30 protein-coding genes (1 of these 30 only partly in view) are annotated in these 57,671 nt (G+C 64.7%); 14 read left to right on the forward strand and 16 right to left on the reverse strand.

Annotated elements, in window-relative coordinates; all coding sequences use genetic code 11:
• The 3 genes in view from ptsP to MRBLPB4O_RS04140 are tightly spaced (each overlapping or abutting the next) and all read left to right on the forward strand, a layout consistent with a single transcriptional unit that may run on beyond the window.
• Positions 1-800 carry the final stretch of a phosphoenolpyruvate--protein phosphotransferase gene (gene ptsP, locus MRBLPB4O_RS04130; protein WP_341797587.1) on the forward strand. It extends 2,053 nt beyond the left edge of the window, so 800 of the gene's 2,853 nt are visible here — the last part of the coding sequence; its start codon lies off the left edge, out of view; its stop codon occupies positions 798-800.
• A complete protein-coding gene (gene pfkB, locus MRBLPB4O_RS04135) occupies positions 801-1,748 on the forward strand; it encodes a 1-phosphofructokinase (protein WP_174370510.1) in 948 nt (315 codons plus the stop codon).
• Positions 1,745-3,484: a PTS fructose-like transporter subunit IIB gene (locus MRBLPB4O_RS04140; protein ID WP_341797588.1), complete on the forward strand. Its 1,740-nt coding sequence runs from the start codon at positions 1,745-1,747 to the stop codon at positions 3,482-3,484. The genes pfkB and MRBLPB4O_RS04140 overlap by 4 nt, the downstream gene beginning before the upstream one ends.
• Positions 3,485-3,544: 60 nt before the next feature.
• Here the strand turns inward: MRBLPB4O_RS04140 and MRBLPB4O_RS04145 are convergent, their stop codons facing one another.
• Entirely contained in the window at positions 3,545-3,766 is a 222-nt protein-coding gene (locus tag MRBLPB4O_RS04145) for a DUF3820 family protein (protein ID WP_049277254.1), read from the reverse strand.
• A 200-nt stretch (positions 3,767-3,966) separates the two neighbouring features.
• Here MRBLPB4O_RS04145 and MRBLPB4O_RS04150 point away from each other — a divergent pair, with 200 nt between their 5' ends.
• On the forward strand, positions 3,967-4,443 hold the full coding sequence (locus MRBLPB4O_RS04150) for a PA2169 family four-helix-bundle protein (protein WP_138737424.1): 477 nt from the start codon (positions 3,967-3,969) through the stop codon (positions 4,441-4,443).
• On the opposite strand, the gene MRBLPB4O_RS04155 is transcribed toward MRBLPB4O_RS04150, so the two are convergent.
• The 15 genes from MRBLPB4O_RS04155 to norR all read right to left on the reverse strand — a co-directional run bounded on the left by MRBLPB4O_RS04155 (position 4,440) and on the right by norR (position 46,496).
• Complete coding sequence (locus tag MRBLPB4O_RS04155) at positions 4,440-5,930, reverse strand: sensor domain-containing diguanylate cyclase (RefSeq protein WP_341797589.1); 1,491 nt, start codon at positions 5,928-5,930, stop codon at positions 4,440-4,442. The genes MRBLPB4O_RS04150 and MRBLPB4O_RS04155 overlap by 4 nt on opposite strands.
• Positions 5,931-6,153: 223 nt before the next feature.
• Positions 6,154-7,488, reverse strand: a complete 1,335-nt coding sequence (locus tag MRBLPB4O_RS04160) for an OprD family porin (protein ID WP_341797590.1) — start codon at positions 7,486-7,488, stop codon at positions 6,154-6,156.
• Between the two features lie 206 nt (positions 7,489-7,694).
• Entirely contained in the window at positions 7,695-7,919 is a 225-nt protein-coding gene (locus MRBLPB4O_RS04165) for a hypothetical protein (protein WP_341797591.1), read from the reverse strand.
• Between the two features lie 287 nt (positions 7,920-8,206).
• Positions 8,207-9,610 carry a heavy metal sensor histidine kinase gene (locus MRBLPB4O_RS04170; RefSeq protein WP_341797592.1) on the reverse strand — a complete coding sequence of 468 codons (1,404 nt, stop codon included), beginning with the start codon at positions 9,608-9,610 and terminating at the stop codon, positions 8,207-8,209.
• Positions 9,585-10,259, reverse strand: a complete 675-nt coding sequence (locus tag MRBLPB4O_RS04175) for a heavy metal response regulator transcription factor (protein ID WP_012270545.1) — start codon at positions 10,257-10,259, stop codon at positions 9,585-9,587. Before MRBLPB4O_RS04175 ends, MRBLPB4O_RS04170 begins: the two co-directional genes overlap by 26 nt.
• Before the next feature lie 9 nt (positions 10,260-10,268).
• Positions 10,269-13,361: a multidrug efflux RND transporter permease subunit gene (locus MRBLPB4O_RS04180; protein ID WP_341797593.1), complete on the reverse strand. Its 3,093-nt coding sequence runs from the start codon at positions 13,359-13,361 to the stop codon at positions 10,269-10,271.
• Positions 13,358-14,521: an efflux RND transporter periplasmic adaptor subunit gene (locus MRBLPB4O_RS04185; RefSeq protein WP_341797594.1), complete on the reverse strand. Its 1,164-nt coding sequence runs from the start codon at positions 14,519-14,521 to the stop codon at positions 13,358-13,360. The genes MRBLPB4O_RS04180 and MRBLPB4O_RS04185 overlap by 4 nt, the downstream gene beginning before the upstream one ends.
• A gap of 255 nt (positions 14,522-14,776) precedes the next feature.
• Positions 14,777-15,511 (reverse strand): YkgJ family cysteine cluster protein, encoded by a 735-nt coding sequence (locus tag MRBLPB4O_RS04190; protein ID WP_341797595.1) that lies wholly within the window; start codon positions 15,509-15,511, stop codon positions 14,777-14,779.
• On the reverse strand, positions 15,508-15,819 hold the full coding sequence (locus MRBLPB4O_RS04195) for a hypothetical protein (protein ID WP_016501439.1): 312 nt from the start codon (positions 15,817-15,819) through the stop codon (positions 15,508-15,510). The genes MRBLPB4O_RS04190 and MRBLPB4O_RS04195 overlap by 4 nt, the downstream gene beginning before the upstream one ends.
• Positions 15,820-15,907: 88 nt before the next feature.
• Complete coding sequence (locus tag MRBLPB4O_RS04200; protein ID WP_016501438.1) at positions 15,908-16,807, reverse strand: chemotaxis protein; 900 nt, start codon at positions 16,805-16,807, stop codon at positions 15,908-15,910.
• A gap of 551 nt (positions 16,808-17,358) precedes the next feature.
• Positions 17,359-18,543 carry an HlyD family type I secretion periplasmic adaptor subunit gene (locus MRBLPB4O_RS04205; protein ID WP_341797596.1) on the reverse strand — a complete coding sequence of 395 codons (1,185 nt, stop codon included), beginning with the start codon at positions 18,541-18,543 and terminating at the stop codon, positions 17,359-17,361.
• Positions 18,540-20,708, reverse strand: a complete 2,169-nt coding sequence (locus MRBLPB4O_RS04210; RefSeq protein ID WP_016501436.1) for a type I secretion system permease/ATPase — start codon at positions 20,706-20,708, stop codon at positions 18,540-18,542. Before MRBLPB4O_RS04210 ends, MRBLPB4O_RS04205 begins: the two co-directional genes overlap by 4 nt.
• A complete protein-coding gene (locus MRBLPB4O_RS04215; protein WP_341797597.1) occupies positions 20,705-22,141 on the reverse strand; it encodes a TolC family outer membrane protein in 1,437 nt (478 codons plus the stop codon). Before MRBLPB4O_RS04215 ends, MRBLPB4O_RS04210 begins: the two co-directional genes overlap by 4 nt.
• A 63-nt stretch (positions 22,142-22,204) precedes the next feature.
• Positions 22,205-44,749, reverse strand: a complete 22,545-nt coding sequence (locus tag MRBLPB4O_RS04220; RefSeq protein ID WP_341797598.1) for a BapA/Bap/LapF family large adhesin — start codon at positions 44,747-44,749, stop codon at positions 22,205-22,207.
• Positions 44,750-44,939: 190 nt separating this feature from the next.
• On the reverse strand, positions 44,940-46,496 hold the full coding sequence (gene norR, locus MRBLPB4O_RS04225) for a nitric oxide reductase transcriptional regulator NorR (protein WP_341797599.1): 1,557 nt from the start codon (positions 46,494-46,496) through the stop codon (positions 44,940-44,942).
• A gap of 154 nt (positions 46,497-46,650) precedes the next feature.
• On the opposite strand from norR, the gene hmpA reads away from it, so the two are divergent.
• The 10 genes from hmpA (at position 46,651) to MRBLPB4O_RS04275 (ending at position 57,525) form a co-directional block, all read left to right on the forward strand.
• Positions 46,651-47,829, forward strand: a complete 1,179-nt coding sequence (gene hmpA, locus MRBLPB4O_RS04230; RefSeq protein ID WP_341797600.1) for an NO-inducible flavohemoprotein — start codon at positions 46,651-46,653, stop codon at positions 47,827-47,829.
• 502 nt (positions 47,830-48,331) lie between these two features.
• Positions 48,332-48,838 (forward strand): disulfide bond formation protein B, encoded by a 507-nt coding sequence (locus tag MRBLPB4O_RS04235; RefSeq protein ID WP_341797601.1) that lies wholly within the window; start codon positions 48,332-48,334, stop codon positions 48,836-48,838.
• Positions 48,839-49,397: 559 nt separating this feature from the next.
• Positions 49,398-50,342 (forward strand): ubiquinol oxidase subunit II, encoded by a 945-nt coding sequence (cyoA, locus tag MRBLPB4O_RS04240; protein ID WP_016501430.1) that lies wholly within the window; start codon positions 49,398-49,400, stop codon positions 50,340-50,342.
• Between the two features lie 3 nt (positions 50,343-50,345).
• A complete protein-coding gene (gene cyoB / locus MRBLPB4O_RS04245) occupies positions 50,346-52,364 on the forward strand; it encodes a cytochrome o ubiquinol oxidase subunit I (RefSeq protein WP_016501429.1) in 2,019 nt (672 codons plus the stop codon).
• Between the two features lie 3 nt (positions 52,365-52,367).
• Positions 52,368-52,994 carry a cytochrome o ubiquinol oxidase subunit III gene (gene cyoC, locus MRBLPB4O_RS04250; RefSeq protein ID WP_016484942.1) on the forward strand — a complete coding sequence of 209 codons (627 nt, stop codon included), beginning with the start codon at positions 52,368-52,370 and terminating at the stop codon, positions 52,992-52,994.
• Positions 52,994-53,326, forward strand: a complete 333-nt coding sequence (cyoD, locus tag MRBLPB4O_RS04255) for a cytochrome o ubiquinol oxidase subunit IV (RefSeq protein ID WP_016484943.1) — start codon at positions 52,994-52,996, stop codon at positions 53,324-53,326. The genes cyoC and cyoD overlap by 1 nt, the downstream gene beginning before the upstream one ends.
• An 11-nt stretch (positions 53,327-53,337) precedes the next feature.
• Complete coding sequence (gene cyoE, locus MRBLPB4O_RS04260; protein ID WP_016484944.1) at positions 53,338-54,225, forward strand: heme o synthase; 888 nt, start codon at positions 53,338-53,340, stop codon at positions 54,223-54,225.
• 335 nt (positions 54,226-54,560) lie between these two features.
• Positions 54,561-55,769, forward strand: coding sequence for an alanine transaminase (gene alaC, locus MRBLPB4O_RS04265; RefSeq protein ID WP_063426301.1), 1,209 nt, complete (start codon positions 54,561-54,563; stop codon positions 55,767-55,769).
• A 118-nt stretch (positions 55,770-55,887) separates the two neighbouring features.
• Positions 55,888-57,015 carry a hypothetical protein gene (locus tag MRBLPB4O_RS04270; protein ID WP_341797602.1) on the forward strand — a complete coding sequence of 376 codons (1,128 nt, stop codon included), beginning with the start codon at positions 55,888-55,890 and terminating at the stop codon, positions 57,013-57,015.
• A 126-nt stretch (positions 57,016-57,141) separates the two neighbouring features.
• Positions 57,142-57,525: a YkgJ family cysteine cluster protein gene (locus tag MRBLPB4O_RS04275; RefSeq protein ID WP_016501425.1), complete on the forward strand. Its 384-nt coding sequence runs from the start codon at positions 57,142-57,144 to the stop codon at positions 57,523-57,525.
• Positions 57,526-57,671: the final 146 nt, after the last annotated feature.

A 57,671-nucleotide genomic window follows, 5' to 3' on the forward strand; every position in this document is an offset into this window, starting at 1 on the left:
CCGAACTGATTTTCATGGCCCACACCCAGGCCCCCGACGTTGCCACCCAGGAGGCCGAGTACCGTCGTGTGCTCGATGGCCTGGACGGCAGGCCGCTGGTGGTGCGCACCCTCGATGTAGGCGGCGACAAGCCGCTGCCGTACTGGCCGATCACCGCCGAGGAAAACCCCTTCCTCGGCGTACGTGGCGTACGCCTGACCTTGCAACGCCCGCAAGTGATGGAAGACCAGCTGCGCGCCTTGCTCAGGGCTGCCGACCAGCGCCCGCTGCGCATCATGTTCCCGATGGTGGGCCAGGTGCATGAGTGGCGCGAGGCGCGGGCCATGGTCGAGCGCCTGCGTGCAGAAATCCCGGTGGCCGACCTGCAACTGGGCATCATGGTGGAGGTGCCTTCGGCGGCCCTGCTGGCCGCGCAACTGGCCCGCGAAGTGGATTTCTTCAGTATCGGCACCAACGACCTGACCCAGTACACCCTGGCCATCGACCGTGGCCACCCCAGCCTTTCGGCCCAGGCCGACGGCCTGCACCCGGCGGTATTGAGCCTGATCGACATGACCGTGCGCGCCGCCCATGCCCACGGCAAATGGGTGGGCGTGTGCGGCGAGCTGGCGGCTGACCCCCAGGCGGTGCCTGTGCTGCTGGGGCTGGACGTGGACGAACTCAGCGTGTCCGCGCGCAGCATCGCCGAAGTCAAGGCCCTGGTTCGCCAGGCCGATCATCAGACGGCCCGCGCCTTGGCGCGCGAGGCCCTGCAACAAGACAGCGCCGCAGCGGTTCGCGCGCTGGTGGAGCGTTACTGAATGGCCAAGATCCTCACCCTCACCCTGAACCCGGCGCTGGATATCACCATCGGCCTCGATACCCTGCGCCCGGGGCAGGTCAACCGCAGCCAGGCCCAACAGAGTCACGCGGCGGGTAAAGGGCTGAACGTTGCCCAGGTACTGGCCGACCTGGGGCACAGCGTGACCGTTGGCGGTTTCCTCGGGCGCGATAACCTGCAGCCGTTCGAGGCGCTGATCGACTGGCGCGGCTTTACCGACTGCTTTGTTCGCGTGCCGGGCGAAACCCGCAGCAACATCAAGCTGGTTGAGGCCGATGGCCGCGTCACGGACATCAATGGCCAAGGCCCGGAGGTCGACGAGGCGGCATGCAGTGCCTTGCTGCACCGCCTGCAGCAGGTCGCCCCGGGGCACGATGCCGTGGTGGTGGCGGGCAGCCTGCCGCGAGGGATCAGCGCCGACTGGTTCCGCCAGTTACTGGACCGGTTGAAGGCCCTTGGCCTCAAGGTGGCGCTGGACAGCAGCGGCGAGGCCTTGCGCGCTGGCCTGCAAAGCGCGCCCTGGTTGGTCAAACCCAATACTGAAGAGCTCGGCGAAGTGCTTGGCCAGGCTGTGGATAACCCAGCGCAGCAACGTGCTGCCGCCGAGCAGTTGCTGGGCCGCGGCGTCGAACATGTGGTGGTGTCTGCCGGCGAGCAGGGCGTCAGCTGGTTCGCCCGCGACCTGGCCCTGCATGCCTGCCCGCCCAAGGTAAGGGTTGCCAGCACGGTAGGGGCGGGGGATTCGCTGGTGGCCGGCATGGTCCATGGCCTGCTGCAGGGCGAGGCCCCTGCGCAGACGCTGGCCCGCGCCACGGCGATTGCCGCCCAGGCCGTGACCCAGGTTGGCTTCGGCATCCGTGACCGTGAGCAGCTGGCGCGACTGGAAGCCGCAGTGCAACTGACAGAACAACAAGAGGGTTGCCGATGAACATTGCCATTGTCACCGCCTGCCCCAACGGCCAGGTGTCGAGTGTGCTGAGCGCGCGCTTGCTGTCTGCCGCTGCCCAGCGGCGCGGCTGGAGCACCAGTGTGGAAGTGCAGGATGCCGGGCACCCCGAGCGGCAACTGAGCACCGTGCAGATTGCCGAGGCCGACTGGGTGCTGGTGATCAGCACCGGCCCGGTGGACCTGGCCCGCTTCGTCGGCAAGCGTGTGTACCAGAGCACGCCATCCCAGGCCCTGGCCGACCGCGAGGGCTTTCTTGATGAAGCGGCGGCCAACGCCCAACTATTGCTAGCTGCAGCAGACGCGCCGGCCGAGGTTGCCAGCGCTGGCACACGCATCGTCGCAGTCACGGCCTGCCCGACGGGCGTCGCGCACACGTTCATGGCGGCGGAGGCTTTGCAGCAAGCCGCGCAACAAATGGGCTATCAGCTCACAGTCGAAACCCAGGGTTCGGTCGGTGCGCGTAACCCCTTGTCTGCCGAGGCCATCGCTGGAGCGGATGTCGTACTGCTGGCTGCTGACATCGAAGTGCCTACCGCGCGGTTTGCCGGCAAGCGTATCTACCGGTGCGGCACCGGCATTGCGCTCAAGCAGGCACGCGCCACCCTGGACAAGGCGCTGGCCGAAGCCAAGGTGGAAACCAGCGCCGATGCCGCAGCGGCTGCCACGACGGCGAAGGGTGAGAAGACGGGTGTGTACAAGCACCTGCTCACCGGCGTGTCGTTCATGCTGCCCATGGTGGTGGCGGGCGGCCTGTTGATTGCGCTGTCGTTCGTGTTCGGCATCGAGGCCTACAAACAGCCGGGCACCTTGCCGGCTGCGTTGATGCAAATCGGCGGGGAGGCCGCGTTCAAGCTGATGGTGCCGCTGCTGGCGGGCTATATCGCCTGGTCCATCGCCGACCGCCCGGGGCTTGCGCCGGGAATGATCGGTGGCCTGCTGGCCAGCACCTTGGGTGCCGGCTTCATCGGTGGCATCGTCGCCGGCTTCATTGCCGGTTACAGCGCCAAGGCCATTGCCCGCTGGGCGCGCTTGCCCAGTAGCCTGGAAGCGCTCAAGCCGATCTTGATCATTCCGCTGCTGGCCAGCCTGGTCACCGGCCTGGTGATGATCTACGTGGTCGGCCAGCCGGTGGCGGCCATGCTCGAGGGCCTCACGCACTTCCTCGACAGCATGGGTACCACCAATGCCATTCTGCTGGGGCTGTTGCTGGGCGGCATGATGTGTGTCGATCTGGGTGGGCCGATCAACAAGGCCGCTTATGCCTTCTCGGTGGGGTTGTTGGCGTCGTCGAGCTACGCACCGATGGCGGCGACCATGGCCGCCGGCATGGTGCCGCCGATCGGCCTGGGCATCGCCACATTCCTGGCCCGGCGCAAGTTCGCCCAGAGCGAGCGTGAGGCGGGCAAGGCCGCGTTGGCGCTGGGGCTGTGCTTCATTTCCGAAGGGGCGATCCCGTTCGCTGCCAAGGACCCGCTGCGGGTGATCCCGGCCAGTATCGCCGGTGGTGCGCTGACGGGGGCGTTGTCGATGTACTTCGGTTGCAAGCTGATGGCACCGCACGGCGGCTTGTTCGTGCTGCTGATCCCCAATGCGATCAACCATGCCTTGCTGTATTTGCTGGCGATCGTGGCGGGTAGCCTGCTGACGGCGGTGGTGTATGCGGTGATCAAGAAGAGCGAGCGGGTAGAGTTGGCCGTGGCGCCCGTGAAAGGCTAGCGACTTCTGTAGCCTTTACTGGCCTCTTCGCGGGCACGCCCGCGAAGAGGCCGGAGCAGGTCAACGCCCATGCTTCTTGCGCAACGGTACCAGCAGATCCCCCAGCCCGTTGTGGTCGATTTCATGCATCAACGCCAGCAACCCGCCCAGTTCCCCCGTGGGGAAGCCCTTGCGCGCAAACCACGCCAGGTAGTCCCCCGGCAGGTCGGCAATGATGCGCCCCTGGTATTTGCCGAACGGCATGCTGCGGGTCACCAGCAATTCGAGCATTTCCGGCTTCATCTTCGGCGCACCTTCAGTGGAAAGCGCCGACCATACTGCAATCTGCACGAAGGCCCAAGCGGCGATCATGCAGAACGCCGGTATCAGCCATTCTTTTTGTTTCGACAAGTAATTGAAAAATAAAGAATTTATTTTTTTAGAGAGCATGGCACGAACGCTGCAACTCTGTAGATGACTATCACCTGCCAAGGAGTTCGACCATGAGCAACCCCAACAAAGACGTGATTGACGTACTCAACGATCTGATCGAATACAGCAAGGATGGCGAGAAAGGGTTCAAAGCCTCGGCCGATGACGTGAAGAATCCAGAGCTGAAAGCGTTCTTCGTGCAGCGTGCCGGTGAATGCGCCAATGCCGCTGGCGAACTGCAAAGCGAAGTGCGCCGCCTGGGTGGCGACCCGGAAACCTCCACCAGCATCAGCGGCGACTTGCATCGCGGCTGGGTCAACCTGAAGTCGATGGTCACCGGCAAGGACGAAGAAGCGGTGCTGAACGAGGTCGAGCGCGGTGAGGACCACGCCCTCAAGGCCTACAAGGAAGCGCGCGAGAAGCTGGTAAAACTGGGCCGCAGTGCCAGCGACATGACCTACAACCTGGTGGAAAAACAGCTGCAAGGCGTGCAGCGCAACCATGACCAGGTCAAGGCCCTGCGCAACGCCGCCCGCGCCCGCTCCTAAGCGTCGGGCCCCTCTACCCGGTTGCGGCCCTTGGCCTTGGCCCGGTAGAGCGCTTCGTCCGCAGCCCCCAGCACACTGCTCAGGTCGTGCTGGGGGCCGGACAGGCCTATGCCGATGCTCACCGTCACCGAGTGGGCGTCATCGGCAAAAGGTGCCAGCGCTTCCACACTGGTCCTAATGCGCTCGGCCAGCAGCCGCGCGCCGGCAAGGTCGGTTTCCGGCAGTACCACCTGAAACTCCTCCCCCCCATAACGAGCGGCCAGATCTGCAGGACGGCGGATGCTCGCCTCGATGGTTTTGGCCACCTCCCGCAACGCGTGGTCACCACCGGCATGGCCGTGTCGTTGGTTGAATGCCTTGAAGTGGTCCACATCCACCATCAGCACGGCCAATGGCTTGCGATTGCGCTGCGCACGCGCCCATTCCTGGCGCAGCACCTGGTCCAGACGACGGCGGTTGGCCAAGCCGGTCAGGCTGTCGGTGGCGGCTAACGTCGCCAGGCCCTGTTCGGCCTCCTGGCGGCGGCGCAGTTCGCGGCCCAGCAGCAGGGTCAACCAGAGAATGCCCACGCACAGCACACCTGTGGCGACGCTAACCAGAATCGCGGTGCGGCGCCAGGACTGGAACACCTCGTCGGCCGAGTGCACCACCAGCACGATCAGCGGCAACTGCGCGACCCGGGCGAAGGTGTACATGCGCGGGTTGCCGTCGCTGCCAGAGCGGGCTGTGAAGTTACCGCTCTGTTCGCTGAGGATGCGCTTGAAGTTGGGCCGCTCGGCATAGTTGGTGCCGATCAGCGGGTCTTGCGGGCGTGAGGGCTGGCGGGCGAGGAGCTGCCCGTCGGTATTGAACAGGTTGATGCTGCTGTCGTCACCGATGTCCAGGCGCTGGAACAGCTCACTGAAGTACGACAGGCGCAATGCGCCTGCTGCCAGCCCGGCAAACTCGCCATCGGGGCCGGGGATGCGCCGGCTGAAGCTGATGCACCAGTCCAGGTCGCCGAGCTTGGCCTTGAATGGCGGGCCTACCAGCAAGCCCAGATTGGCGTTGGCCTGGTGTGCCTTGAACACACCGGTTTCGCTAAAGTTGGCCTTGCGCGGCACACTGCTGGTGGAATCGCCCACCACATTGCCTTGCTTGTCCAGCCATAGCACGTCACCGCGTTTGCGGTCGACGAAGGCTTCATTGAACAGCAGGCGCTGGCGCAGCGGGCCGGGTATGTCTGGCAGCTCCTTGCGCCCCACGGCCCAGATCAGGCCCTGCAGTGACTGGTCGTAGAGTTCGGCGTTGCGCAGGATGTCGCTTTCGATCAACTGGACTATGTTGTTGGACGAGCGAATCGCCGACAGCTCGACGCTGTCCCGTTCACGTGCCAGCAGGAAGCTGACGATGGCCACGATGGCGAGCACGGCAAGGCAACTGCCCAGGTTGAGGGTCAGCTCGGGGTGCGACCTGTGAAATGCGAAGCGCGGTAATCGGGTGGGCATGCTCGCTACTGCGTGGGCAGGGCCATTCGCGGCGGCGACATTCTAGGGAAGCAGTGATTGTCGGACAAGATTTGTCCGACGGAATCACGTCTGGGGCTGCTGCGCAGCCCTTCGCCGGCAAGCCAGCTCCCACAGGTACAGCATCAGGCTTAGCGGTTATGCAATACCTGTGAGAGCTGGCTTGCCGGCGATCGAGGGCGGAGCCCTCGCTAGCGGTCCTGGATCAGAACACGTTCAGCGGGTAGTCGACGATCACCCGCACTTCGTCGTTGTCGCTGTTGCTGTCGATCGACGCATAACCCTGGCTGCCACGGTGGGTGGCGTAGCGCACCAGTACCGACAGGTCCTTCAGGTCACCCTGCTGGAACACGTACTTCACGTCCAGATCACGTTCCCAGTGCGTGGCGTTCTTGCCATTTTCACGGTAGTAGTCGTAGTGACTGGTGTCCTGGGTGGCCTTGGTCAGGTCGGCCTCACCGCGCGAGTATGACAGCGAGGTGGTCAGGCCAGGCACGCCGACACCGGCGAAGTCATAGTCGTACTGCAGCTTCCACGAGCGCTCGTTTGGCGCGTTGAAGTCCGAGTACATGCGCGAGTTGTCCAGGTACACGCTGTCGCCCAGGTTGATGTAGTCGAACGGCGTGTTGCCATTGACCCGCTGGTAGGCGGCGGTGACGCTGTGGAAGCCTGCGTTGACGGTGAAGTGCACGCTGTAGGTGTTGTTATCGATCTTGCCCAGCAGGGCCTGGCCGGTGTCCTGGGTGTGGTAGAAGTGCACGCCCGGGTTCAGGCTCACCAGGTCGTTGACCACGTAGGTGTAGTCGAAGTCAGCGTAGTACTGGTTCCAGATGTCCTTCAGCTCGGCGGCGTAAAGGTTGGTGGTGATGTTCTCGGTACCGCTCCACGACGCGCCGGCCCAGTTAAGGTGCTTGCTCTTGTCGTGCTCGTCCAGCGACCCATAGTAGGTGTCGATGCGGCGGTGGCCGCTCTGGTTGTACGGGTGGGTGAAGCTCACCTGGCCGCCTTCGAGCAGCAGGCCGTCGATGCTGGTGTTGGTCAGGCTCACACCACGGAAGGTCTGCGGCAGCATGCGGGTTTCGCCGCCAGCGATTACCGGGTTGGTGAGGAACAGATCACCGGCTTTCAGCTCGGTGTCGAACGCCTTGAGCTTGATCGCAGCACCGGCAGTGGAGAACGAATGCGGGGCAGCGCCCAGCTCACCGTCGTCCTTGATGTGCTCGGGCAGGATGCTGGTGCCGGCATGGCCGCCACCGCCGTCCAGCTTGAGGCCCAGCATGGCATGTGCATCCAGGCCAAAGCCGATCACGCCAGGGGTGTAGCCCGACTCGAAGCGCGCAACCGCGCCCTGGCCCCACTCGCGGGTGTCACGCACGCCAGCGTTGTGGTTGTCGCGGTTGAAGTAGGCATTACGGAAATGCAGGTTGAAGGACGAGCCTTCGATGAAGCCATCAGCCTTGTCTTCATCTGCCTGGGCGGCGAAAGGGATCGTTGCAGTCAACGCAATGAATAGCGGGGTAAAACGAAACGCGGAAGGCACCGGTACTAGCTCCTTTGGTCTGACGGTGGGGCAGTTTTTATTTTTGAATGTGCGTCTTTTTTTATAGGTAGACGTTACAGCGTGGCTGAGAGTTAAAGCACATAAAAAAAGCCGCTGATCGGCAGCGGCTTTAAAAGGCTAACATATCGGCACCGGTGGTGCCCAATGCGTAGCCAAGGGAAATCGGGAGCAGTGACAGCGCTTGATCAGCTGTCGGCGTTGGCATCGACAGAAACTTTGGAAGCTGTCTGTTTTGCGTCTTTGGCGGCGTCAGCCTGGTTTGCAGCTACCGCGTCGCGGGCATCTTGATGGACGGCGGCGAGCTCTGCATTACGGGTGACGAAAGCGCTGGATTCTTCGGCCATGGCCAGGGGCGACAACAACAGGGAAGACAGAACGAAGACGCTGGCAATACCCATACTGTTGGACATTTGAAACTACCTTCTTGCGGGGCAAGTGCTAATGAGGACAGGGGTAAAGTTAGTCCTTTCAGTACACTTGAAACAGAGCGAAGTGCGATAAGCACTGTTGCGCAAAAGGTAACGATCCAAAGAAAAGCAATAGTACTTTCGCCGCAAAGCCCCGCACTAGAGAGCCTGCGCGGTCTTTGTAGGAGCGGCCTTGCGCCGCGAATGGGCTGCGCAGCAGCCCCGGCAATCTTGGCCCTGCCAAAGAGTCTGGGGCCGCTTCGCGACCCTTTCGCGGCACAAGGCCGCTCCTACACAGAGCGCGCAGGCCTCAAGGTCGGCAATTGGATACCGAAGGTATTGAGCCCGGCCCCACTGCGCACAAACACCTCCCCCCCATGCATCAGTGCAATCGCCTTGACGATCGCCAACCCCAACCCATGGTTACCCCCACCGCTGTTGCTGCGCGCCGCATCCACGCGGTAGAACCGCTCGAACAGCAACGGCAGGTGCTCATCGTCAATCGCCGGCCCCGGGTTGCTCACGGCGATGCTGACCTGCTTGGGCCCGGCATCGATCTGCACCTGGATCACCTGATGCGGCGCGGTGTGCTGCACGGCGTTGTTCAGCAGATTGATCAGCGCCCGGCGGAAATGGGCCTTTTCGATGGGCGCCTGGGCATCGCCGATCACGCTCACGCTGACCTGGGCGTCTTCGAGGATGTAGTCCAGGTAGTCGAGGGTGGTTGCCACTTCCTCGGCCAGGGAGGCCTGGATCAGGGCGGTGGCCTTGCTGCCTTGGTCGGCGCTGGCCAGGAACAGCATGTCGTTGATGATGCCGCGCAGGCGCTCCAGCTCTTCCAGGTTCGATTGCAGCACTTCGAAGTAATGCTCGGCACTGCGGCCGCGGGTCAGCGCGACCTGGGTCTGGCCGATCAGGTTGGTCAGCGGCGAGCGCAGCTCGTGGGCGACGTCGGCGTTGAAGGCTTCCAGCCGTGAGTAGGCCTGGCTGACCCGGTCGAGCGCGGCGTTGAAGGCCCCCGCGAACTGTGCCAGCTCCGGCGCCAGGGCATGGGTTTGCAAACGCCCGTCCAGGCGTGGAGGTGCCAGGGCCTGTGCCTCGTTGGACAACGCCAGTAGGGGGCGCAAGCCAATGCGCGCCACCCAGTAACCCAGTACTGAAGCCAGCAGCACGCCGAGTACTGCCAGCCCGACAATCGCCACCAGCAAGCTGTGCTGGGCCTGCCAGAAGGTTTCGGTGTCGATGCCGATCAGAAAGCGCAGTGCCGGCCGTTCGCCCAGCGCCGGTAGTTCACTGACCAGCACCTTGTACGGGTAGGGCCGGTCAGGCAGGTGCAGGTCGCGCATGCCCTGTGGCCCCTCGGCGAAGGCGCGCACCAGCTCGCTGGGGTGACCGTAGTCGTAGGCCGGGTTGCTGCTGACCACCCAGAAGCGGATGCGCTTGTCCTCTTCGCTGAGCAGGTTGAGCTTGTTGTTGATCTTGGTCCAGTGATCTGGCGTGCCGAAGCGGTTTAGGGTGGATTCGAGCACGCTGAAGCGCGCGTCCAGCTCCGCTTGCGGCAGCAGGTCGAGGCTGCGGTCGACCTGGCGATACAGCGCCCAGCCGATCAGCAGGAATACACCCAGCGCCACCAGAATGAACAGCGCCGACAGGCGCAGGGCGATGGAATTACCCCGCACGGTTTTCCAGGACATAGCCCATGCCTCGGATGGTGTGCAGCAGCTTGTTGTCGAAGGGCCCGTCGAGCTTGGCGCGCAGGCGTTTGATCGCCACTTCCACGACGTTGGCGTCGCTGTCGAAGTTGATGTCCCAGACCAGCTCGGCAATCGCCGTCTTCGACAGGATTTCACCCTGCCGCCGGGCCAGCACGCTGAGCAGCGAGAACTCCTTGGCAGTCAGGTCCAGACGCTGGCCGGCGCGTGTGGCCTTGCGTGCCATCAGGTCGATCCACAAGTCTGCCACTTGCACCTGCAACGGTTCATGGCTGCTGCTGCGGCGGGTCAGGGCTTGCAGGCGGGCGACCAGTTCGAGGAACGAGAACGGCTTGCCCAGGTAGTCGTCGGCGCCTTCACGCAGGCCATGAATGCGGTCTTCGACCCGCTCACGGGCGGTCAGCATGATCACCGGCGTCTGTTTGCGCGCGCGCAAGGCGCGCAGCACACCATAGCCGTCCAGGCCAGGCAGCATCACATCCAGCACGATTACCGCGTAGTCGCCCTCCAGAGCCAGGTGCAGGCCATCGATGCCGTCCCGTGCCAGGTCCACGGTAAAGCCCTGTTCGCTCAGGCCGCGATGCAGGTAGTCGGCGGTTTTTTCTTCGTCTTCGATGATCAGCACACGCATGGTCTTGTCCTAGCTGGCACTTGGCGCTGCCGCAGGGGCGGCCTGGCGGCGGTGGAACAGGCGCTCCAGGGCCAAGTATATGACCGGGGTGGTGAACAGCGTCAGGGCCTGGCTCACCAGCAGGCCACCCACCACCGCGATGCCCAGTGGCTGGCGCAGCTCGGCGCCGGTGCCAAAGCCGAACATCAGCGGCACTGCGCCCAGCAGCGCGGCCAGGGTAGTCATGATGATCGGGCGGAAGCGCACCAGGCAGGCCTGGCGTATCGCATGCTCGGGCGTCATGCCGTGATGGCGCTGGGCTTCGAGCGCGAAGTCGATGAGCAGGATGCCGTTCTTCTTGACGATGCCGATCAGCAGTACCACGCCGATCAGCCCCATGATGCTGAAGTCCTGCCCGCTGGCCCACAGCAGGATGATCGCGCCCAGGCCGGCGGAGGGCAGGGTGGAGATGATGGTCAGCGGGTGGACGAAGCTCTCGTATAGCACGCCGAGGATGATGTACACCGCCACCAGCGCGGCAAGGATCAGGTAGGGCTGGCTCGACAGCGAGCTCTGGAACGCCTGGGCGGCGCCCTGGAAATTGCCGGTGATCGAGTCGGGCATGCCCAGCTCGCGCTGCGCACGCTCCAGGATCTGCACCGCATCGCCCAAGGCCACGCCGGGGGCCAGGTTGAACGACAGGTTGGCGGCCGGGAACAGGCCGTCGTGGCTGATCGACAGCGGCCCGGTGCTTGGTGCGGCGACATGCGCCAGGGCCGACAGCGGCACCATCTCGTTGGTCAGGGGCGAGCGCAGGTAGAAGAAATTGAGGCTTTCAGCCTTGCCACGCTGTTGCGCGTCCAGTTCGAGGATGACCTTGTACTGGTTGGTCTCGGTCTGGAATTCGCTGATCTGGCGCTGGCCGAAGGCATCGTACAAGGCCTGGTCGACGTCGGTGGTGGTCAGGCCGAAACGCGCCGCGGCCTGGCGGTCGATATCGATGCGGGTGACGCTGGCGCCCAGTTGCAGGTCGTTGGACAGGTCGCGCAGCGCCGGGTTTTCCCGCAGGCGGTCGGTCAGGCGCTGGGTCCACAGGTTGAGGGCGACCCCGTCGTTGCTCTTGAGCACGTACTGGTACTGGGTGCGTGACGGGCCGGAGCTGAGGTTGATGTCCTGGCCGGCGCGCATGTACAGGACGATGCCCGGCACCTGGGCGAGTTTCGGGCGAATCCGGTCGATCCATTCGCTGGCCGAGACGTCGCGCTCGCCACGGGGCTTGAGCGAGATCCAGAAACGGCCGTTGGCGATGGTCTGGTTGCTGCCGGTCACCCCCACCGAGTGCGAATAGGCGCGCACTGCCGGGTCGTCACCGATGATCTTCGCCAGCGCCAGGTGCTTCTGGATCATCGACGGGTAGGACACATCCGCCGCTGCCTCGGTGGTGCCAAGAATGAAGCCGGTGTCCTGCAGCGGGAAGAAGCCTTTGGGGATGCCCACGTAGCCGGCCACGGCCAGCGCCAGGGTAATGCCGAATACCCCGAGTGTGGTCCGCCGGTGGGCCAACGCGCGATCCAGGCCTTTTTCGTACCAACCCAGCAGGCGCTGGCCGAAACCGCCCTGGTGGTCCCCGGGTGGTCGGCGCATGAACAGCGCCGAAAGGGTGGGGGCCAAGGTCAGCGATACCACCACCGAAATCAGGATGGTCGCCGTGGCAGTCAGGGCGAATTCCTTGAACAGCCGGCCCACCACACCGCCCATGAACAGCAGCGGAATGAACGCGGCGATCAGCGAGAAACTGATCGACACCACGGTGAAACCGATCTCGCCGGCGCCTTTGAGCGCCGCGGTGCGGCTATCGTCGCCGGCTTCCAGGTGGCGATGGATGTTTTCCACCACGACGATCGCGTCATCGACCACGAAGCCGACGGCAATGACGATGGCCACCAGCGTCAGGTTGTTGAGGCTGAAACCGAACACGTACATCAGTGCGCACGTGGCGATCAGCGAGACGCCGAGCACGCTGGAGACAATGAAGGTGGCCGACCACTGACGCAGGAACAGCGCCATTACCCCGATCACCAGCGCCACCGCGATCATCAGGGTCAGCTCGACCTCGTGCAGCGAGCTGCGGATGGTCTGGGTGCGGTCCTGCAGCACCGACACTTCAACCGAGGCCGGCAGCATTTCCTGCAAGCGCGGCAAGGCGTCGAGCACCCGGTCCACGGTGTCGACGATATTGGCGCCGGGCTGGCGGAAGATCACCAGGTTAAGCCCCGGCTGATTGCCCGACCAGGCCCTTACATACGCGTTCTCGGCACCGTTGATCACCTTGGCCACGTCCTTCAGGTGCACCGGGGCGCCGTTGCGGTAGCTGACGATCAGCTGGGCATAGTCTTCGGGGTGAAACAGCTGGTCGTTGGCGGCAATGGTCGACACGCTGTGCTCGCCGTACAGCGCGCCTTTGGCCAGGTTCAGGCTGGTCTGCTGGATGGCCTGGCGCACGTCGGCCAGGGTCAGGCCGATGGCCGCGAGTTTCTCGGGTTGTGCCTGCACCCGGATGGCCGGGCGCAGTTGGCCGGTGATGTTGATCAGGCCGACCCCGTCGATCTGGCTGAGCTGGCGGGCCAGGAGGGTTTCGGCGTAGTCGCTGAGCTCGTTGCCGGGCATCTGTGCAGAGCTGACGGTGAGGATTACCACCGGGCTGTCGGCCGGGTTGACCTTGCGCCAGGTAGGCGGGCTGGGCAGGTCCTGGGGCAGGCGGGCGGTGGCGGTGTTGATCGCGGCCTGCACTTCCTGGGCGGCGGTGTCGATGTTCTTGTCGAGGGTGAACTGCAGAATCAGCGTAGTCGAGCCCAGCGCGCTGCTGCTGGTCATCTGGGTCATGCCGGGGATGGCGCTGAACTGCACCTCCAGCGGCGTGGCCACTGACGAGGCCATGGTTTCCGGGCTGGCACCGGGCAGCTGGGCGGTGACCTGGATGGTCGGGAAGTCGGCCTCGGGCAGCGGCGCCACGGGCAGCCGCGGGAAGGCGATGGCGCCCAGCAGCACCAGGGCGAAGGTCAGCAGCAGGGTGGCGATGGGGTGGTCGATGCACCAGGCCGAGACGCCATTGCGGGTGTTCATGGCTGGCTCCTGCGGTCGGCCATCTCGGCAGGCGCCGGGGCATCAGGGGTGATCTCGACCCTGGAGCCGGGTTTGAGGCGCGACTGGCCATCGAGCACCAGCTGGTCACCGGCCTTGACCCCGGCGACGATGTTCAGTGTGCTGTCCTGGTACAGCACCTTGACCGGCACGCTGGTGACCTTGTCGCCGTCGACGCGGTAGACGAAGTGGCCATCGATGCTGCGTTGCACCACGGGGGGCGGTACCACCAGGGCGTCTTCGTCCATTGCCGTGCGCAATCGTACGGTGACCAGTTGCCCCGGCCACAGCAGGCCGTCCTTGTTGTCGAACTCGGCCTTGACCCGCACCGTGCCGGTGTTGGCCGAAATCTGGTTGTCGATCAGCGCAAGGTGGCCTGCGCCCAGCAGGTTGCGCTCGCCATCGGCATCCATGTAGGCCTCGACCAGCGCAGGGGCTTGCGCCTTGAGCAGGCCTTGCAGGGTCGGCAGCATCTGTTGCGGCAGCGAGAACTCCACGGCGATCGGGTCGATCTGGGTCACGCTGAACAGCCCTTGGGTGTCGCTGGTGCGGACCAGGTTGCCGGGGTCGATGTTGCGGATGCCGACGCGCCCGGTTACCGGTGAACGTATCTGGGTGTAGGAGAGTTGCACCTCGGCATTGGCGATGGCCGCCTGGTTGCCCTTGACCGTGGCTTGCAGCTGGTTGACCAACGCCTGTTGCTGGTCGAGGGTTTGCTTGGACACGCCGTCATCGCTGCTGAGCAGGCGGTAGCGCTTGAGGTCGACGCCGGCCACCTGGATCTGTGCCTGGCTCTGGCCGAGTTGTGCACGGGCCTGGTCGAGGCTGGCGCGGATGCTGCGGTCGTCCAGGGTGGCGAGCAGGTCGCCTTGCTTGACCCATTGGCCTTCCTTGACCAGCACTTCAGTGAGTATGCCCTCCACTTGTGGCCGGACCTCGACGCTGTGCAGCGACAGCACCGAGCCGATGGCGCTGGCATAGCGCGGCACGTCCTGCTGGGCGACGCTGACCACGCGTACCGGCACGGCGGTTTGCGCACGATTAGCCGGTGCGGGTTGGCGCTGGCTGAACCAGATGCCTGCTCCCACCAGGGCCAGGAGCGCTAGGGCGGCGAGGAAGGCAGAGCGGGACGGACGTCGCATCGGTGCGGGCACCTTGGCCAGAAGGGAGGGAAACGGTTGTCTGTACTCAATCTTATAGCCCCCGAACCGGGTCGGCAGCGTGACGGCTGGCTGACAGCGCTGTCAGTTTCACCTGGTGGTATGCGACCGGGGACCAGTGTGGGAGCGGGCACGCCCGCGAAGAATACAACGCGGTGGATGGCACCGGCTGCGCCGGTGTTCGCGGGCACGCCCGCTCCCACAGTTACCGTGCATGAGTTTCTGCAGTCGCTCAGGCTAGAAGCCGATGAAGGCGTAGTACACCGGGGTTTCACTGGTAGTGCGCAAACCAAGCCCCTGCAAGCTGGCGACCAGCGTTTCATCCTGCACATGCAAGGTCCACTGCCCATCGTCATCCCACTGCTCGCGCGTCAGCGCCGTGGCAAACGCGCCCATGTCCGGCAGGTAGGCGGTAAAGCCATTGCCCTTGAGCGCACTGGTGGTCATGCCCAGCGCCTGGCACACCGCCACCTTGGCGGCAATGTCATCGCGGTCGGCCTGCCGTGACGCTTGCACCAGCGCTTCCAGTTCCGCATCGACCAGTCGCGTGCCGTGAATCAGTTCCGGGCCTTGCTGCCAGGCCTCCGGCGGGCAGTCCTTGCTGGCCGGGCGCAGCGGAATGTGCGGGTTGATTTCCACCGGGTAGATGCGACAGACCAACGGTCGCTGGTCGTAGATGGTGCACAGGTCGTTGTCGCCGAGGTTGCGGCATCGGCCGGGGTTGAACGCGGCGAAGGTCACCGACACGCGTGCCTCGCCGTTGCCGCAAGCCACGGGATACGAGCGGCGCAGCACATGTTCGCGCTGCTCAGGCGGCATACCGGGGCCATCAGTCACGAAGGCCTCGATCAGCACTATCACCTGACCGGCATCATCTGCCCACCGGCGGGCCTCGGCCAGCGTCAGGGGCACGTGGTGACCGGTGCAGCACTTGCCGCAGCCGGTACAACCGAATCGCAAGCTGTCGGTCACTTGGCTTCCGGGCTCCACTCGCTGATGAAGGCACGCTGGTGCTGGCGGTCGTACAGGCACAGCTCGGTGCCGGTGCGTTGCTGCATGTGCTTCTGCGGATAGACGCCTTCGACGAGCAGGGCGCTCATGCCAACCTGGTCATCGAACTCGGCGGGCTTGCCGCGGGCGTGGGCATCCTTGAACTGGCTGGCGGCCAGGCAGGCCTTGAGCATCTGTTGGCGCTGCTCGTTCCAGGCCTGGCTGCTGGAGGCCTGGGCGATACCGCTGAAGAGGGCGCAGGTGATCAGGATAGAGCTGAAAAACTTCATACGCGATTCCGGCAATTTGCTTGCGAGGGGCGCGAATTATGCCCGACTCACCCCCGGCGGCAAGCCGGGGAGTTTGTCGCTTAATATATCAGTGCTCGGCAAACACCACGGTACGCGCGGCCACCACCAGACAATCGGTCAGCTCTGGCGAGGAGAACTTGGTGAGGATGGCGTTGGCCCCGGCCTGGGTTGCCTTCTCGCTGCTCATTGCGCTGTCCAGCGAGGTGTGCAGCAGCACGTACAGGTGCTGGAAGTCAGGGGTTTCGCGCAGGGTGCGGGTGAAGGCATAGCCGTCCATTTCGCTCATTTCGATGTCGGAGACGATGATGTTGATCTCCTGCGCGGTGCCTTGCAGCTCCAGCAACACGTTGATGGCGTCCTTGGCGCTGCGCGCGGTGTGGCATTCGATGCCCAGGTTGCGCAGGGTATGTACCGACTGCTGCAGGGCCACCTGGCTGTCATCCACCACCAGGATGTTGGCGGCGGCCAGCAGGCTGGCGTCTTCTTCGCTCAAGGTGCCGTGAGCTGGTTCTGCCTGCGGTGGGGCGATGGAGTGGATGACTTTTTCGATGTCCAGCACCTGCACCAGGGTGTTGTCGACCCGCGTCACGCCGGTGATGTATGAGCGGTTGCCCGAAGCAAAGGGCGGCGGTTTGATGTCGGTGCTCAGGCAATGCACGATGCGGCTGACCGCCTGCACATGCAGGCCTTGGCGCGAGCGGCTGATTTCAGTGACGATCAGGCAGCCGCCTTGCGGGTCTTCCAGGGGCCGTTCGCCAATGGCGCGCGACAGGTCGATAACCGACAGCGAATGGCCACGCAGGGTCGCCACACCTTTCACGTTGGGGTGCGATTCCGGCAGTTTGGTCAGCGGCGGGCAGGGGATGATCTCGCTGACCTTGAGCAGGTTGATTGCCATCAACTTGCCGCTGCGCAGGGTGAACAGCAGCAGGGACAACGAGTCCGCGCGGGCATTTTGCGTGGCCATGGTGACCTTCGGTGGGGAACAGGGGATAACCGGTTATCGGCCTGTTTTGGTCGGGCTTTAGCCTTGCTTTGCCGGCAATGGCCCAATCGCTCATGCTCGCTCATTTCCCTGTAGGAGCAGCCTTGTGCTGCGAAGAGGCCGGCAAGGCAAAAGACCATCTTGGGCAGCGATGGCCTCTTCGCAGCACAAGGCTGCTCCTACAGCCACTACCGTTCGCGCAGGGCCTCCTTGGCCCGGCTCAGCGGCTAGAATGGTCTTGTCACCGGTGCGAATATCCACCGTGGCAATTTTGCCGCCAATGGCCAATCGCTCAGGCTTGCTCATTTACCTGTAGGAGCAGCCTTGTGCTGCGAAGAGGCCGGCAAGGCAAAAGATCATCTTGGGCAGCGATGGCCTCTTCGCAGCACAAGGCTGCTCCTACAGCCACTACCGTTCGCGCAGTGCCTCCTTGGCCCGGCTCAGCGGCTAGGATGGTCTTGTCACCGGTGCGAATATCCACCGTGGCAATTTTGCCGCCAATGGCCAATCGCTCAGGCTTGCTCCTACAGCCACTACCGCTCGCGCAGGGCCTCCTTGGCCCGGTTCAGCGGCTTGATCAGGTAATCGAGGATGGTCTTCTCACCGGTGCGGATATCCACCGTGGCAATCATCCCCGGCACGATCGCAAAGTGCTTGCCGGTCTTGTTCTGCAAGCTGTCCTGCTCGGTGCGGATGAACACCCGGTAGTAGTAGATTTCCGGTTTCACCTCATCCTGCAGGGTGTCCGGCGAAATACCTACCACCTTGCCTTCCAGCCCGCCATACACCGAATAGTCATAGGCACTGATCTTGACCTTGGCCGCCTGGTCCGGGTGAATGAAGGCGATATCGCGCGGCGCGATGCGGGTTTCGATCAGCAGGCGTTCGTCCATCGGCACGATCTTCATCACCTGGCCACCGGGCTGCACCACGCCGCCCAGGGTGTTGACCTCGATGTCCTTGACGATGCCACGCACCGGTGAGCGCAAGGTCAGGCGGGTAAGCGAGTCACTGCGCCCGCGGACCACTTCCGACAGGCTGTCGGCCTCGGCGCTGGCTTTGGCCAGCTCTTCCCGGGCACGTACCAGGTAGTCGGAGCGGGCTTCGTTGGCCTTGAGCTCCAGTTCCGAACGCTGGCGGTTCAGGCGAATCACTTCGACCCGGCTTGAGGCGCCCATCTTTGCAAGGTTCTCGGTAATCTTCAGCTCGCTACGCACCAGTTGCAGCGAGTCCTGGATGCCCGCCAGGGTCTGCTCCAGCCCGCGGCGGCGGGTCTGGTACAGCGCGGTTTCTGCGTCGATCAGGTCGGGCGAGTCGCGCAGGCTTTCGGGGAAGGTCAGCGGCTTGCCCGTCACCTCTGCCTGCAGGCGGGCCTGGCTGGCCTTGGCAGCGCGGTACTTGGCTTCGCTCTCGCCGACACTGGAGGCGGTCTTGGTTGGGTCGAGCTGGGCCAGCACCTGGCCGCGCTCGACCAGGTCGCCTTCGGCCACGCTCATCTGCGCGACGATGCCGCCCTCGAACGACTGGATCACCTGCTCCCGCGAACTGGGGATCACCTTGCCGGTGCCGGTGGACACTTCGGTCACCTCGAACCAGGCGGCCCAGGCCAGGAATGCGGCCAGCATCAAGGCACAGATGGTGATGATGCGGCCGGCGCGGAACACCGCCTGGTCGTCCTGCCCATCCAGGTAGGAGGCCGGGAGTTCATGGTTGCTCATGCCTGGGCTCCTTGCAGTTTGGCCAGCGCGGCATCGCGGGTGTCATCGATGACGATGCGCCCGCCGTCCAGCACCAGGATGCGGTCGACCCGTTGCAGCACGCTCAGGCGGTGGGTGGCGATCACCAGGGTGCGGCCCTGGCAGAAGCGTTCGAGGTTATCCAGCAGCTTGCGTTCGGTCATGTCGTCCAGCGATGCGGTTGGCTCGTCCAGCAGCAGTACTTGCGGCTGTCGTACCAGCAGGCGCGACAGCACCAAGGCCTGGCGCTGGCCGCCGGACAAGCCCAGGCCGCCTTCCAGGATCAGGTGGTCCATGCCCTTGGGCAGGCGGCGGACGAAGTCCAGCGCGCCCGTGGCAGCCAGCGCGGCCACCAGCTCCTGGTCACTGGCCTGGCCGGCGCCGAGGGTGAGGTTTTCCCGCAGGGTTCCGTGGAACAAACGCGCGTACTGTGGCAGCAGGCCCACGTCACGGCGCAGGTCGGCAGGGTCGAGGTGGCCCATGGCGATGCCGTCCAGGCTGACCTCGCCTTGCACCAGGTCCATGGCCCCTCCCAGGGCTTGCAGCAGGGTCGACTTGCCGGCGCCGTTGCGCCCGAGAACGGCAATGCGCTCGCCCGGCTGGATATCCAGCTGGCCGATGTTCAGCACTGGCGGGGACTCCTCGCTGTAGCGGAAGTTGGCCTGGCGCAGGCGGTACTCGCCACGAATCGCCGGCAGGTGCACGCGGGCTTCGCCTTCGGGGTGGTCGACCGGTGACTGCATCAGCTTGTCCAGCCCTTGCAGGGCCACCTTGGCCTGCTGCCAGCGGGTCAGTACATGGGTCAGTTGCGCCAGTGGCGCCATCATCCGCGACGACAGCATCGACGCCGCCACCAGGCTACCGGTAGTAAGGTCGCCGGCGATGACCATCGGCGCGCCGACCACGATGACCACGGCAAACACCGCGCCCTGCACGTTCTGGGTCCAGGTCACCAGGCCGTTGGTGAGGGTGCGCAGGCGCAGGTTGGTGTGGGCGCAGGCGGCGTTGTACTGGTTCCACTGCCGCTCGAAGCGTGCTTCGGCCTGCAGTGCCTTGATCTCGTCCAGGCCCTGGATGCTTTCTACCAGCATCGCGTTGCGCAGCGCCGACTCGCGCATGGAGGCATTGGCCAGCCGCGCCAGGCGCCGTTGGGCCAGTACCCCAGGCACCACCATGGCCAGCAGCGCGGCTAGCGGGATGAACACCAGCACGCCGCCGATCAGCCAGAACACGAACAGGAACAACAGGAAGAACGGCAGGTCGGCCAGCGCCGTGGCGGTGCTGGAAGTTATCAGGTCGCGGATCGATTCCAGCTCGCGCAGTTGCGAGATGAACGAACCGGTGGACTTCGGCCGCACCGAGTTGCGCAGGCGCAAGGCATGCCCATAGACCAGGTCGCTCACCCGCAGGTCGGCGCGTTTGCCGAGCAGGTCGGTCACCTTCAGCCGCAGCAGGCGCATGCTGAAGTCGAACACCAGCGCCAGCACTACACCCCCGAACAGCACGTACAGGGTTGGCAGCGACTCGGCCGGGATCACCCGGTCGTACACCTGCATCGAGAACAGAACCCCCGCGAGGGCCAATACGTTGGCTACCAGCGAGGCGACCATCACCTGCCCATAGGGGCGCAGGTCGCGCAGCACGATGCGGGCAAACCAGTGGCGGTCGTAGGGTGCGGTGTAGTCATCGGTGCGCACATCGCGCAGCGGCCGTGCCGGGCGCAGCAGCGCAACGCGGTTGATGCGGCCCTTGAGGCTGTCGCGGGGCAGGCGAGAGGTCAGGCCCTGGTCACCGGCAAACACCACCGCCAGGTCGTCCTCTTCGGTGACCGACTCCACCACCGCCAGCTGGCCATCATCCAGTTCCAGTACCAGCGGTGTACGCCACTGTCTCAAGCCCTTGGCGTCGAAGCGCACGAAGCGCAGGGCCAGGCCGGCCTGGCGCGCCATGTGGCGAAGGATTTCATCCAGCGGGCGGGCATCCTCGACGGCGGCCAGGCGAATACGCTGGGGCGACACGTCCAGGCGGTAGTGGTGCGCCACCTGCAGCATCACTTCCAGCCACGGCCCAAGGTCCGGTCGATGAGGCGCTTCGGCCGCGGGGGCCGTGGGCTGTTCAGGCAGGGTCACATTGATCGAATCGGTCATGGCTGGATCTCCACCCCTTGCAGGTTGCGCCCCTCAAGGCCAAAGGCCGTGCGCAGGGCGCCGGTGTTGTACAGGCAGTCGACATCCAGGCGCAGCAGGTCGGAGCGGGTGCCTGCGAGTTCGAAGCGTGACTGGTAGATCTCCTGCTCGGCGTTGAGCAGGTCGAGCAGGGGCCGCGTGCCCAGGTCCAGGTACTGGCGGCCGTAGAGCATGCGCGCTTCCTGGATGCTGACCTGGCGCGCTTCCAGCGAAGTCAGCCGGCGGCCTAGCCCGGAGGTTTGTGCCATGGCCTCGGCCAGGCCACGACGGGCTTGCAGGCGGGCCGCGTCTTCGGCGGAGTCGGCGGCGGTCAGGGCGTGGCCGGCTGCGCGGCTGCGGGCGCTGATGGCACCCCCTTGATAGATAGGCACCTCGACGTTCAGGTAGATGCCTGCCTGGGTGCGGTCCATGCGTGAGTTGTCGCGGTTGTAGTCGTTGTCCAGGTAGTGGTTGACCTGCGGTTGCAACGACAGGGTCGGGTACGCCTCGGCCTTGGCCTGGGCCAGCTCGGCCTGGCCCTGGGCGCGCTGGGCCAGGGCCATGAGCACAGCAGGCAGGCGGTCATCGCCTTGCGAGGGCCGCTTGCAGGCTTGGTTCAGCGCTGCTGGCGAATCCTCGGCCAGCGCCGGTGGGGTGATGCGCCCCATCAGTGCCGCCAGGGTCGAACGCCAGCGCTCGTACTGCGACTGGTATTCCTCAAGCGTGGCGCGGGCGCTTTCCACCCGGGACTCGGCCTGCACCACGTCGGAGCGGGTGCTGGCGCCCATGTCGCTGCGCTGGCGGGCCATGCCGGCAATGTCACCGACCCCGCGAATCTGGTCGCGGGCAATGGTCATCAGTTGCTCGTAGCGGCGGGTTTCGATCCAGGCATAAGCGGTGTCGCGGGCCAGGTCGTCGACCACCAGCAGGATATTGGCCTGGGCGCGCGCGGCGGCCGCCTCGGCCGCGCTGACGGCGCTGTCGACCTTGCCGAAGTCGTAGAGCATCTGCTTGAGCGACAGGTTCAGGGCCTGGCTGTTGCGGTCGCCGCCATAACCGGTGTCATAACCGGTGCGGATACCGCCGGAAATCTGCGGGTAATACCCCGCGCGGGCGACGTTGATGCCTTCGCCCTGCTTGTACAGGTTGCCGATGGCCTCGGCGATGCTGGGGTGCCATTGCGCTGCCTGCAGCACCGCATCGGTCAGCTGCAGCCGCTCGCCACTGGCGACCGGGGCCATGCCGGTGGGGGGGCGGGCAGGCACTGCATCGGGCGCATCGCGTAACAGCGATGGCCCGACCTGGCGCAGTTGAGGGTCTATATCATCGGCTGCCTGGGCAACCGGGTGGAAGTTCAGGGCCAGGAGCCCGAAGGCTCCCAGCAACAGCGGTGACAGCGGACTGCTTCGCTTCACATAGTTCCCTTACTGCTGGTCGTCCATGCCGCCGGGCATTTGCCCGGCGGGATTGCAGCGGCCTCACACCACATGGATACCGTTCTGTACCCACAGGTGATGGCTTGGATCCTCCTGGGCCGTGTATTGGTTATAGTCGATGCCGTCGGCAGTTTGGTTCCCGACCAGGTTCCAGTTGTCCGTCATGTGAACCGTGTCTTTGTCGTCCCCTTTGATGATGAGTGTGTCGGTGCCGGTTTCGGTGATTGCCACCACGTCTGCCAGGTTGAGGGTAAGCGCCACCGAACTGGTGTCGTTGAGGTCGATGACTTCGATGTCGTGCACGCGCCCGGCCAGGTTGCCCAGGTCGATGCTGGCATCGCCGCCGCCCCACAGCAGGGTGTCGGTACCTGTGCCGCCCTCGACGCTGGCGAAGTTCTGGTCGACCACCACCAGCGTGTCGTCACCCGCACCACCCTGCAGGGTGATGTGGCCACCCTGGCTGCCATCGAGGTGGTCGTTGCCGTCGGTGCCGGCGATCACATCGGTGGCGGCTGCCAGGCTGGCCAGCGCCACTGCCTCGTCGCCGGTGTCGGTCAGCAGCGATGTGGTCGTGGTGAGGCCGGCAGCATTGTCCAGGTTGACGGTCAGCGTGGCGGTGTCGGTGGTGCCGTTCGGGTGGGTCAGCTCGTAGGTGAAGGTGTCGTGCTGGCCGACCACCGCCGAGGTAAGCCCCGGGTTGAGGGTGTAGGTGTAGCTGCCGTCGGCATGCACCAGCAACGTGCCGTAGGTGCCGGCCACGCTCACCCCGTTGTAGCCCGGGATGGTGTAGGTGTTGGCCGCTGTCAGCACGCTCAGCACGGTCAGTGCCGAACCGACGTTGTCGTCACTCAGCAGGTTGCCGGTGGCTGCCGTCGCGCCGCTGACCACGAACTCGGTCAGGTGCGTGGTGGTGGCGTTGAGGCTGGTGGTGATGGAACTGAGCAGGCCGATGCCGCCGGCGGTGACACGCACGTGGTAGGTGCCAGCCCCCTGGTTCTGGAAGGTATACCCCGCGCCGCCACCCAGCAGGCTGATCAGCGAACCCCCCGGTACCGACTGCACCAGCACATACTGGCCGGTGGCCGGGTTGAGCTTGAGCAGCTCGATGGTGGTGCCGTTGAGCAGGCTCAACAGGTTGGTGGAGTTGACCACCACCTGCAGGTTGGCCGTGGTATCGGCGGCAACCGTGGTGGTGTAGGTGGCCTGGCGGGTGCCGATCACCGGCAGGCTCAGCGAGCCCAGCGTACTGCTGCTGGTGTCCACGCGGTTGGCCAGGGTGACGTGGCTGGTACCGACATCGTTGACTGCGTCGACCACCGTGGCCGGTGCAGCGTAGTTGGTGTTGCTCCAGACCTCCGTGGCTTGCGGGCTGTCGATGCGCACGTACAGGTTGGCGGTATCGGACAGGCCGTTCGGGTGCACCAGCTGGTAGCTGAACACGTCCACCTTGCCGACACTGTTCGGGCTGCCGTTAGGCGTGTAGGTGTAACTGCCATCGGCACTGATCACCAGGGTGCCGTACTGGCCCTGGACCGTGGTCGAGGTACCGGCCGAGACATAGCTGCCGTTTTTCAGCACTTGCAGCACGGCGGCGCTGTCCGGGCCACGGGCATCCACCGCGCCATCGGTGCCCACGTCGGTGATGACGTTGCCCGAGGTGGCCGTGCCGGTGCCGGTGAACTGGGTCAGGCTGGTGGAGGTGATGTCCAGCGTGGTGCTCACGTTGGTCACCAGGCCGATGCCGCCACTGCCCACGGTCAGCCGGTAGTCACCGGCTTGCAGCACGCCGATGTCCACCTGCAAGCCGATCGGCAGCACGATCAGATCGAGCAGGCCCTGCGTGTTGCCGGTGGCGATGGTCACCCAGGCGCCGCTGGCGTCTTTTACCTGCAGGGTGAAGCTGGTGTTGTTGAGCAGCGCCAGCACGCTGTTGGTGGTCAGTGTAAGGGTCGGGTCGGCCGTGGTGCCTGGCGCCACCGTCCAGGTGTAGGTCTTGGAGAAGCCCGACAGCAGCGTGGTGAAGCTGTCGGTGTAGGTCTTGGTGGCACTGACCGCTGCCAGGTTGACCGTGGCCGTGGCCAGGTTGTCGCTCGCGATGAGCGGCGCGTTGGCATCCACATCCGGTGCGGTGACGTTGACGTTGCCCGACACGTTGCCGCGCGGGTCACTGAGGGTCACCGAGAGGATCTGGCCGTTGTCCTGAGGCGGGCTCAGGGTCACGGTGAAGGTGCCGTTCGGCTGCACCGTCGTGGTTTGCAGCACGGTACCGCTGGCGCTGCGTACGGTCACGGTGGCGCCCACTTCGCCAGTACCGGTCAGGGTACCGCCGTCGGCACTGATCAGCAGGTTGCCAGCAGCCGCAGGCGGGGTCAGGTCTGGTGCGGTCAGCCCAGTGCCAGTGGAGACGTTGCCGGCGCTGTCGGTGAGGGTGACGCTGAGCGCCTGGTTGTCGATCTGCGCCGCAGTCAGGCTGACCACGAACAGGCCGTTGCTGCCCACCGTCGCGGTCCCAAGCACGGTGCCGGCGCTGTTGCGGACGGTGACCGTGCTGCCGATCTGGCCAGAACCGCTGACCGAGGTGCCGTTGGCGTTGATGGTGGCCAGCGGTGCGGCTGGCGGGGTGGTGTCTGGCGCGGTCAGGCTGGTGCTACCGGACAGGTTACCGGCAGCATCGGCCTGGCGCACCACCAGCAGTTGCCCGTCGTTCTGTGGTGCGGTCAGGTTGATGGTGAAGGTGCCGTCGGCTTGCACCACTCCGGTACCGACCTGGCCGTTCGGGCCTTGGACCGTAACGGTGGCGCCCGCTTCACCGTTACCGGTGAGCACCGTGCCCGCGCCGTTGATGGTGACGTTGGTCGGTGTTGCAGGTGGTTGCACGTCTGTGGCGGTGTAGCTGGTACTGCCGGACACATTGCCCGCAGCATCGGCTTGGCTCACGCCCAGCACCTGGCCATTGAGCTGCGCGGCGTTCAGGTTGACGGTGAACACACCACCGCCATTTACCACCGCCGTGCCGAGCACGTTGTTGCTGGCGTCGCGCACGGTTACCGTGGCACCGGCTTCACCGGTGCCGGTCAGCACCAGGCCGTTGAGTGACAGGCTGGTCACCAGCGGGTTGGCCGGTGGCGTGACGTCGGCGGCTTGCAGGAAGGTCGGCTGCGATTCGCCGCCCACCAGTGCCACAGCAGTCACCGAAATATGCTCGCCGTTGAGCTGGGCTGTGTTCAGCGTCAGGGTAAAGGTGCCGTTCAGGGTAGCGCCGCCTGTGCCGATCAGGTTGCCTGCGGCATCGTAGACGCGAATGCCCACGCCACTCGGCGCATTACCGGCCAAGGTCAGGCCGTCGCTGCCCAGAGTCACGTTGGTGGGGGGCACTGGCGGTGCGATCAGTGGTGTGATGTACGTCGCGACCGCAGAGGTATTGATGCCGTCGGATTGCGTCACTGCCAAGGTTGCCAGCGAGCCCGCCGCCGGCACCAGCGTTATCTGGAAGTTACCCGCGGCATCTACCGTGCCAGTGCCGATCACCGATCCGCCGCGGCTGATGGTGACGGTGGCATCAGGCTCGCCCTTGCCGGTCAGCACATCGAACGTATTGTTGATGGCCATGTCGGTGACCACCCCAGGAGGTGAAGTGTCGTTGGTCTGATAGGGCACAATCACCGAGGCGTTGCCCGCATCGTCCGTGGACACCACTGTGAGCAACTGGCCGTTGTTCTGCGGCGGGTTGATCGGCACGGTGAACTGGCCGTTTGCACCCACTTCTACGGTGCCTACGACGTTGTTGTTCGGGTCACGCACCGTGATGGTGGTGCCGGCCTCTGCCGTACCAGTCATCGACGTGCCTGCCGGGTTGAGCAACAGGTTATCGGGTTGCACTGGCGCCGTGAGGTCTGGCGCGTTCACCTGCAGGGGCGCCGACGGGTTGCCGGTGGTGTCCTGGGCGATGACGGTGAGGACTTCGCCGTTGATCTGCGGGTTGTTCAGGTTGAGGACAAAGGTGCCATCCGGGTCGACCGTCACCTGGCCCAGCAGGTCGCCGTTGTTGTTGATCACGGTGACACGCGTGCCGGCTTCGGCAGTACCGATCACCTGGGTACCGCTGTCGTTGATGGTGGCGATCACCGTGGCCGGCGGCGTGGTGTCCACCGCCGTGACCGAACTGATTGGCGAGATGTTGCCGGCTGCATCGGTCAGGGTTACCTGCAGCACCTGGCCGTTGAGCTGCGCACCATCAAGCTCGACGATGAAGGTGCCGTCGGCGCCCACTGTGCCGGTACCGACCTGCGTGGCACCGACGAAGACGCGCACGGTGGCGCCCACTTCGCCGAGCCCGCCCAGCTCGTCGCCTGCCGCATTGAGCCGCAGCTCGGTTGCCGCCGCAGGTGGCGTGAGGTCCGGCGCCAGTACGCTGACCGGTAGGCTGACATTGCCGGGTGGGTCGGCCTGCAGCACCGACAGCAGCTGGTTGTTTATTTGTGCGGGTGACAGGTCGACGCGGAAGCTGCCGTCGGCAAGCACGGTACCTGTGCCCAGTACGGTACCGGCGGCGTTGCTCACGATTACCGTCGCGCCGGCTTCGCCTTGGCCGCTGACCACACTGCCGTCGGCGTTGATCACCACCTGGGTGAGCGGTGCTGGCGGGGTGAAGTCCGGGGTTTGCAGGGTTGCCACTGCCGACACGTTGCCGGCCGCATCGGCCTGGGTGAAGCTGAGCAGCTCGGCGTTACCCAGTGCCGGGTTCAGGGTGATGGTGAAATGGCCGCTGGCATCGACGGTGGCGCTGCCGATTTCGTCGCCGGCCGGGTTGGTCACGGTCACCAGCGCGCCTGCTTCGCCGCGACCGGTGAGGGTGACGCCATCCCCGGAAACGGCCAGTTCGGCAGGTGCCGTTGGCGGCGTGGTGTCGGGTGCAGTAATGGCGCTGGCGGCAGACTGGTTGCCAGCCGCGTCGGTCAGTACCACTTGCACTTGCTGGCCGTTGGCCTGAGGCGATGCGAGGTTGACCTGGAAGGTGCCGTCGGCGCGCACCGTTGCACTGCCCAGCACCGAACCATCGGCGGAGAGCACCCGCACGGCGGCACCTGCTTCGCCGGTACCGTCGAGCAGGCTGCCACCCCCGGCGAAGGCCAGGTTGCCGGCAGCCTCCGGGGCGACGCGGTCAGGGGCGATCAGGCTGACGCTGTTGGACTCGTTGCCGGCCACATCGGACTGGCTGGCGCTGAGCTGTTCGCCGTTGATCTGTGCGGCGCCCAGGTTGACGCTGAAGTTGCCGCTGGCATCGACCACGGCACTACCCAGCTCGATACCGCCTTCGCCAAGCACGGTAACGGTGGCACCTGCCTCGCCGCGGCCACTGAGGACCAGGCCGTCGTTGGACAGCACCAGGTTGGTCAGTGGTTGCGGTGCCGTGGTGTCCGGTGCCTGCAAGGTGGCAGGCAGCGATACGGTGCCATCGGTGCCTGTTGCGCTGACCTGCAGCACTTCACCATTGGCCTGTGCACTGCCCAGGTTGACAGTGAAGGTACCGTCGTTGGCGACCGGGCCGCTGCCCAGCAAAACGCCGTTGGGGCCATACACCTTGACTGTGCTGCCCGCGTCGGCCGTGCCGGTCACCGACAGGCCGTCGCCGGCCAGTACCAGGTTGTCCGGTGTTGCCGGTGCCAGAGCACCCGGCGCAGTGACGCTTTGCCCAGGGGAGACGTTCTGCGCGGCATCGGCCTGGACCACGTTCAGGCTTTCACCCGTGATCGCCGCCGGCGACAGGGGCACGCTGAAGTGGCCGTCGGCTGCCACTGTGGCGGTGCCCAGCACGGTACCGTCAGGTGCCCGCACGCTCACGGTTGCGCCTGCTTCGCCATTACCTGTCAGGGTGGCGCCACTGGCGGAAACCGCCAGGTTGGTCACGGCGGCTGGCGGCGTGGTGTCGGCTGCGGTGTAAGGCGCGGTCGGCGACACGTTGCCGGCTGCGTCGGTGGCGGTCACCTGCAGGGTCTGGCCATTGGTCTGGGCACTGTTCAGGGCGACCTGGAAGGTGCCGTTGCTGCCGGCTACCGCCGTGCCCAGCACGTTGCCGCTAGCATCGCGTACGGTCACGGTGCTGCCGGCTTCGGCGTTACCGGTCAGTTGCAGCCCGGTACCGGACAGGGCGAGTGCGGTGGGTACCGCAGGCGGGGTGAAGTCCGGCGCGGTGACCGCCACGGCGGTGGAGGTGTTGTTGCCCGCGTCGGTCTGCGTAACGCTCAGGTGCTGGGCGTTGAGCTGGGCACTGTTGAGTGTGAGGGTAAAGCTGCCATTGGCCGCCACCAGGCCGGTGCCGATGATGGTGCCATCCGGGCCGCGTACGGTGACTGTGGCGCCGGCTTCGCCCAGGCCGGTCAGGGTCAGGCCGTTGTTGTTCAACGCCACGTTGGTCAGCGGCGCGGGTGGAGTCAGGTCCGGGGTCGTCACATTGACTGCTGGCGACGTGTTGCCGGCGGCATCCACTTGCGTGACGCCGATAGCCTGGCCGTTGGCTTGCGGGGTGTCGAAGGTCACCGTGAAGCGACCGTCGGCGCCCACCGTGGCGGTGCCGAGCACCGCACCGGCAGCGTTGCGTACCTGTACCGTGGCGCCCACCTCACCGCTGCCGGAGAGCTGCCGGCCGTCCTGGCTCAAGGCCGGGTTGGTGATGGCGGCGGGTGGCGTGCGGTCTGGCGTGGCGAGGTTGGCCGGCCCGGAGACGTTGCCGGCAGCATCGCTGAGAGTCACCTGCAGCGGGCTGCCGGTGGTTTGCGCGCTGGGCAGAGTGACCTGGAACTGGCCGCTCTGGTTGACGGTGCCGGTGGCCAGGATGGCGCCACTGGCATCGCGAATGGTCACTGTGGCGCCGGCTTCGCCCTGGCCGCTGAGCACGGTAGCCGCGCTGTTCAGGCTGAGGTTGCTGGCCGCCAGCGGTGCTTGCAGGTCGGGTGCCTGCACGCTGGCTGCCAACGATACGTTACCGGCGGCGTCGGCCTGGGTGACGATCAGGTTCTGGCCGTTTGCCGCAGCCGGAGAGAGGTTGACGCTGTACAAGCCATTGTTGCCAACCACGGCGCTGCCCAGCAGGGTGCCCTGGGCGTCGGTGACCCGCACGGTTGCGCCCACTTCACCCTGGCCGGTCAGCGTGCTGCCGGTGCGGTCGATGTCTGCGGTAGGTGCGTTGGGCGCGGTGGTGTCGTTGGCGACTACGGTGGCCGGAACCGATGGCTGGCCATCGGCGCCGATACGTGCGCTGACCTGCAAGGTTTGCGCGTTGAGCTGGGCGTTGCCGAAGAACACCCGGAAGGAGCCATCGCTGCCCACTGTCGCGGTGCCCAAGGTGGTGCCGCCGGAAGTTACGGTAATCAGCGAGCCGACCGTGCCGGTACCCGTCAGCACGAAGCCGTCGGCACTGATGGCCAAGCCTGCTGGCGTTGCTACCTCGGTGCCGGTCGGGCCGGTCAGGGTAACGCCATCGGATTCATTGCCGGCAGGGTCGATGACCACCACGCTGACTTGATCGTCCGAGGTCAAAGGCGGGTTGACCGGTATCACGAAGGTGCCATCCGGGCCCGCAGTTGTGGTGCCGAGGTCGTCGCCGGTGACCGGGTCGCGGATGACCACGGTGCTACCCGGCTCGGCGGTACCGCCAACGGTACTGCCATCCGGGCTCACGGTCACGCCGGTGGCGGGTTCCGGATCGGTGTTGTCTGGTGCGGTGACGGTAATCGGCGCCGAGCTGTTGCCAGCCGGGTCGGTGACGATCACAGTCACGGTTTCGCCGTTGTTCTGCGTGGTCGGTAGCGTCACGCTGAAGCTGCCGTCGGCATTCACCGGAACCGTGGTTTCTACGCCAGCGCCGTCACGCACGGTCACGGTTTCTGCACCCGGCGCGTTGCCGCTGACGGTAGTGCCATCCTCGCTGACCTCAACCCCGGTCGGCAGGGCCGGTGGGGTGATGTCCGGTGCATTGATCGGTGTGTTGTCGGAAACGTTGCCCGCGGCATCGGTCAGGGTTACCTGCAGGGGCTGGCCGTCCAGCTGTGCAGGTGCCAGCGGCACGGTGAAGTTGCCACCTGCCGGTACTACCACGGTGCCAAGCAGGTCACCGCCAGCGTTGCGTACTTCAACGGTGCTGCCTGCCTCGCCGGAGCCCTGAATGGCGTTGCCGCCTGGGGTGATGGTGAGGTCGGCCGGAGCGGTCGGTGCTGTGCTGTCGTCAGCGGTGAAGGTGGCCGACGGTGAGGCATTGCCACCGCCATCGATCAGCACCACCGACAATACTTCACCGTTGGTCTGGGCGGGGACAAGTGTCACTTCGAACGTGCCGTCTGTATCCACCACAATGGTGCCTAGCAGGTCGCCCGCAGCATTGCGTACCTCTACGGTGCTGCCAGCCTCACCCTGCCCGCTGAGCACTGTTCCGGTAGGGTCAAGGTCCAGGCCTTGTGCCGGCAGCGGTGCCTCGAGGTCAGGTGCAGTGACGGTGCCAGCGAGCGAGTCGTTGCCAGTATTGTCGGCCTGAGTGACAGACAGCGTCTGGCCATTGAGCTGTGGCGGGTCGATTGTCACCTGGAAGGTACCGTCCGGCTGGACCGTTGCGGTGCCCAGTACGGCGCCGCCGGTGCCGGTCACGGTCACCTGCGCACCTGGCTCGCCGCTACCGCTCACGCTGCTGCCGTCACCAGCCAGGACCAGGCCGGTGGGTATATCCGGTGCCTGGGTATCCGGCGCCGACAAGTCGACCGCCGCTGACAGGTTGCCGGCCGGGTCGCGTTGTTCCACGGTCAGTGCCTGGCCGTTGGTCTGCGGCGTGTCGAGGGTGATTTCGAATGCGCCGCCAGTGCCGACCACGGTGCTGCCCAGCACGCTGCCGTCCGGCCCGCGCACGGTGACGGTGGCGCCCGGTTCGCCGTTACCGGTGACCGTGGTGCCGTTGCCATCGATGGCCGGGCTGGTGACCACTTGCGGTGGGGTAGAGTCTGGCGCCGTGAAGTTCACCGGCCCTGCGCTGTTGCCCAGGCTGTCGGTGGCTTCGACGGTCAGGCTTTCGCCATTGCGCTGCGGTGCGCCGAGGGTGATGTCGAAGCGGCCGTCGCCGCCCACGGTCGCGGTGCCCAGCACGTTGCCGTCAGCGTCACGCACGGTGACGATGGAGCCGCTCTGACCTTGGCCGGTAAGGTGAATGCCCGCGGTATCGATAGCGAGCCCCGAGGGTTGCAGCGGGCCATCGGTGTCCGGTGCCACGATGGTGGCGGTCGAGGTATTGCCCGCGGGGTCGCGCAGCACTACGTCCAGTTCCTGGCCGTCAGTTTGCGGTGGGTTCAATACCACGCTGATCACACCGTCGACACCAACCTGGGCGTTGCCCAGCACAGTGCCGTCGGCACTGATGACCTGCACGGTGGTGCCCGGTTCGCCGCGGCCGGTGAGCAGGCCGCCATCGGCACTCAGTTGCAGTTCGCTGGCTTCATTGGGCGGGGTGATATCGGGGGCGGTGATCTGGGTAGGCAGCGAGCTGTTGCCAGCGCCGTCAACTGCCACCACATCCAGTGTCTCGCCGTTGGCCTGGGCCGGGCTCAGGCCGATGGTGAAGCTGCCGTCCTGGCCGGCCTCAACGCTGCCCAGCACATTGCCCTGTGCGTCACGCACTTGCACCTGCGTACCTGCCGGTGCAGTACCGGACACGCTGGAGCCGTCACTGGCCACCACCACGCCGCTCGGGCTTTCGGGCAGCGGTGTATCGGCAACCGTCACACTGACCCCTGCCGAGGTATTGCCGGCGGCATCGGTCTGCACCAGCACAATTTCCTCACCTGCGGCCAGCGGTGCGTCCAGGTTAACCACGAAGGTGCCATTTGGCGCCACGATGCCAGAACCGAGCACAGCACCTTGGGTATCACGCACTTCCACCGTGGCGCCGGGCTCACCACGGCCAGACACGGCCAGGCTGCCATCGCCTGCCACCACGTCGGTGACGATCGTCGGTGCGGTGATGTCCGGCGTCACATAGCTCAGCGGCACCGAAGTGTTGCCTGCCGCATCGGTCACAGTGATGGACAGGGTTTCGCCATTGGCCTGTGGCGGGTCGAGGGTCAGGCTGAAGCTGCCATCCGGCCCGGCAATGGCGCTGCCGATCAGGTTGCCCGAGGCATCTTTCACCTCCACCCGGGCGCCCCCTTCTGCCGTGCCGACCAAGCTGTCGCCATTGCTCAGCACCAGGTCGGCTGGTTGCAGCGGTGCTACCTGGTCCGGCGCCGTCAGTGGGCTAGGTGTAGAGACGTTGCCGGCGGTATCGGTGAGGGTCACTTGCAGTGACGAGCCATCCACCACCGGGGTTGGCAGTTGCACATTGAAGCTGCCATCCGGTTGCACGGTGCCGCTTGCCAGCACCTGGCCCTGATCGTTGCGCACTTCCACGGTGGTGCCTGCTTCACCACGGCCGGAGACCGTGCGGCCATCATCGCTGATGGCCAGTTGGGTGGCTGGCGCTGGAGGGGTGGTATCACCGCCGTTATCAATGATCGGTGCAGTGACGTTGCCGGCAGTGGAGGCGTTGCCTGCGGTATCGGTGGCGGTCAACTGCAACTGCTCGCCCGCCACTTGTGGCGGGGTGAGGCCGATGCTGAATGTACCGTTGGCACCCACTACGACGCTGCCCAGTACGGTAGTGCCGTCGGCTGCCAGCACGCGCACGGTGCTACCGGCTTCGGCACGCCCGCTCACCACGCTGCCATCGGCATTGACTGCAAGTTCGCTTGGTGCGGCGGGTGCGGTGATGTCGGGCGCGGTCACTTGTACCGGCAGTGACGAAGCGCCGTTGTTGTCGATGGCGACCACGTCCAGCAATTCGCCGTTGGCCTGGGCCGGGTTGAGCACCACGGTGAAGGTGCCGTCGGCGCCAACCACGATGCTGCCGACCACGGCGCCGTTGGCATCATGCACTTCCACGCGGCTGCCGACCGGCGCGGACCCGCTGACGCTGGTGCCATCCGCAGCGACGACCAGGTCGCTCGGGCTGGCCGGTGTGGGCACCATTGGTACGTCGAAGGTCAAGGCCTCGGAGGCATTGCCGCTGGCGTCGGTCTGCACCAGGCTCAGGCGCTCGCCCGGCAGCGCGGCCGGGTCCAGGTCGAGCAGGAAGGTGCCGTTGGCGGTCACCGTGCCAGTGCCGATCACGGTGCCATTGACGTCGCGCACTTCGACGGTCGCCCCGGCTTCGCCGCGACCGCTCAGGGTCAAACCGTCTGCACCGACCACGATGTTGTCGACTACGGCAGGGGGCGTGGTATCCGGCGCATCGAACTGCAACGGGGTCGAGACATTACCAGCGGCGTCCACCAGGCGGATGTCGAGGACCTCGCCATTGGCTTGTGCAGGGGACAGGGTAACGCTGAAGCTGCCGCTGGGGTTGACCACGCCGGTGCCAATCACGTTGCCCGAGGCGTCGCGTACCTGCACGGTAGCGCCAGGCTCACCACTACCGGTCAAGGTGACGCCGCCGGCCAGGTCCAGGCCGGTCGGTTGTGCAGGGGCTTGCAGGTCTGGGGTGGCCACCGTGCCAGGGGTGGAGGCATTGCCGGCGGCATCGGTCAGCACCACTTGCAGGGTACTGCCATCGTCGACCGGCGGGGCCAGGGTGACCTGGAAGGAGCCATCCGGGTTGACCGTACCGTTAGCCAGCATGTTGCCCTGGGCATCGCGCACTTGCACGCTGGCGCCCGCTTCGCCACGGCCGCTCAGCTGGCCACCGGCGAGGCCGACGACCAGGTTGGTCGGGGCCTGGGGTGGGGTGGTATCGACACCGTCGATGTCTGGGGCCGTGACACTACCGGCGCTGGAGGCATTGCCGGCGGCGTCGGTAGCGGTGACTTGCAGCACCTCACCGTCCACCTGTGCCGGGCTGAGGGTGATACTGAAGCTACCGGTGGCGCCCACTACCGCCGTACCCAGCACGGTAGTGCCATCGGCTGCCAGCACACGCACGGTGCTGCCCGATTCGGCACGGCCGGTGACGACGGTACCGTTGGCATTGATCGCGAGTTCGCTCGGGGCGGCCGGGGCGGTGATATCCGGCGCACTGATCTGCACCGGCAGGGACGATGCACCCGTGCCATCGATGGCTACCACCTCCAGCAGCTCACCATTGGCCTGGGCCGGGTTGAGGATGACGGTGAAGGTACCTTCGGCGCCCACCACCACACTGCCTACCAGCGTGCCGTTGGCATCGTGGACTTCCACGCGGCTGCCGGCCGGTGCAGCACCCGTGATGCTGGTGCCATTCGCGGCCACTACCAGGTCGCTTGGGCTGGCCGGGGCAGGGGTCAGGGGCACCTCGAACTGCAAGGCTTCGGAGGCATTGCCGCTCGGGTCGGTCTGTACCATGCTCAGTGCGGCACCCGGTTGGGCCGCCGGGTCGAGATTGACCACGAAGGTGCCGTTGGCGCCTACCGTGGCAGTGCCGATGACAGTGCCGAGGGCATCACGCACTTCCACGGTGGCACCGGCTTCGCCGCGACCGCTGAGCACCAGGCCACCGGTACCGACCACGACATTGCTGACAGCAGCAGGCGGGGTGATGTCCGGTGCATCGAACTGCAGCGGTGCAGAGCTGTTGCCGGCGGTATCCACCAGGCGCACATCCAGGGCTTCGCCATTGGCCTGGGCGGGGAACAGGGTGACGCTGAAGGTGCCGTCTGCGTTGATCAGGCCGGTACCAATCACGGTGCCGGCGCTATTGCGCACCTGCACCGTGGCGCCAGGTTCGCCGCGCCCGGTAAAGGTGACGCCATCGGCCAGGGCCAGTTCGCTCGGCTGTGTCGGGGCTTGCAGGTCTGGCGAGGCGACCGAGCCCGGTTGCGAGACGTTGCCAGCGGCATCGGTGAGGGTGACTTGCAACGTGCTGCCGTCATTAACGGCAGGGGACAAGGTTACCGCGAAGGTGCCATCCGGGCCGACGGTACCGGTTGCCAGGACAGTGCCTGCGGCGTCACGCACCTGTACGGTGGTGCCGGCCTCGCCACGCCCGCTCAACTGGCTGCCGGCGAGGCCGATCACCAGGTTGGTGGGTGCGTCAGGTGGTGTGGTATCGCCCCCGTCGATGTCTGGCGCGGTGACCGAGCCAGCGGTCGAGGTGTTGCCTGTCGCATCGGTGGCGGTGACTTGCAGCACTTCGCCGTCGACCTGTGCCGGGTCCAGGGTGATGCTGAAGCTGCCCGTGGCGCCCACTACCACGCTACCCAGCACGGTGGTGCCATCGGCGGCCAGCACACGCACGGTGCTGCCGGGTTCGGCACGGCCGGTGACTACTGTACCGTCAGCGTTGACGGCCAGTTCGCTCGGGGCGACAGGTGCCGTGATGTCCGGTGCGGAGACCTGCGTTGGCAGGGACGCTACGCCAGCATCGTCGATGGCCACCACATCCAGCAGTTCGCCATTGGCCTGGGCCGGGTCGAGGACCACGGTGAAGCTACCATCCGGGCCTGCCACGACACTGCCAATCAGTGTGCCGTTGGCATCGTGCACTTCCACGCGGGTGCCGGCGGGTGCCGTACCGCTGATACTGCTGCCGTCTTCGGCAAACACCAGCTCGCTGGGGCTTTCCGGGGCGGTGGCTACCGGCACTTCGAACGGCAACGCTTCGGAGGCGTTGCCGCTTGGGTCGGTCTGCACCAGGCTCAGTTGCTCGCCCGGCTGCACCGCTGGGTCGAGGTTGACCAGGAAGGTGCCGTTGTCGGCGACCACACCGGTGCCGATCACGGTGCCGTTGGCATCGCGCACTTCGACAGTGGCGCCGGCTTCGCCGCGACCACTCAGGGCCAGGCCGCCGTTGCCGACCACGATGTTGCTGACCGCCTCAGGCGGGGTGATGTCCGGTGCATCGAACTGCAGTGGGGCAGAGGTGTTGCCGGTGGCATCCACCAGGCGCACATCCAGGGCTTCGCCGTTGGCTTGAGCGGGTGTAAGGGTAACGTTGAACAGGCCGTCGGTGCCAACGATGCCAGTGCCAATAAGGGTGCCGGCGGCATCACGTACTTGCACGGTGGTACCGGGTTCGCCGCGACCGGTGAAGGTCACGCCGTCGGCCAGGGCCAGCTCAGTGGGCTGGGCAGGGGCCTGCAGGTCCGGCGAGGTGACCGAGCCGGGTGGCGAGACGTTGCCAGCAGCATCGGTCAGGATTACTTGCAAGGCGCTGCCATCGGTAACGGCAGGGGTCAGGGTAACTGCGAAGCTGCCATCGGCGCCGACGGTGCCGGTGGCCAGCACAGTACCTGCTGCATCGCGTACCTGTACGGTGGTGCCGGCTTCGCCACGCCCGCTCAACTGGCTGCCGGCGAGGCCGATCACCAGGTTGGTGGGTGCGTCAGGTGGTGTGGTATCGCCCCCGTCGATGTCTGGCGCGGTGACCGAGCCAGCGGTCGAGGCGTTGCCTGCTGCATCGGTGGCGGTGACTTGCAGCACTTCGCCGTCGACCTGTGCCGGGTCGAGGGTGATGCTGAAGCTGCCGGTGGCGCCAACCACCACGCTACCCAGCACGGTGGTGCCATCGGCGGCCAGCACACGCACGGTGCTGCCGGGTTCGGCACGGCCGGTGACTACTGTACCGTCAGCGTTGACGGCCAGTTCGCTCGGGGCGGCAGGTGCGGTGATGTCCGGTGCGGTGATCTGTGTTGGCAGGGACGCTACGCCAGCATCGTCGATGGCCACCAAGTCCAGCAGTTCGCCATTGGCCTGGGCCGGGTCGAGGACCACGGTGAAGCTGCCATCCGGGCCCGCCACGACACTGCCAATCAGCGTGCCGTTGGCATCATGCACTTCCACGCGGGTGCCGGCAGGTGCCGTGCCGCTGATGCTGCTGCCGTCTTCGGCGAACACCAGCTCGCTGGGGCTTTCCGGGGCGGTGGCTACCGGCACTTCGAACGGCAGCGCTTCGGAGGCGTTGCCGCTTGGGTCGGTCTGCACCAGGCTCAGTTGCTCGCCCGGCTGCACCGCTGGGTCGAGGTTGATCAGGAAGGTGCCGTTGTCGGCGACCACACCGGTGCCGATCACGGTGCCGTTGGCATCGCGCACTTCGACAGTGGCGCCGGCTTCGCCGCGACCACTCAGGGCCAGGCCGTCGTTGCCGACCACGATGTTGCTGACCGCAGCCGGCGGGGTGATGTCCGGTGCATCGAACTGCAGCGGGGCAGAGCTGTTGCCGGCGGTATCCACCAGGCGCACATCCAGGGCTTCGCCATTGGTCTGGGCGGGCGCAAGGGTAATGCTGAACAGGCCATCGGCACCGACGATGCCGGTGCCGACGACGGTGCCGGCGGCATTACGGACTTGCACGGTGGCACCGGGTTCGCCGCGACCGGTGAAGGTCACGCCGTCAGCCAGGGCCAGCTCGGTGGGCTGGGCAGGGGCCTGCAGGTCCGGCGAGGTGACCGAGCCGGGTTGCGAGACGTTGCCAGCGGCGTCGGTCAGGGTGACTTGCAGCGCGCTGCCGTCGGTAACGGCAGGGGTCAGGGTAATTGCGAAGCTGCCATCGGCAGCGACAGTGCCGGTGGCCAGCACAGTACCTGCTGCATCGCGTACCTGTACGGTGGTACCGGGTTCGCCACGCCCGCTCAGTTGGCTGCCGGCCAGGCCGATTACCAGATTGGTCGGGGCTGCCGGTGGCGTGGTGTCGACGCCGTCAATGTCCGGCGCGGTCACCGCGCTGGTGGGTGATGTGTTGCCGGCGGCATCTGTTGCCGTGGCTTGCAGCACTTCACCATCGACTTGTGGCGGGTTGAGGTTGATGCTGAACACGCCGGTCGGGCCGACCACGGCAGTGCCCAGTTCGCTGCCGTCGGCGGCAACGATGCGCACGGTGCTGCCCGGTTCGGCACGGCCAGTGAGGACGGTGCCGTCAGCGCTGACGGCCAGTTCGGTCGGGCTGGCCGGGGCGGTGATGTCTGGCGCGGTGATTTGCGCCGGCAGCGAGGACACGCCGCTGTCATCGATGGCGACCACATCCAGCAGTTCGCCGTTGGCTTGGGCAGGATTGAGCTCGAGGCTGAAGGTGCCATCGGCATTGGCGATGGCGCTGCCGATCAGTGTGCCATTGGCGTCATGCACCTCCACGCGAGTACCGGCAGGCGCGGAACCGCTGAGGGTGGTGCCGTCGGCATCGACGGCCAGGTTGCTCGGGCTGACCGGTGCAGTGGTCAGTGGTACATCGTATTCAAGGGCAACGGAAGCGTTGCCGCTTGGGTCAGTCTGCACCAGGCTCAGCTGTTCGCCCGGCTGTGCAGCTGGACTGAGGTCGATCAGGAAGGTGCCGTTGGCAGCGACTACGCCAGTGCCGATCACGGTGCCGTTGGCATCGCGCACTTCGACAGTGGCACCGGCTTCACCGCGACCACTCAGGGCCAGACCGCCGTTGCCAACCACGATGTTGCTGACCGCATCGGGCGGGGTGATGTCCGGGGCGGTGAATTCCAGTGGTATCGAACTGTTGCCGGCCGCGTCCACCAGGCGTACATCCAGTGCTTCGCCGTTGGCCTGCGCAGGGTTCAGGGTCAGGCTGAACAGGCCATCGGCGCCGACTACACCCGTACCGATGATATTGCCTGCTGCGTCACGCACCTGCACGGTGGTGCCGGCTTCGCCACGGCCGCTCAGTTGGCTGCCGGCCAGGCCGATTACCAGGTCAGTCGGTGCTTCAGGCGGCGTGGTGTCGACGCCGTCGATGTCCGGCGCGGTTACCGAACTGGCCACGGAGGTATTACCAGCGGCATCGGTGGCGGTAGCTTGGAGTACTTCACCGTCTACCTGTGGCGGAGCAAGGTTGATGCTGAACACGCCGGTCGGGCCGACCACGGCAGTGCCCAGTTCGCTGCCGTCGGCGGCAACGATGCGCACGGTGCTGCCGGGCTCGGCACGGCCGGTGATGACGCTACCATCCGCGCTGACAGCCAGGTCAGTCGGAGCGGCGGGCGCGGTGATGTCCGGCGCGGTGACCTGCGTCGGCAGCGAAGAAACGCCGCTGTCATCGATGGCGACCACATCCAGCAGTTCGCCGTTGGCTTGGGCCGGGTTCAGCTCGATGCTGAAGGTGCCGTCGGCATTGGCGATGGCGCTGCCGATCAGGGTGCCGTTGGCATCGTGTACCTCTACGCGGGTACCCGCAGGGGCGGAACCGGTGAGGGTGGTGCCGTCGGCATCGACGGCCAGGTTGCTCGGGCTTACTGGTGCAGTGGTCAGCGGTACATCGTATTCAAGGGCAACGGAGGCGTTGCCGCTCGGATCGGTCTGCACCAGGCTCAGCTGTTCGCCCGGCTGTGCAGCTGGACTAAGGTCGATCAGGAAGGTGCCGTTGTCACCGACAACGCCAGTGCCGATCACGGTGCCGTTGGCATCGCGCACTTCGACAGTGGCGCCGGCTTCGCCGCGACCACTCAGGGCCAGGCCGCCGTTGCCGACCACGATGTTGCTGACCGCCTCAGGCGGGGTGATGTCCGGTGCATCGAACTGCAGTGGGGCAGAGGTGTTGCCGGTGGCATCCACCAGGCGCACATCCAGGGCTTCGCCGTTGGCTTGAGCGGGTGCAAGGGTAACGTTGAACAGGCCGTCGATGCCAACGATGCCAGTGCCAATAAGGGTGCCGGCGGCATCACGTACCTGCACGGTGGCACCGGGTTCGCCGCGACCGGTAAAGGTCACGCCGTCAGCCAAAGCCAGCTCGGTGGGCTGGGCAGGGGCCTGCAGGTCCGGCGAGGTGACCGAACCGGGTGGCGAGACGTTGCCAGCGGCATCGGTCAGGGTCACTTGCAGGGCGCTGCCGTCGGTAACGGCAGGGGCCAAGGTAACTGCGAAGCTGCCATCGGCGCCAACAGTGCCGGTGGCCAGCACAGTACCTGCCGCATCGCGTACCTGCACGGTGGTGCCAGGCTCGCCGCGCCCGCTCAGCTGGCTACCGGCCAGGCCGACTACCAGGTCAGTCGGGGCTGCCGGTGGCGTGGTGTCGACGCCGTCAATGTCCGGCGCGGTCACCGCGCTGGTGGGTGATGTGTTGCCGGCGGCATCTGTTGCCGTGGCTTGCAGCACTTCGCCGTCGATTTGTGGCGGGGTGAGGTTGATGCTGAACACGCCGGACGGGCCGACCACGGCCGTACCCAGTTCGGTGCCATCAGCGGCAACGATACGCACAGTGCTGCCGGGTTCGGAGCGGCCGGTGATAACAGTGCCGTCAGCGCTGACGGCCAGTTCGGTTGGGGCGGCCGGCGCGGTGATATCCGGGGCGGTGATCTGTGCGGGTAGCGAGGACACGCCACTGTCATCGATGGCGACCACATCCAGCAGTTCGCCATTGGCCTGGGCTGGGTTCAGTTCGATGCTAAAGGTGCCGTCGGCATTGGCGATGGCGCTGCCGATCAGTGTGCCATTGGCGTCATGCACCTCCACGCGAGTACCGGCAGGCGCGGAACCGGTGAGGGTGGTGCCGTCGGCATCGACGGCCAGGTTGCTCGGGCTTACTGGTGCAGTGGTCAGCGGTACATCGTATTCAAGGGCAACGGAGGCGTTGCCGCTCGGATCGGTCTGCACCAGGCTCAGCTGTTCGCCCGGCTGTGCAGCTGGACTAAGGTCGATCAGGAAGGTGCCGTTGTCACCGACAACGCCAGTGCCGATCACGGTGCCGTTGGCATCGCGCACTTCGACAGTGGCGCCGGCTTCGCCGCGACCACTCAGGGCCAGGCCGCCGTTGCCGACCACGATGTTGCTGACCGCCTCAGGCGGGGTGATGTCCGGTGCATCGAACTGCAGTGGGGCAGAGGTGTTGCCGGTGGCATCCACCAGGCGCACATCCAGGGCTTCGCCGTTGGCTTGAGCGGGTGCAAGGGTAACGTTGAACAGGCCGTCGATGCCAACGATGCCAGTGCCAATAAGGGTGCCGGCGGCATCACGTACCTGCACGGTGGCACCGGGTTCGCCGCGACCGGTAAAGGTCACGCCGTCAGCCAAAGCCAGCTCGGTGGGCTGGGCAGGGGCCTGCAGGTCCGGCGAGGTGACCGAACCGGGTGGCGAGACGTTGCCAGCGGCATCGGTCAGGGTCACTTGCAGGGCGCTGCCGTCGGTAACGGCAGGGGCCAAGGTAACTGCGAAGCTGCCATCGGCGCCAACAGTGCCGGTGGCCAGCACAGTACCTGCCGCATCGCGTACCTGCACGGTGGTGCCAGGCTCGCCGCGCCCGCTCAGCTGGCTACCGGCCAGGCCGACTACCAGGTCAGTCGGGGCTGCCGGTGGCGTGGTATCGACACCGTCGATGTCCGGCGCGGTAACCGCGCTGGTGGGCGATGTGTTGCCGGCGGCATCTGTTGCCGTGGCTTGCAGCACTTCACCATCGACTTGTGGCGGGTTGAGATTGATGCTGAACACGCCGGTCGGGCCGACCACGGCAGTGCCCAGTTCGCTGCCGTCGGCGGCAACGATGCGCACGGTGCTGCCGGGCTCGGCACGGCCGGTGATGACGCTACCATCCGCGCTGACAGCCAGGTCAGTCGGAGCGGCGGGCGCGGTGATGTCCGGTGCGGTGACCTGCGTCGGCAGCGAAGAAACGCCGCTGTCATCGATGGCGACCACATCCAGCAGTTCGCCGTTGGCTTGGGCTGGGTTCAGCTCGATGCTGAAGGTGCCGTCGGCATTGGCGATGGCGCTGCCGATCAGCGTGCCGTTGGCGTCATGCACCTCCACGCGAGTACCCGCCGGGGCAGAACCGGTGAGGGTGGTGCCGTCGGCGTCGACGGCCAGGTTGCTCGGGCTGACTGGTGCAGTGGTCAGCGGTACATCGTATTCAAGGGCAACCGAAGCGTTGCCGCTCGGATCGGTCTGCACCAGGGTCAGCTGTTCGCCCGGCTGCACCGCCGGGTCGATGTCGATCAGGAAGGTGCCGTTGGCACCGACTATGCCAGTGCCGATCACGGTGCCGTTGGCATCGCGCACTTCGACCGTTGCACCCGGCTCGCCACGGCCACTCAGGGCCAGGCCATCAGCGCCGACCACGATATTGCTTACTGCGCCAGGCGGGGTGATGTCCGGTGCATCGAATTGCAGCGGCGCCGAGCTGTTGCCGGCGGCATCCACCACGCGCACATCCAGGGCTTCGCCGTTGGCCTGCCCAGGGTTCAGGGTCAAGCTGAACAGGCCATCGGCGCCAACGATGCCAGTGCCGATAAGGGTGCCGGCGGCATCACGCACTTGCACGGTGGCACCCGGTTCGCCGCGACCGGTGAAGGTCACGCCGTCGGCCAAGGCCAGGTCAGTCGGTTGAGCAGGCGGCAGCAGGTCGGTAGAGGTGACCGAGCCCGGCTGCGACACATTGCCAGCAGCATCGGTCAGGGTGACTTGCAGGGTACTGCCGTCGTTCACGGCAGGAGTCAGGGCAATGACGAAGGTGCCATCGGCGCCAACGGTACCGGTCGCGAGGATGTTGCCTTCGGCGTCACGCACTTGCACGGTGGTGCCGGCTTCGCCGCGGCCGCTCAGTTGGCTGCCGGCCAGGCCGATTACCAGGTCAGTCGGGACTTCAGGCGGTGTGGTATCGCCACCGTCGATGTCCGGTGCAGTGACCGAGCTGGCCACGGACGTATTGCCAGCGGCATCGGTCGCAGTGGCTTGGAGGACTTCGCCGTCCAGCTGCGGTGGGTTGAGGTTGATGCTGAACACGCCGGTCGGACCGACCACGGCCGTGCCCAGTTCGCTGCCGTCGGCAGCAACGATGCGCACGGTGCTGCCCGGTTCGGCACGGCCAGTGAGCACGGTGCCATCCGCGCTGACAGCCAGTTCGGTCGGGGCGGCAGGCGCGGTGATGTCTGGTGCGGTGACCTGCGCCGGCAACGAAGAAACGCCACTGTCATCGATGGCAACCACGTCCAGCAGTTCGCCGTTGGCCTGGGCCGGGTTCAGTTCGATGCTGAAGGTGCCGTCGGCATTGGCGATGGCGCTGCCGATCAGGGTGCCGTTGGCGTCATGCACCTCCACGCGAGTACCCGCCGGGGCGGAACCGGTGAGGGTGGTGCCGTCGGCGTCGATGGCCAGGTTACTCGGGCTGACTGGTGCAGTGGTCAGCGGTACGTCGTACTCCAGGGCCACCGAGGCGTTGCCGCTTGGGTCTGTCTGTACCAGGCTCAGTTGCTCGCCTGGTTGCGCGGCTGGATTGAGGTCGATCAGGAAGGTACCGTTGGCACTCACCACGCCAGAGCCGATCACGTTACCGTCGGCATCGCGCACTTCTACGGTGGCGCCAGGTTCGCCACGCCCGCTCAGGGCCGTGCCTCCCGGGCCGACCAGAATGTCGGTGACGGCATCAGGCGGGGTGATGTCCGGGGCGGTGAATTCCAGTGGTATCGAGCTATTGCCCGCGGCATCGACCTGGCGAATGTCCAGGGCTTCGCCGTTGGCCTGGGCAGGCGAGAGGGCGAGGCTGAAGGTACCGTCAGCGTTGACCAGGCCGCTGCCGATGAGGTTGCCGGCAGCATCGCGCACCTGCACGGTGGCGCCGGGTTCGCCGCGACCGGTGAGGGTTACACCGTTGGCCAGGGCCAGGTCGGTTGGCTGGTCTGGGGCGGTGGTGTCAGGGTTGTCGACGTCCGGTGCCGTGATGCTTGCAGCTGGCGAAGTATTGCCGGCTGCGTCCGCGGCGCTGACTTCCAGGGCCTGGCCGTCGGTTTGTGGCGGTTGCAGGGTGATGCTGAACTGGCCGTCCGCACCCGCTACCGCAGTGCCCAGCACTACGCCGCCAGTGCCGCGTACGGAAACCGTCGAGCCAGGTTCGGCACGCCCGGTAAGGGTGGTGCCCTGTTCGTTGATGGCGAGGTCGGTCGGTGCCAGTGGTGCGGTTGCATCCGGGGCGGTGACGGTGCCTGGTGCCGAGACATTACCGGCACCATCGGTCAAGGTGACTTCAAGGTTCTCGCTGTTGATCTGTGGTGGGTTCAACGTCACGTTGAAGCTGCCGTCGGCACCCACGGTGCCGCTGCCGATCAGGTTGCCGGCGGCATCACGGATATTCACCGTGCTGCCCGCTTCACCCCGGCCGGTCAGGCGCAGGCCATCCGGCGACACCAGCAGGTCGATGGGCGTGGCCGGGGCAGTGGTATCGGGGTCCGAGCCGCCACCGCTGCTTCCGCCACCGCCGCTGTCGGCTGCAGCTGCTGCGCCACCGACACCGAGCAGGCTGAGCCCGGCAATCGCCCAGGTCGGCATGGCGTTACCGGCGGTGCCGATACCCGCGACCAGTTCGTCCAGCGAGGCTACGTCTTCGAAGGTAAAGCCGGTGAACGCTGCCGCGTCGTACTGGGCGTGCCACAGTGTGCCGTCTTCGCCGACGAAGACGATGTCGCTGCCGACCCCGGCCTGGTCCACCGCGAAGAAGTTGCCGACGGTGACTTTCTCACCCGACTTCAGGGTGATGATCAGGTCCTGCCCGCGTTGGGTAACGGTGGCTACTTTGTCGGGAGATACCGGCATCTGCACGACGCCTGGTGCTTTGAGATTGATATTGCCCCAGGCGCTCTGAGTGGCGACTTCGGATTGCTTGTCGGCGATGACGATGTTGTCCATGGATGCTCCCTGCTGGTATCCGGATCCCCCGGCCCGAAACGTTCGGGCCACAACCGCCATAACAGAGCCCTTGCCGGGGTGTTACGCGCAGCCTCGACCAGGCAGTCGAGATTTGGGTGGTTAGGGAGATATAGCAGTCGGGCAGGAAGCAACCAGAGGCTTTCTGGGTTAATCCTTTTGTAGGTGATCCTCAGCGGAGCCCCAGCCGGCGGGCCAATCGGCTCAAGTTTGCGCGGTCCAGGCCCAGCTCGCGCGCGGCTGCCGCCCAGTTGTCCTGGTGGCGTTGCAGGCAGGCTTCGATCACCTGGCGTTGGTAGAGGTCGACCGCTTCACGCAGGCCGCCTTCAGGTAATGCTGCCACCTGGAGCGGGGTTGTGGGGGAGAGTAGGGGCCCCGGTGTTGCCGAAGACACGCGCAGGTCCAGGTCGATGGCTTCGAGTGTGAGGATACGTGGCCGATCGGGGTGTTGGCCCAGTGCCTTGAGGGCCGAGCGGCCGATCAGGTGTTCCAGTTCGCGCACGTTGCCTGGCCAGTCGTAGGCGACCAGCGCGGCTTGGGCGTCGTGGCTCAGTCGCAGGCTGTTCAGGCCCAGGCGCGAACGGTTCTGTTCGAGGAAGTAGCCAGCCAACAGCAGTACATCTCGACCACGTTCGCGCAAAGGCGGCACGTGCAGCGGGTACACGCTGAGGCGGTGATAGAAGTCGGCGCGGAAGTTGCCGTTGCGCACTTCTGCTGCCAGGTCACGGTTGGTGGCGGCAATCAGGCGCACGTCCACGCGGTGCTCGCGGTCCGAGCCCAGGCGTTGCAACTGGCCGCTTTGCAGCACACGCAGCAGCTTGGCCTGTACGGTGAGTGGCAATTCACCCACTTCGTCGAGGAACAGCGTGCCGCCGTTGGCCAGTTCGAACTTGCCGCGGCGCTCGCCGTGCGCACCGGTAAAGGCACCGCGTACATGGCCGAACAGTTCGCTTTCTACCAGCGTGTCGGGCAGGGCGGCGCAGTTCAGGCTGACCAGCGGCTTGTCTGCGCGGCTGCTGGCCTGGTGCAGGGCAAGGGCCACCAGTTCCTTGCCGACGCCGGTTTCGCCGGTGATCAGCACGGTCAGGTCGCTGCCACCGACCAGGCGGATTTCCTCTACCAGGCGCTTGTGCGCCGGGCTCTGGCCAATCAGTTCTTTATCCTGGCCGCTGGCCTGGCGGTAGATCTCGGCGCGGTGGTGTTCGTCCTCGGCGCGCAGGGCCAGGTGCTCGATGCGCTCGGCCACGGTAACGGTGGCGGCGGCCAGGCTGGCGAAGGCCTGCAGGGCATCCAGTTCCAGGCTCTGGAACTGCCCGGGGGTGAGGGCATCGAGGGTGACCAGGCCCCAAGGGCGTTCATCGACCATCAACGGGCAACCCATGCAGTCGTGCACTTCAAGGTCGACGTCCGGGGCATTGACCAGGCCATCGTAGGGGTCGGGCAGTTCGGAGTCGCTGGCAAAACGGGTGGGTTCCGAGCGGCTGAGCAAGATCTGGAACCGTGGATGCTCGCTGACCCGGAAGCGCCGGCCGAGGGTGTCGGGGCTCAGGCCATCCACAGCCAGCGGTACCAGCCATTCACCATCCAGGCGCAGCAGCGCGGCGGCATCGCACGGCAGCAGGCCGCGCATGGCCTGCAGTAGGCGCCGGTAGCGCTCCTGATCGGGCAAATCGCGGGACAGGTCGCTGACCAGGGGCAGCAGGGCGGTGAGCAATGGCTTTGTGGTCATAAAGACTCCAGTGGGTCGATATGACTATACGCCGGGGTGGGTCGTTTTGACATGACCTGCGTCAAACCCCTGATTTTGCTGGCGATAAAAGTTGGCACGATTTCTGAAATGGCTAGAGCAGTCATTTGAAGCCACAGGCTCAGGAGTTGTCGCAATGCTCAATGCCGAACAACGTGCAATCATCAAGGCCACTGTACCCCTGCTGGAAAGCGGCGGCGAAGCGCTGACCACCCACTTCTACAAGATGATGCTCAACGAGTATCCCGAGGTCCGTCCACTGTTCAACCAGGCCCACCAGGCCAGTGGTGACCAGCCGCGGGCCCTGGCCAACGGCGTGCTGATGTATGCCCGCCACATCGACCAGCTGGAGCAGTTGGGCGGCCTGGTCGGGCAGATCATCAACAAGCATGTTGCCCTGCAGATTCTGCCGGAGCACTACCCGATCGTCGGCAGCTGCCTGCTGCGCGCCATCGAGGAAGTGCTGGGCAAGGAAATCGCCACCCCCGCGGTGATCGATGCCTGGGCCGCGGCCTATGGCCAGCTGGCCGACATCCTGATTGGTGCTGAAGAAAACCTTTATAAACAGAAGGAAGAGGCCGAGGGCGGCTGGCGCGGTACCCGCGAATTCCGCCTGGTGCGTCGCGAGCAGGAAAGCAGCGAGATCGTCTCGTTCTACTTTGCCCCGGTAGATGGCAAGCCGGTGCTCAAGGCCGAGCCAGGCCAGTACATCGGCCTGAAGCTGGACATCGACGGTGCCGAGCAGCGCCGCAACTATTCCCTGTCGGCGCTGTGCGATGGCAAGGAGTACCGCATCAGCGTCAAGCGCGAGGCGGGCGGCAAGGTTTCCAATTACCTGCACGATGAGCTGGTGGTGGGCGATACCCTGCAACTGTTCCCGCCTGCGGGTGACTTCACCCTGGCTGCCAGCGACAAGCCGCTGGTGCTGATCAGCGGGGGCGTGGGCATCACGCCGACCCTGGCGATGTTGCAGGCGGCGTTGCAGACCCGGCGCGAGGTGCATTTCATTCACTGCGCCCGTAACGGTGCGGTGCATGCTTTCCGTGACTGGGTCGATGGCCTGGCGGCGCGTCATCCGCAGCTCAAGCGCTTCTACTGCTATGCCGAGCCTGCGGGTGGCGCTGAGGCCGATGCCATCGGCCTGCTGAGCGAGGACCTGCTGGCCGAGTGGCTGCCGCCGGAGCGTGATGTGGATGCCTACTTCCTTGGGCCCAAGGCCTTCATGGCGGCAGTGAAGCGCCAGTTGAAGGGCCTGGGTGTGCCGGAGCAGCAGAGCCGCTACGAGTTCTTCGGGCCGGCGGCTGCCCTGGAGTAATCCACCGAAGGTACTGCGCTGACCTGTAGGAGCGGCCTTGTGCCGCGAAAGGGCCGCAAAGCGGCCCCTGCAATATCAGCTGCGAAGCTGAGACCCTGGGGCCGCTTTGCGGCCCTTTCGCGGCACAAGGCCGCTCCTACAGGGAGAGTGCAAGCCATTCCCGGGCCTTTCATCCCAGCCGGTGGGTCGCACCACACCTTCCTGCTTATATATAAAGGAAAGATGAAACCGGGCGCTGCGCTTTCATCTTTAATCCTCCTTTAATCACGGTATCCTTCACTCCCGGGTGTCGAGGGGCTTGCCCCTGCGCGGCACCCGGGCTGCCGTTTTTTTGCCGCCCAGCGTTGAACCGACGTTGTGATAGCCGGTCTCAGCCACACCGGATAGCCCTGCGCAGTGCGATCACGCTGCTTCCTCGGCACGCTCAAAGGCCCTGCCCAGCGTGTAGACTTGCGCTCAGGCAGGCGGACCACGCTGCCACTATCCATCGAAGGAACCGGCAATGAACGAACAAACATCGCGCCTGAATCGGGAACGGCGCTTTCTGGTGCTGTTGGGCCTGATCTGCCTCTCGCTGATCGGCGGCGCCCTCTATATGCAAGTGGTGTTGGGCGAGGCACCGTGCCCGCTGTGCATCCTGCAGCGTTACGCGCTGCTGTTCATTGCCGTATTCGCCTTTGTCGCCGCGGCGATGCCCGGGCGCCGCAGCCTGACCTTCTTCGAGGCACTGGTGGTGCTAAGCGCAATTGGCGGAATCATTGCGGCCGGCAACCATGTGTATATACTCGCCAACCCCATGGTCAGCTGTGGCATCGATACCCTCCAGCCGATCGTTGACGACCTGCCTCTGGCCAAACTCTGGCCGCTGGCATTCCAGGTCGACGGCTTCTGCAGCACGCCGTACCCGCCGCTTCTCGGCTTGTCGCTGGCGCAATGGGCGCTCGTGGCGTTCGTGCTGACCGCCATCCTGGTTCCGCTCGGGATCTACCGCAACCGACGCCAGGCTTAGACAAAAGTCCTGAATTGCATGTGGTCTTTTACACCGCATGAGAAGAGGGAAAAGTCGCTCACCGCTTGATCCAGATCAACCACAAAGCCTTGCAGAATGCGGCTTTGAGGCCTAGCAAGCGGGGTGCGACAAACTGTCGCGAAGTTGAATTATCGAGCAGCATTGTTACGCATTCTGTAAAAGACTGTTGCTCAATAAGTCATAGTCAAGGGTTGGCGACCTCACTACAATCGCCCCCAATTTCCGTTCGGCACTGCTTGCGAGTCGCAGGATTGAAGGAAGCCCCAGCGCTCCTTTTTGCTGACTTCGTCAAGTTTCGCCCAACGGCGATACCGGGCGGACCCCCCTCCGCGTTTTCCCGCACCAAATGGACTTGGTCTGAAGTACAGGCCTGTTGCCTACGAAACCATAAGCACCGCTAACACGCTTGAAGCCAAGGTCCTGCAGTCGGACCCCAGGCAGGAGCGAGTACGGGCGCAAAATGCCTCACTTGGCAGGACGAAGTGTTGGCTACCAAAACACAAATTGCATTGAAGCAAGCTGATCTAGAGGTCGTGAGATGAGTAAAAAGCGTTACCCCAGACTGTTTGGCATATTGCCCTTTTTAGGCATGCTTTTACTCAGTGGGTGCAACTGGACCCTGCTCGACCCGAAGGGCCAGGTCGGCATTGAGCAAAAGAACCTGATCCTGATCGCTACCGGCCTGATGCTGCTGGTGGTCATTCCTGTGATCATCATGACCCTGGCGTTCGCCTGGAAGTACCGTGCTTCCAACAAGGCAGCCACCTACACCCCTGACTGGTCGCACTCGACCAAGATCGAGGCCGCGGTGTGGATCATCCCGATCCTGATCATCATCGCCCTGGGTTACGTCACCTACCACTCCACCCACAAGCTGGACCCTTACCGTCCGCTGGACTCGGACGTGAAGCCGATTCAGATCGACGTGGTCGCACTGGACTGGAAGTGGCTGTTCATCTACCCGGAACAGGGCATTGCCACCGTCAACAAGATCAACTTCCCGGCTAATACCCCGGTGAACTTCCGTGTCACCTCCGACGCCGTGATGAACTCGTTCTTCATCCCGGGCCTGGGTGGCCAGATCTACGCCATGGCCGGCATGACCACCAAACTGCACCTGATCGCCAACGAAAACGGTGTGTTTGACGGTATCAGCGCCAACTACAGCGGTGCTGGTTTCACCGGCATGAAATTCAAGGCTACTGCCACTTCCCAGGCCGACTTCGATGCATGGGTCGCCGAGGTCAAGCAGTCGCCGTTGAAACTGGGCAAAGCCGAGTACGAAGCTCTGGCCAAGCCTAGCGAATACAACCCAGTCGCGCTGTACAGCGAGGCGCCAGCAGAGCTGTTCCAGTCCATCGTCGACAAGTACGAAGGCATGAACCGCGGCAAGCCGGTCCACGAAGAAGCAGGCAGCAAAGATCTGGCCACAACCAAGGGTGTGGAATCGAGTATGCAACCAGCTGCCGGTGCAGAGGAGTAAGAGATGTTCGGTAAACTAAGCCTGGAGGCGATACCCTATCACGAGCCGATAGTCATGGTGACGCTTGCCATGATCGCGCTCGGCGGTATCGCTGTCGTCGGTCTTATCACCTATTTCCGCAAGTGGACCTACTTGTGGAGCGAGTGGCTGACTACTGTCGACCACAAAAAGATCGGCGTGATGTACATCATCGTCGCGATGGTCATGCTGCTGCGCGGCTTTGCCGACGCCATCATGATGCGTACCCAGCTGGCTGCCGCTACCGGTGGCTCCGAAGGCTACCTGCCGCCTGAACACTATGACCAGATCTTCACCGCTCACGGTGTGATCATGATCATCTTCATGGCGATGCCGTTCTTCACCGGCCTGATGAACCTCGCGGTTCCTCTGCAGATCGGTGCACGTGACGTTGCCTTCCCGTTCCTGAACTCCCTGAGCTTCTACCTGCTGCTGGCAGGCGTGCTGCTGGTCAACATCTCGCTGGGCGTTGGTGAATTCGCCAAGACCGGCTGGGTTGCCTATCCGCCGCTCGCAGGCATCCAGTACAGCCCTGGGGTAGGTGTCGACTACTACATCTGGGCGCTACAGCTATCCGGATTGGGTACGACGCTTACCGGCGTGAACTTCCTCGTCACCGTGATGAAGATGCGCGCACCTGGCATGAAGCTGATGGACATGCCGATCTTCACCTGGACCTGCACCTGGGCCAACGTACTGATCGTTGCTTCGTTCCCGATTCTGACTGCTGCACTCGCTCTGCTGACTGTTGACCGTTATCTGGACTTCCACATTTTCACCAACGAGCTTGGTGGGAACCCGATGATGTACGTCAACCTGTTCTGGGCGTGGGGTCACCCTGAGGTGTACATCCTGATCCTGCCGGCCTTCGGCGTGTTCTCGGAAGTTACCTCGACGTTCTCTGGCAAACGCCTGTTCGGCCACCACTCGATGATCTACGCATCGGGCGCGATCGCCATCCTCGGCTTTGCGGTATGGCTGCACCACTTCTTCACCATGGGTGCCGGCGCCAGCGTCAACACCTTCTTCGGCCTGGCGACGATGCTGATCTCCATCCCGACCGGTGTGAAGCTGTTCAACTGGCTGTTCACCATGTACCAAGGCCGTGTGCGCTTCACCGCACCGATGCTCTGGACCCTGGGCTTCATGGTCACCTTCTCCATCGGTGGCATGACCGGCGTACTGCTGGCCGTTCCGGGTGCTGACTTCGTTCTGCACAACAGCCTGTTCGTAATTGCGCACTTCCACAACGTGATCATCGGTGGCGCGGTATTCGGCTACATCGCCGGTTTCGCGTTCTGGTTCCCGAAAGCCTTCGGCTTCACCCTGAACGAGAAGTGGGGCAAAGCTGCCTTCTGGTTCTGGCTGTCGGGCTTCTACGTTGCGTTCATGCCGCTGTACGCCCTGGGCTTCATGGGCATGACCCGTCGTCTGAACCACTCCGACAACCCACTGTGGGAACCCTACCTGTACGTAGCCGTTGTCGGCGCCGTGCTGATCCTGTTCGGTATCGCTTGCCAGCTGATCCAGATCTACGTGTCGGTTCGCGACCGCAAAGACAACATGGACGTCACTGGCGACCCATGGGGCGGCCGTACCATCGAGTGGTCCACTTCGTCGCCACCGCCGTTCTACAACTTCGCTCACATGCCTGAGAAAGTTGGTCTGGACGCCTGGCACGAAGCCAAGGAAGCCGGTGTTGCGTACAAGGTTCCGGCCAAGTACGAAGCGATCCACATGCCGAGCAACACCTCCACCGGTCTGTTCATGGGTCTGTTCCTGACCGTGTTCGGCTTCGCCTTCATCTGGCACATCTGGTGGCTGGTGGGCGCGAGCCTGTTGGCAACCATCGCAGTCTTCGTTCGCCACGCTGCACGTGACGACCAGGGCTACATGGTTCCGGCCGAAGAAGTGGCGCGCATCGAAGGCGAGCGTATGAAAGCGCTGGCCAAAGCAGGTGCTCTGCCTGCCGGCGCACGTGTCGAATCGTTTGAGCGGGTGTAATCAATGTCCAGTCAAGTAATGCACGGCGGCGCTGCTCATGGTCACGACCATGGGCATGACGACCACCACCACGACTCGGGCCAGATGACCGTACTGGGTTTCTGGCTGTACCTGATGACCGACTGCATCTTGTTTGCGTCGCTCTTCGCCACCTACGCGGTGCTGTCCGGCAGTTTTGCCGGCGGCCCGTCGGGTCATGACATCTTCCAGCTCGATTTCGTAGCTGTTGAAACGCTGTTCCTGCTGCTGTCCTCGATCACCTTCGGCTTCGCCATGCTGAAGATGTTCGATGGCAAGAAAGCTGGCGTACTGGGCTGGTTGGCTGTGACCTTCCTGTTCGGTGCAGGCTTCATCGCGATGGAAATCTATGAATTCCATCACCTGATCAGCGAGGGCTTCGGCCCGCAGCGCAGTGGCTTCCTGTCGGCGTTCTTCGCCCTGGTAGGTACCCACGGTCTGCACGTGACTGCCGGCCTGATCTGGATGGCAATCATGATGTACCAGATCAACAAGCATGGCATCACGCCGACCGCCAAGACCCGCATGAGCTGCCTGAGCCTGTTCTGGCACTTCCTGGACGTGGTCTGGATCTGCGTATTCACCGTCGTCTACCTGCTGGGGGTTCTGTAATGGCTAGCGCACACGACACTCATCACGAAGGTAACCACGGCAGCGTCAAGTCGTACATGATCGGCTTTGTCCTGTCGATCATCCTGACCGCGATCCCGTTCGCGTTGGCGATGACTGCCAGCCTGCCGAAGAACCTGACCGTTCTGATCATTGTTGCCATGGCCGTGATCCAGGTAGTGGTACACCTGGTGTACTTCCTGCACATGGACCGCTCGAAAGAGCAACGCAACAACGTGTCGACGTTCCTGTTCACCGTGCTGGTAATTGCACTGCTGGTCGGCCTGTCGCTGTGGATCATGTTCAACATCCACATCGAAATGATGGCCAAGTGAGGTAAGACTGCATGTCCGTTAAGCACTTTATCCAAATCACCAAACCGGGGATCATTTTCGGTAACGTGCTTTCCGTGGCAGGCGGTTTCTTCCTTGCCTCGAAGGGCCATGTGGATTTCGCCTTGTTCCTGGCGGTGGTGATCGGTACTTCGCTGGTGGTTGCGTCCGGATGCGTGTTCAACAACTGCATCGACCGTGACATCGACCACAAGATGGAGCGCACCAAGAACCGCGTCATGGTGCAGGGCGGCATGTCGCTGCCCCTCGCGCTGATCTACGCCACCCTGCTCGGGGTGGCGGGTTTCAGCCTGCTGTATGTCCAGGCCAACCCACTGTCGGCGTTCTGCGCAGCTGTAGGCTTCATTGTCTATGTCGGTTTCTACAGCCTGTGGCTGAAGCGTAAATCGGTGCACGGCACCTTGGTCGGCAGCCTTTCGGGTGCCATGCCTCCGGTGATCGGCTACTGCGCCGTTAGCAACAGCTTCGACCTGGCTGCGGTAACCCTGCTGGTGATGTTCAGCCTGTGGCAGATGCCGCACAGCTTTGCCATCGCAATCTTCCGCTTCAAGGATTACAGCGCTGCCAACATTCCGGTCCTGCCGGTGGCACGTGGCATCCTCGCGGCGAAGAAGCAGATCGTGCTGTACGTGCTGGCCTTCGTGCTCGCCACCTTGATGCTCACCCTCGGCGGTTACGCCGGCCTCGGCTACCTGGCCGTGGCAGCTGCCATGGGCCTGTACTGGCTGTACATGGCCTGGGGTGGCTACAAGGCCGAGGACGACAGCAAGTGGGCCCGCAAGGTGTTCGGCTTCTCCATCCTCACTGTCACCGCTCTGAGCGTGATGATGGGCGTGGACAGCCAGACTGCTGCGGACGTGCTGATGACTTACGCACGCTGATACTGCTGCCTGTTTCACGAAAACCCCGGCCATGTGCCGGGGTTTTTTGTGGGCGTTTTTCTGTGCCGGCCCTTTCGCGGGCTTGCCCGCTCCGACAGGTACGGCGCAGGTCCCAAGGGCTGTGAGTAACCCTGTGGGAGCGGGCGAGCCCGCGAAGAGGCCATCACAGCAAAATATAAATCCTGTATTTTCAAAAAATACTTCTAAAAAGATCTAGAAAAACAGGATTTTGCCCTTTACAGGAATCATGTTTCGGCACTATCTTCTGTCTCAGGCCGCCACATCGGCCAGCGTCGCTCGGACGGTTCCGGGCGCTTACGTCCTCAGAGGAAGCCATGGCCAACCCAGGTTCGCCGCGCCGCTTTGCGCGCATCGATCGTCTCCCCCCTTACGTCTTCAACATCACTGCCGAGCTCAAGATGGCCGCCCGCCGCCGTGGCGAGGACATCATCGACCTGAGCATGGGCAACCCCGATGGCGCCACCCCGCCGCACATCGTCGAGAAGCTGGTACAGGTCGCCCAGCGTGAAGACACCCACGGCTACTCCACCTCTCGCGGCATCCCGCGCCTGCGCCGGGCCATCTCCAACTGGTACAAGGAACGCTACGAGGTCGACATCGACCCGGAAAGCGAAGCCATCGTAACTATCGGCTCGAAAGAAGGCCTGGCCCACCTGATGCTGGCCACACTCGACCAGGGCGACACGGTGCTGGTGCCCAACCCCAGCTACCCGATCCACATCTACGGCGCAGTGATCGCCGGTGCCCAGGTGCGTTCGGTGCCGCTGGTGCCGGGTGTGGACTTCTTCAACGAGCTTGAGCGGGCCATTCGCGAGTCGATCCCCAAGCCGAAGATGATGATCCTCGGCTTCCCGTCCAACCCGACCGCCCAGTGCGTGGAGCTGGACTTCTTCGAGCGCGTGGTGGCCCTGGCCAAGCAGTACGACGTGCTGGTGGTGCATGACCTGGCCTACGCCGACATTGTCTACGACGGCTGGAAAGCCCCGTCGATCATGCAGGTGCCTGGCGCCAAGGACATTGCGGTGGAGTTCTTCACCCTGTCCAAAAGCTACAACATGGCGGGCTGGCGGATCGGCTTCATGGTCGGTAACCCCGAGCTGGTCAACGCCCTGGCCCGGATCAAGAGCTACCACGACTACGGCACCTTCACCCCGCTGCAGGTCGCTGCCATTGCGGCGCTGGAAGGTGACCAGCAATGCGTCCGTGACATTGCCGAGCAGTACCGCCAGCGCCGCAACCTGCTGGTGAAAGGGCTGCACGAGCTGGGCTGGATGGTCGAGAACCCCAAGGCATCGATGTACGTATGGGCGAAGATCCCTGAGCAATATGCACACATGGGCTCGCTGGAGTTTTCCAAGAAGCTGCTGGCTGAGGCCAAGGTGTGCGTGTCGCCGGGCATCGGTTTTGGTGAGTATGGCGATGACCACGTGCGCTTTGCCCTGATCGAGAACCAGGACCGCATACGCCAGGCCATTCGCGGCATCCGGCAGATGTTCCGGGCTGACGGGGTGGCCCGCAAATAAGCAACCGGGGCTGCAAAGCAGCCCCTCGATTTTGCAGCAGGGCGAGCTTTCCGCCTGCGTTTCACCGATCAGCCTACTTATCTTCAGCACTCATTTCTCACCAAAGAGATCCCTCCCCATGAGTGTGTTCACCGCCTACTTCTGCGGCACCGGCTCGCATCGCTTCGACGATGCAAACCCCAACTTCTGGAACGGCGAGCTGGTTTCGACCCTGGCCGCCAACGACCAGGGCCGCGAATTCGCCCACTGGATTGCTGTTGACGGTCCCGGCAGCGGCAACCTTCAGGATGACAAGCTGTTCGTAGAGCCCGGCGGCTACTTCAACTGGACCGGCCAGTTGTTCGGTAGCGGCTGGGAAGAAAACGTCAACCACGTGCTGCAGGTGATCAAAGGCGAAAGCAACTGGCAGCGCACCAAGCTGAGCGAGGAAGAGTACGGGCGGCTGAAGGATGCTGGCGTACCTGTTCCGGAAGTGTCATCCACGGCCTCGTGGTTCTGGCGTACCTACGACTACGGTGACCGCCACCCAACGCCGCAAGAGTTGCAAGAGCGCATCATCAGCATGTTCCGCAAACCGCGCATTCCGACCCAGGTGAACCTGGTGGGCTGGAGCCGGGGCGGCATCAGCTGCCACATGCTGGCCAACGCCATGGCGAAAGACCCGGTATTGCGGAACGTACCAGTGAATATCTTTGCGATCGACCCGGTGCCTGGTGTCGGCAATGTGCAAGCCGAGCGCATCGGACTGGCGGAAAACGTGCGTGAATATGTCGGCTTCTACTCGCGGGATGAGCGTTCCAAAGGGTTTGCCTGCGTGATCCCGTCAGTCGCCAGTGGCACGCAAATCTGTATTTATCCGATGCCCGGGCGTCATGCCACGCTGGTCGGCAACGCATCGGTAGATGGTGCAAGCGACGGCACGGTGCTCAAGGAGCCCGGGCTGATCGTGCGACATTTCGCTGAAGTCTGCCTGACCCGCTGGGGGGTTCGACTGGGCAGGCAGCTGGCGTTGAACGACAGCCAGTTGATGAAGTGTCACCAAGCCATGGCCGCAGCCGAAGCGCAGTACCAAGCCATGCGCGTCAAATCCTACACAGTGTTGACCGAGGGTCAGAAGCATGACCGGTTGGTGCATTGCGGCGAGGACCGTACGCAGTTCAGCAAGGTGTGTGGTGATGACTATGACCCGACCGAAGGGCTTGCCTTGCAGCGTTGGGATGTCTCCACCTACAAGGCATTGCGCTGAACGAAGCGGGCGGCCGGATCAGTGGCAAATTTTTTTGCATGCACCCTCTATCCAGCCGCCCCGGGTTCGATTGAGAATGGCGCCGCGGGCCAACCCCGATAACAACAACCTTCCCTCCGTGGCATCATGTCTGAATATAACCCTTGCCTTGACTGCGGCGCCTGCTGCGGGTACTTCCGTGTGTCTTTCTTCTGGGGCGAATGCCAGTCTGCCGGGGGCGTTGTGCCGGACGACCTGGTGGTACAGATCAACCCCACCCGCGTTGCCATGATCGGCACCGATGCCAAGCCCTGCCGCTGCGTCAGCCTTGAAGGCGAGATCGGCAAGGAAGTCGCTTGTACCATTTACGCCAACCGCTCCAGCCCTTGCCGCGAATTCGAAGCATCGTGGGAGGGGGGTGTGCATAACCCCAGCTGCGACGATGCGCGGGCGGCGTATGGGCTGCCACCACTGACGCCGCCAGGCGCCAACGAGCCGCATTGGCCGGATGATGGGGCTGAGGTGGCCTGAACCCTTTATGCTCGCCTGGGCTGGCCCTGTCGCCGGCAAGCCAGCTCCCACAGGTACTGCACAAGGCTTAGGTTTTGTGGTGGCCTGGTGGGAGCTGGCTTGCCGGCGATGGGCTGCAAAGCAGCCCCGGGATGCCTGAACCCTGC

Source organism: Pseudomonas sp. LPB4.O, from assembly GCF_038383825.1.
GTDB lineage: Bacteria > Pseudomonadota > Gammaproteobacteria > Pseudomonadales > Pseudomonadaceae > Aquipseudomonas > Aquipseudomonas putida.

Coding starts and splice junctions, on each gene's coding strand:
- pfkB (WP_174370510.1), top strand. CDS start 801: ATGGCCAAGATCCTCACCCTCACCCTGAACCCGGCGCTGGATATCACC.
- MRBLPB4O_RS04140 (WP_341797588.1), top strand. CDS start 1,745: ATGAACATTGCCATTGTCACCGCCTGCCCCAACGGCCAGGTGTCGAGT.
- MRBLPB4O_RS04145 (WP_049277254.1), bottom strand. CDS start 3,766: ATGAAGCCGGAAATGCTCGAATTGCTGGTGACCCGCAGCATGCCGTTC.
- MRBLPB4O_RS04150 (WP_138737424.1), top strand. CDS start 3,967: ATGAGCAACCCCAACAAAGACGTGATTGACGTACTCAACGATCTGATC.
- MRBLPB4O_RS04155 (WP_341797589.1), bottom strand. CDS start 5,930: ATGCCCACCCGATTACCGCGCTTCGCATTTCACAGGTCGCACCCCGAG.
- MRBLPB4O_RS04165 (WP_341797591.1), bottom strand. CDS start 7,919: ATGTCCAACAGTATGGGTATTGCCAGCGTCTTCGTTCTGTCTTCCCTG.
- MRBLPB4O_RS04170 (WP_341797592.1), bottom strand. CDS start 9,610: ATGTCCTGGAAAACCGTGCGGGGTAATTCCATCGCCCTGCGCCTGTCG.
- MRBLPB4O_RS04175 (WP_012270545.1), bottom strand. CDS start 10,259: ATGCGTGTGCTGATCATCGAAGACGAAGAAAAAACCGCCGACTACCTG.
- MRBLPB4O_RS04180 (WP_341797593.1), bottom strand. CDS start 13,361: ATGAACACCCGCAATGGCGTCTCGGCCTGGTGCATCGACCACCCCATC.
- MRBLPB4O_RS04185 (WP_341797594.1), bottom strand. CDS start 14,521: ATGCGACGTCCGTCCCGCTCTGCCTTCCTCGCCGCCCTAGCGCTCCTG.
- MRBLPB4O_RS04195 (WP_016501439.1), bottom strand. CDS start 15,819: ATGAAGTTTTTCAGCTCTATCCTGATCACCTGCGCCCTCTTCAGCGGT.
- MRBLPB4O_RS04200 (WP_016501438.1), bottom strand. CDS start 16,807: ATGGCCACGCAAAATGCCCGCGCGGACTCGTTGTCCCTGCTGCTGTTC.
- MRBLPB4O_RS04205 (WP_341797596.1), bottom strand. CDS start 18,543: ATGAGCAACCATGAACTCCCGGCCTCCTACCTGGATGGGCAGGACGAC.
- MRBLPB4O_RS04210 (WP_016501436.1), bottom strand. CDS start 20,708: ATGACCGATTCGATCAATGTGACCCTGCCTGAACAGCCCACGGCCCCC.
- MRBLPB4O_RS04220 (WP_341797598.1), bottom strand. CDS start 44,749: ATGGACAACATCGTCATCGCCGACAAGCAATCCGAAGTCGCCACTCAG.
- norR (WP_341797599.1), bottom strand. CDS start 46,496: ATGACCACAAAGCCATTGCTCACCGCCCTGCTGCCCCTGGTCAGCGAC.
- hmpA (WP_341797600.1), top strand. CDS start 46,651: ATGCTCAATGCCGAACAACGTGCAATCATCAAGGCCACTGTACCCCTG.
- MRBLPB4O_RS04235 (WP_341797601.1), top strand. CDS start 48,332: ATGAACGAACAAACATCGCGCCTGAATCGGGAACGGCGCTTTCTGGTG.
- cyoA (WP_016501430.1), top strand. CDS start 49,398: ATGAGTAAAAAGCGTTACCCCAGACTGTTTGGCATATTGCCCTTTTTA.
- cyoB (WP_016501429.1), top strand. CDS start 50,346: ATGTTCGGTAAACTAAGCCTGGAGGCGATACCCTATCACGAGCCGATA.
- cyoC (WP_016484942.1), top strand. CDS start 52,368: ATGTCCAGTCAAGTAATGCACGGCGGCGCTGCTCATGGTCACGACCAT.
- cyoD (WP_016484943.1), top strand. CDS start 52,994: ATGGCTAGCGCACACGACACTCATCACGAAGGTAACCACGGCAGCGTC.
- cyoE (WP_016484944.1), top strand. CDS start 53,338: ATGTCCGTTAAGCACTTTATCCAAATCACCAAACCGGGGATCATTTTC.
- alaC (WP_063426301.1), top strand. CDS start 54,561: ATGGCCAACCCAGGTTCGCCGCGCCGCTTTGCGCGCATCGATCGTCTC.
- MRBLPB4O_RS04270 (WP_341797602.1), top strand. CDS start 55,888: ATGAGTGTGTTCACCGCCTACTTCTGCGGCACCGGCTCGCATCGCTTC.
- MRBLPB4O_RS04275 (WP_016501425.1), top strand. CDS start 57,142: ATGTCTGAATATAACCCTTGCCTTGACTGCGGCGCCTGCTGCGGGTAC.